This window comes from Microbacterium sp. AC035, assembly GCF_979258485.1.
Genome location: NZ_OZ409858.1, coordinates 2,819,955 through 2,874,667, shown reverse-complemented (window position 1 = coordinate 2,874,667; position 54,713 = coordinate 2,819,955). Strand labels below are relative to the sequence as shown.

Genomic DNA, 54,713 nt, shown 5'->3' with positions numbered 1-54,713 from the left:
TCGCCATGGCGGCGATCGTCGCATTGGCACTGACCGCCTGCACCGGCGGTGGAGGCGAGCAGGGCACGACGAGCGACGGTGGCCAGGGATTCCCCGACGACGGCTGCACCCACATCGCCGTCGCCACCTCGTCTGAGAAGGTCAACATGCTCGACGAGCTGGCCAAGGCGTTCAAGGACTCACCGGAGCACGAAGGTCTCGAGACGTGCGCCACCGTGCGACCGACCAATGTCTCGTCCGGCAACGCGACGCGCTTCCTCACCTCCGGCGAGGACTGGCCGAGCGATGACACGTCGCTCTGGCCGACTCTGTGGTCTCCGGCATCCACCGTCTGGACCGATCGCGTCGCTGCTGCCGCGTCGCCCAGCCTCGTGGGCGAGCCGAAGTCGTTCACGCGCACTCCGGTCGTGTTCGGCATGCCCGAGCCGATGGCCACCGCGCTCGGCTGGCCGAACGCGCCCATCAGCATCAGCGACCTAGAGACCCTCTGCCAGGACCCGGCCGGATGGGGCAGCGTCGGCAAGGACATCTGGGGCGCGTTCAAGATCTCGAAGACGAACCCGAACACCTCGACGACCGGGCTCTCGACGATCCTCATGCAGTCCTATGAGGCGACGGGCAAGGCCGAAGGGCTCACCTCGGCGGATGTGGAGGCATCGGCCGACTTCTCCCGCGTGTTCGAGGAGTGCGTCATCCACTACGGCGACACGACCGGCAACGTGCTCTCGACTCTCTACGACGAGACCCAGAACGGCTCGAACGGCTCGGCCTACGTCTCGGCCGTCGCGCTGGAGGAGACCTCTCTGCTCAACTACAACCAGGGCAACCCCGACTCGCACACCGTGCAGCCGGGTGAGACCCTGACCCCGCCGAAGACGAAACTCGTCGCCGTGTACCCCGAGGGCGGCTCGATGTGGTCGGACAACCCGATCACGGTGCTCGGCGCCGACTGGGTGACCGCCGAGCAGCGCACCGCAGGTGAGGCGTTCGCCGAGTTCGTGCAGACCACCGCGGCGCAGAAGATCCTCCCGGACTACGGGTTCCGGCCGCTCGATGAATCGGTGCCGCTCGGCGACCTGTTCACCGCCAAGTTCGGCGTCGACCCCGCGCAGCCCGCCGTGACGCTGCCGAAGCCGGAGGTCGATGTGATCTCCACCGCCATCGATCAGTGGACGCAGGTGCGCAAGCCCTCGTCGGTGCTCGAGCTCATCGACATCTCCGGATCGATGGACGACCCGATCGGCGACGGTCGCTCCCGTCTCGACGGAGCGATCGAGGGCGCGCAGTCGACGCTGAATCACTTCCGCTCGACCGACGAGATCGGCGTCTGGGCGTTCACCACCGGAATCTCCTCCGACGAGGGTGAAGGCATCCAGGTTCTCCGCGACGTGACTGCGCTCGGCTCGGACGGTGAGAAGCTCGACTCGTCGCTCGACGACCTGCGCTACGCGCAGCGCAACGGCACTCCCCTCTACGACTCGGTCCTGCTCGCCTACGAGGCGATGAGCGAGCGGGCCGAACCCGGTCGCATCAACGCGATCGTGGTGCTCTCCGACGGCGAGGACACCGACTCGAGCACCTCGCTCGACTCGCTCATCGCGAAGATCGGCAAGAGCACCAAGGAGGGCGGCGACGATGCTCCGGTGCGTATATTCCCGATCGCGTATGGAGAAGGCGCGGACACGTCTGCGCTGCAGCGGATCGCGGATGTCACCGGTGGGCAGCTGTTCGACGCCTCGGATGCCGAGCGCATCGACCTCGTCTTCGCCTCCGTGATCAACAACTTCTGAGGTCCAGCGATGCCGTATCTCTCCTCATCGAACAACCCGTGGATCGAGGATGCCGTTGCGGGCATATCCGGTCAGAACATCTATGTCGATCCTGACGTGTCCGGAGGCCAGGGCCTGACGGACGCTCTCGCCGGGGTGGTTCCCGGTGACGGTTCGATCGCGGTGGTGGTGCTGCCGGCGGATGCCGCACGCGACACCCCGTACAGCACCTACATCCTCGAGCAGCTCACGGCGGGCGCAAATCAGCAGACCGTGATCGTCGCGATCGGCGACGACCTGCAGGCGGCATCGGCTGCGATCGGCGACGACGCGCTGCGCATCGCCAACGAGAACGAGTCCTCGGGTGGGAGCCTGCAGGATCAGCTCGTCGAGACGGTGCAGGAGATCTCGGCCGAGACGCCGACCTCGTCGAGCGGGGGCGACGATGTCGCCGGCGGTGCTGCGATTCCGCTGGTGATCGGCGGCGTCGTTCTCGTCGCGGCCGCCGTGACGGCCGCGGGGCTGATCGCGCGTCGCCGACGTCGCACGCCGGCCGTCTCGACGGACCCGGTGCCCGCCGGCATCCGACTGCGGGTGAATCGCCTGCGCGAGCTCCGGGCCGACTACGCGGCGGTGCCGGGCAGCCCTGTCGCCGCCGAGACGGCGGCGGGGATCGATGCCCTGGCCTCGCACGTCGAGCAGCTGTTCATCCGGCTGGATGCCAAAGCGGGTGAAGACCAGAGCGTGCTCGCCGAGGCCGAGTACTCCGACAAGCTCGCCCGCCTGGTCGCGGCCCTCGATCGCGACTACCTGTTCGACCTGCTCACGCGACCCGACCTGTGGGACGCCCCCGACGAGCGCATCGCCGAGGTGCGCGAAGCGCTGTCGGCGGTCTCCACCCAGATCGTCGACAACATCAAGCAGGTCAATGCCCGCAAGGGACTGCTGTTCCAGGTATCGCTCGACTCGCTCATCGGTCGCAGCGAGCTGCGCGACTGGGAGCGTCAGTTCAAGCAGAGCTCCGGCGACTAGTCGTCACTCAGCGCCTCGGAACGGGGGCGTCGACGACGCGGCCGTCGACGAGGTGCAGCACCCCGTGCATGCGCGGAAGGTGCACGAGGTCGTGGGTGACGAGCAGCGTCGAGGTGTTCCGTTCATCGGTGAGCCGCAGAATGAGGTCGATGATCTGAGCCCCGCGTTCCTGATCGAGAGCGCTGGTGGGCTCGTCGACCAGCAGCACGCTCGGATCGTTCATGAGGGCTCGAGCGATATTCACTCGCTGACGCTGCCCGCCCGAGAGCTGGTGCGGCCTCTTGTGACCGTGCTCGGCGAGGCCGACAGCCGAGAGCAGCTCACCCGCATGCGCGGACGCCTCCGCGCGACGGCGTCGGCTGCGCGGAGCCCCGAGCTCGTTCATGACGCTCAGCTGCTCCCGGGCAGTCAACGACGGGATGAGGTTGGGCTGTTGGAAGACGATCCCGATCCGGTCCCGCCGCAGACGCGTGGCGTCGGCCGGGCTGAGTGCCGTGACGTCGCTGCCGTCGATGAGGATCTCGCCGGAATCCGGACGCAGGAGGGTGCCGGCGACGGCGAGCAGACTCGATTTGCCGGAGCCGCTGGGTCCCGTGATGCCGGTGACGGTTCCGGGGTGAGCGGTGAGTGAGACGCCATCCACAGCGGTCACCCGCGAGTCGCCGTCGGGGAAGGTCAGGGTGATGTCGTTCAGGCGGATCATCGGTTGCTCCCGAGGGCGGTGAGGGGATCGGCGGAGGTGACGGATCGCAGGGCGAAGGCAGCACCTGCGAGACCGAGGGCGATCATGATGCCGCCCGGAAGGATCGTCGTGAGAGGGCTCAGCAGGAACGGAAGGGCGGTGCCGGCGAGCAGGCCGAGCACGGTGACCAGTCCCAGACCTATACCGATGCCCACCAGCAGGACGATCAGCGCCTGGCCCAAGGCGTCGCGGATCAGGGAACGCGTGCTCGCCCCGAGGGCTTTGAGGACGGCGACATCGCCCTTGCGCTGCATGGTCCAGACGGTGAAGAAGGCGCCGATGACGAGTCCCGAGATGCCGAAGAGCATGGCCACCATGAGCAGCAGCGATCCGATCTCGGAGCGGAAGGCGCTCAGCGCCGTCAGCGATCCGAGGGTCGTCTCGGAGATCGTGTCGTTCGCGGTGTCCGCGGCATCCCAGTCGGGAGCCCCCGTGACAGCGAGGACGGTGGCGTAGGCATCGGGGTTCCCGGTGGATGCCGAGTACGCCTGCCAGTCGTTCAGAGTCATCTGCACGACGGGCGTATGGCTGTACCAGTCATCTCCCTCGACCGTCTCGACGTCGTAGGAGACGCCGGCGATCTCGATCTGCTCTCCGACCTTCACGGCGAGCGCATCCGCGGCGGGCACCGAGAGGCGCAGCCGACCGTCCGCGGAGGGCGCACCGGCGTCGAAACCAGGCTCGACACCGAACACCGCGATCGCGGCACGGGTGTCGTCGGTCTCGGCGCGGGTCTGGCTGATGCCGAGGGGGCGCGCGTCGCTCACTCCGACCGTCGCCGCCCAGTCCTTCGCCTGCTGCTCGGTGATGGCGGAGTCCGCGAAGCTGGCCGCGCCGTCGCCGCCCGAGGGGGCGGAGAACACGATGCGATCTGCGGGAAGCGCGAGCACACCCGAGACGTTCTGGATGGCGAGGCCTCCCGTCAGTCCGCTGAGGAACCCGACGAGAAGAGTGATGAGGGCGACGACGGAGCCGATGAGGATGAATCGCCCCTTGGCGAAGCGGAGATCGCGTAACGCGACGAACATGGTGTGGCCTTTCCTGTCTCCGATGCGGCGACCATTCCACTTTCGCCGCCGGTGTCGTCCCGGTCATCGGCCACCGGGACGGGCTTTCGCACCCGGGATGAGGACGCCTCGATCGTCCTTTCGGACGATGCGGCCGCTCGGTGCGGCGGCGTAGAGTTCGATCCATGGCGCATACCGCTCTGACCCCGGTGTTCGTGGGTCTGCGGACGGGCCTTCACGTTCTCTTCTTCGCCCTGACGGGGGTCGTCATCGCCCGCGCCGCGCTCGACCCGTCGGATTCGAGCGTCTCCGCGATCGTCCTGGCTCTGATCGTCGGCGCGACGTACGCGTCGGGTCTGCTGCTCGCTCGCCTCTCGCACGGACGACGTCTGGTGTCGCTGATCTGGCTGGCTCTGCTCTCGGCGGAGTGGCTGGGCCTGCTCTGGGTGAGCGCCGATGCCGCCTACCTCGTCTTCCCGCTGTTCTTCCTGTTCCTCCATCTGCTGGGGCGCTGGGCAGGATCCGCCGCGATCCTCGCCGCGACGATCGTCGCGGTCTGCGCCCTCGGCATCCGTGGCGGATGGAGCGTCGGCGGGGTCGTCGGCCCGTTCGTCGGCGCCGGCGTCGCTCTCCTGATCGGCCTCGGCTACCAGGCCCTGGCGAGGGAGGCGCAGCAGCGCGAAGCGCTGGTCGGTGAGCTGCTCGCGACGCGCGGGCAGCTTGCCGCGCGTGAGCACGAATCGGGTGTTCTCGCAGAACGCGCCAGGCTCGCCCGCGAGATCCACGACACGCTCGCGCAAGGACTATCCAGCATCCAGATGCTGCTGCACGCCGCGGAACGCGCCGACGACACGCGCCCGGGGATCGAGCACATCCGGCTCGCGCGCGAGACGGCTGCCGCGAATCTCGTCGAGGCGCGGCGGTTCATCCGCGAGCTGACTCCTCCCCAGCTCGACGACCAGACCCTCGGCGGGGCGCTGCGCCGTTTGGCCCGCACGCAGTGGGCGACGCAGGGGCTTGACGTGCACGTGCGGGTGCCCGACACGATCGTCCTCCCCATGCACCTGCAGACGGCCCTGCTGCGCATCACTCAGGGTGCGATCGCCAACGTCATCCAGCACGCTCACGCGAAGACGGCGACCGTCACCATCGGCATAGAGAACGACCGCCTGCGCTTCACCGTCGAAGATGACGGAACCGGATTCGATGCGGAGCTTCCTGCACCGGGGACCGCCGAGAAGTCCGATTCCTTCGGTCTGCGCGCCACCGCCGAGCGAGTGCAGCAGTTGGGCGGACGACTCGAGATCGACACCGCGTCCGGTCGTGGAACGACGCTCACCGTCGACCTCCCGCTGACGGAGTTCGCATGATCCGCCTCGTCATCGCCGACGACCACCCCATCGTCCGCGCCGGCCTCACGGCTCTGTTCAGTCTCGAACCGGATCTCGAGGTGGTCGCCGAGGCAGGCACCCCCGATGAGGCAGTGGCCTGCGCCGAGCGTGAGAACCCTGACGTGGTCCTGATGGACCTGCAATTCGGCTCTCAGGCCAAGACCACCGGCGTGGATGCGACTCGACGTATCCGTGCGCTCGAGGCTCCGCCCTATGTGCTCGTGCTCACGAACTACGACACGGATGCCGACATCCTCGGGGCCGTCGAGGCCGGTGCGAGCGGCTACTTGCTGAAGGACGCCCCGCCGCACGAACTGACCGCCGCCGTGCGCGCGGCGGCCGCCGGAGAGAGCGCTCTCGCGCCCGTGATCGCCTCCCGCCTGCTCGATCGCATGCGCGCACCCCGCGTCAGCCTCAGCAGCCGCGAGATCGAGGTGCTCGAGCTCGTCGCCTCCGGGCGATCGAACAGCGAAGTGGCAGACGAGCTCTTCGTCAGCGAGACGACGGTGAAGTCGCATCTCGCGCACATCTTCTCGAAGCTCGACGTCAGTTCACGCACCGCGGCCGTCTCGGCAGCCCGCCGGAAGGGCATCCTCCGCTGAGATCTGGCCGCGCAAACTGCGGTGCTCAGATGTCGTAGACGGCGCGTCGGTGCGCGACGCGGACTACCGTCACGAGCACCTGCTCGTCGATGACCTCGTAGAGCACTCTGTAGTCGCCGATTCGCACTCGCCAGGCGTTGTCGTAACCGGCCAGCTTGCGACACCCGTGCGGACGCGGGTCTCGCTCGAGCTCGGCGACCCCGGCGAGGATCCGTCGACGGATCTGCGGGTCGAGCTTGCGGACCTCTCTGGCTGCGGCAGTGGTGAACTCGATCCGATAGCGCGTCACTTGACTTCCGCACGCAACTCATCCAACGCCACACGCTCGCCGTCATCGGCCGCCCGCGCGGCAGCGAACTCCGCGGCGTCGCGTGCCGCCTCGAGCTCTTCGAGCAACTCGAGATCATCGACGCTGATCACCACGGCCGTCAACTTGCCATGACGCGTGACGCCCACGCGCTCCGAGCCGTAGGCGACCCCGCCGAGGACATCGGCAAGACTGTCGCGCAGATCCTTCGAAGGCACACTGCGGCTGATCGTGTTCATGCGTCAAGAATAGCAGTTATGTACATAATGGCGATATTTTGCATTACTGACTCATGCCTGCGGGTTCGCTGCGATTCTCCGCGCCTTGCGCGCGCGATGGTCTTCCCGCGCGGCGCTGATCACGCCGGCGATTGCGAGGGCGATGAGAAGCGTCTGGATCGTCGCCAGCACCGGTGTCAGCGGTCCCAGGTCATCGCCGGACGACATCGCCTCGGCGGCACTCGCCTCTCCGGACGCGAGATAGAGAGTGAAGTCGGTGAGCGCATGGATCGCCATGCCCACCCAGAGGCGGCCGGTGACCCGTCGCACCCAGTAATAGAGGCTGCCGGTCATGCTCAGGAAGGCAACCTGGAAGGCGATCGCCGCCGGAGGCACGCCCGCCCAGACGCTGCCGACTGTGTGCGCGGCACCGAAGAGCAGCGAGGTGGCGAGCAGGGTGACGAGTTCGCCGTGCCGTTCGCGCAGCGCGGTGAACACGATGCCACGGATCACGAGTTCCTCGCCGAAACCGACCATGATCGTCCCGACGAGCACGATCATGACCGTGCCGAGCCCCCGCTCCGCCCACGGGATGCCGGGCAACTGCACGAGAGGCAGCGCGACCAGCAGCACCGGGATCGCGATGAGCCAGAGACGACGTGGTCGCATGCGCAGCGTCGACGTGTTGCGCCACACATCACGCCACCAGCCCGCCCACCAGACGAACCACAATGCGAGACCGATGGCGATCGGCAGGGGAATGAGATGGCTGAGCGCGAACTCCGCCGTGACATCACCCTCGGGGGCGAAAGAGCCGGCGATGTTGCCGAGCACAGCGGCGAACAGGATGTAGATGATGAGGGCGACCACGCCCACCCAGAAGCGTCTCGGCACGCGGTCACCGACTCGCTCGCTGGTGTCGTCCTGGGGTTGCGGCATGCGCCGGTCACCTTTCCTCAGCCGTACATCAGTATGCCGATATTCCGGCAGTATCCGGTTTCAGACTAGCGACCGCCGAGCATCGCCCCACGCTGGTCGTCAGGCGGCGGGAGCAGCGGTCGACGCGCGCACGATCAGCTGCGACCCCAGCGTCACGACATCGTCGATCGCGGTGCCGTTCATCGCCTGCAGCAGCAGGTCCACCGCGAGCGCACCGCTGCGCTCGATCGGCATCCGCACCGTCGTGAGAGCCGGGGTGACCGCACCCGCGAGGTCGATGTCGTCGATTCCGACGATGCTGATGTCGGCGGGGCAGCGCTTGCCGAGTTCGAGCAGCCCGGCCTCGAGTCCGAGGGCGACGAGGTCGTTGTAGGCGATGACGGCCGTGGCACCGCTCGCTGCGGCCGGCGCGGCGGCGGCTCGCCCGCCCTGGATCGAGGCGGCGTGGTGGCTGAGCCCGGTGAGGCGGATGCCATGGCGCTCGCATGCCCGGGCGACGGTGTCTGCGCGGCGCACGTCCGCCCACGAACCACGAGGACCGGCGGCGTACGCGATGTGCGTGTGACCGAGAGCGGCGAGGTGCTCGATCGCCTGGGCCGGCCCATGCTCGGTGTCCATCAGCACGCAGGGAGCACCGTCGATCTGGCGGTTGACCACGACATAGGGCGTGTCGCCGACGAGTTCGAGCACGTCGGCATCGGGCAGACGCGGCGAGCACAGCAGCATCCCGTCGAGCTTGCGGGCCTGTTCGATCTGCTCGCGCTCACGGCGCAGGTCTTCATCGGCGTCGAACAGCACGATGCGGTGGCGGCCGTGCCAGGCCTGTCCCTGGATCGCTTTGAGCAGAGTGGCGTAGACGGGGTTCGAGACGTCGGGCACCACGACCCCGAACGTGCGGGTCGCTGTGGCGGACTGCGAGGTCGCGTAGCCGAGCTCTCCCGCAGCCTCGAGCACGCGGCCGAGAGTGTTCGGGGCGAGGCGATCCGGCTCTCCGAAGGCGCGGGACGCGGTCGCGATGGACACGCCTGCACGCCGTGCCACATCTGTCAGCGTCGCTGCCATGTCGATCTCCCGCCCTCGCAGGCAATCCTACGATCCTCACCCCTGATGTAAAACGGCTTGACATGTTTGTACAAACACTGCACACTGATTTTCATGACGATCAACGCCGATCACCCTCAGCGGTGCGCGGCCCCGAGCGAAGGAGCCACCGCGTGAGCATCCCAGCACCGGCCCTGCGCCGCACGACTTCAGCGACGGCCTCGCCGCTGGTCGCCCCGACCGCTGCAGGCATCCTGCACCTCGGACTCGGCAGCTTCCACCGCGCGCACCAGGCCGTCTACACGGCGGCTGCCCTGCAGTCCGCCGGCGGCGACTGGGGGATCATCGGCGTCGCCTCGCGTTCGCGCTCCATCGTCGACGCGATGCACGCCCAGGACATGCTGTACTCGGTCGCGACCATCGCGCCAGGCACCACCTCGCTCACGATCCCGGGCGTGCACACCGACGCCTTCGTCGGCGCCGAGCAGCCCGAGCGCGTCGTCGCGCAGATCGCCGACCCCGGCATCCGCATCGTCACCCTCACCGTCACCGAGAACGGGTACAGCTACTCCCCCGCGACGCAGCATCTCGATCTCGACGACGACACGGTACGCTCCGACCTCCGCGGCGGCGCAGCCCGCTCGACGATCGGCCAGCTCGCCCGAGGACTGCGGGCGCGTGCCGCGGCCGGCGGGGCACCGATCTCGATCCTCAGCTGCGACAACCTCTCGTCCAACGGCGCTCACACCGAGAAGCTCGTCCGCGAGTTCCTGCATGAGCTTCCCGGTTCCGAAGGCGCGGATGCCCTCGCGTTCCTCGACCGCGCCGTCTCGTTCCCCTCGAGCATGGTCGACCGCATCGTGCCGTCGACCACGGCCGAGCTGCGCACCCGCGTCAGCACTCTGCTCGGCGCCCGCGACGACATCCCCGTGCCCGCCGAGCCGTTCACGATGTGGGCGATCGAAGACCGCTTCGCCGGCGGCCGCCCTGCGTGGGAGGCAGGCGGCGCCGTATTCACCGACGAGGTCGGACGCTATGAACAGATGAAGGTGCGCCTGCTCAACGGCACGCACTCCCTGATCGCCTACCTCGGCGCGCTCAGCGGTGTCGGCACGATCCCCGAGGCCATCGGACTCGACGGCATCGAGAGCGCCGCGCGCGCGGTGCTGCGCGACGAGTACGAGCCCTCGATCGAGGTGCCGTCCGGCGTCGACATCGACGCCTACGAGAGCGAGCTGTTCGAGCGGTGGGCCAACAGCGCTCTCGGGCACCGCACGAGCCAGGTCGGAACGGACGGATCGGTCAAGCTGCGCCAGCGCATCCCCGAGCCCGCTCTTCTCGTTCTGCGCGACGGCGGGATGCCGCACCTGATCGCCCTGACGGTCGCCGGCTACCTGTCGTGCATCGCACCCCTGCCCGGATTCGACCCCGGTCTGCACGCCGCCGCGATGACCGACGGCGCCCGCGTGCGCCTGTCGGGCTACGCGGCGAGCGCACGCAACGGTCGCGAGCTCGCACAGCGCGTGATCGGCGAGCTGCACCTGTTCGGTGATGAACTCGGATCGCAGGATGCGTTCATCGCCCGCGTCGGCGAGCTCGTCGACATCGTCCAGCGACGCGGCGTCGATGCCGCGATCGCCGATGCCGTCTCGGCATCCCAGACAAGCACATCATCATTCATCAGCGCAGAGGAGATGCAGCCATGAAGGCTCTCGCCATCCACGGCAAAGAAGACATCCGCTGGGAAGACCGAGAGGTGCCGACCCCCGGCGACGGCGAGGTGCGCCTCCGCGTGAACTACGTCGGCATCTGCGGATCCGACCTGCACTACTACTTCCACGGCGCCAACGGCGAGTACACGATCCAGGAGCCGCTGACTCCCGGTCACGAGCTGTCCGGTGTCGTCGACCTCGACCCTTCGGGCCGCCTCGCTCCCGGCACCCCCGTCACCGTGCACCCCGCGCGCTACGGCCCCGAGGTCAGCGGCCTCGAGGCTCACCCGCACCTGCGCCCCGGCGGCGACTACTTCGGCAGCGCCGCGGCGAACCCGCACCGCCAGGGCGGAGCATCCGAGCTGCTGATCGTCGAAGAGCAGATGATCCGCGTGCTCCCGGCATCCCTTCCGCTCGAGCGTGCTGCCCTCGCCGAGCCGCTCGCCGTCGCGATCCACGCCGTCAGCCTCGCCGGTGACATCACCGACAAGCGGGTGCTCGTGATCGGCGCCGGACCCATCGGCCTGCTCGTCGTGGCCGCGGCACTCCACGCCGGCGCCGCTGTCGTGGGCGCCAGCGACGTGCGCGAAGAACCCCTCGACCGGGCCAAGGCCCTCGGCGCGACCGAGGTCTCGCTCGTCGGCCGCGACACGATCGACAACGAGTCGTACGACGTCGTCTTCGAGTGCTCCGGCGTCGGCGTCGCGCTCACGCAGGCCGTGCGCGCCGCCCGCCGTGTCGGCACCATCGTGCAGGTCGGGATGCTCCCCAACGCGGACATCGGAGTGAACCTCGCCCCGATGCTCGCCAAGGAGCTCACGATCCGCGGCGCCTTCCGCTTCTCCACCGAGATCGACGACGCGGTCGCCCTGCTGGCCGAGTCCGACACCCTCGACTCCGTCATCTCCCACGTCCTCCCGGCATCCGACGCCGTCCAGGCCTTCGAGCTCGCTCGCGACTCGTCCGCTTCGGCGAAGGTCCTGCTGGCGCTGTAGCAACACCCCCACCCGGCGGCCGAGCCGCACCGCAGAACCCCACCCTGTTCCTGGTCCGAAGGAGTACCTCCCATGTCAGAACCGCAGACGACGGCCACGGCCGCCGACCCCGCCGAGAAGAGGTCGGTGCGCGACCTCGTGCGCGCCGCCATATCCGGATGGCTCGGCACGGCGCTGGAGTTCATGGACTACCAGCTCTACTCGCTGGCAGCCGCGCTGGTCTTCGCCGATCTGTTCTTCTCCTCCGAGAACCCGGCAGTCGCGGTCGTCGCCGCGATGGCCACCTACGGCGTCGGCTATGTCGCGCGCCCGGTCGGTGCCTTCTTCTTCGCCCGTCTGGGTGACAAGACCGGCCGCACGAAGGTGCTGTTCTACACGATCCTCCTGATGGGTCTCGCGACCACCCTGATCGGCTTCCTGCCGACGTACGACCAGGTGGGCGTGCTCGCGCCGATCCTCCTCGTGCTGCTGCGCATCGCGCAGGGCTTCGGAGCCGGAGCCGAGATCTCGGGTGCGGGCGTCATGCTCGCCGAATACGCACCGGCCAAGCGCCGCGGCATCATCGCCTCGCTCGTCGCCCTCGGCACCAACTGCGGCACACTGCTCGCCTCGGGCATCTGGGCCATCCTCCTCGTCGCCTACAGCGAAGACGAGGTCATCGCGTGGGCGTGGCGCATCCCCTTCATCGCCAGCGCCGTCATCATGCTCTTCGCGATCTGGGTGCGCTTCAACCTCAAGGAGACCCCGGTCTTCGAGGAGCGCGACGACGTCGTCGACGGCAAGGCGCTCTCCCGCGACGAGGTCGTGAAGCTCGCCACCGAGACCAACGACATCCGCACTCTCGAGGCGCTGCAGCGCAAGCCGTGGAAGGCGTTCTCGATCGCGCTGCTGCTGCGCTTCGGCCAGGCCGGCAACTCCGGCATGATCCAGACCTACCTGATCAGCTACATCACCGTCGTGCTGCTGCTCGACCGCTCGATCGGCGTCAACGCCGTGATCGTCTCGTCGCTCGTCGCCTTCATCACCGTTCCGCTGTCGGGCTGGCTCGGCGATCGCTTCGGCCGCAAGCGCATGTACATGGTCTGGTCGGTCGTCGCCCTGATCATCATCGTCCCGACGATTCTCATGATCAGCAGCAAGGACACCGTGCAGGTCTTCGTCGGCTACGTCGTGCTGCACAACCTCGCGGTGATGAGCTTCGCGTCGCTCGAGAACCTCACGCTGCCCGAGCTCTTCGGCTCGCGCAACCGCTACACCTTCACGGCCATGGCACGCGAGATCGCCGCCATCGTCGCGACCGGCGCGGGCCCCGTCATCGCCGCCGCATGGGTGTCCGCCGTCACCGGCTCGTTCATCCCGATCATCATCATGCTGTTCATCTTCACGCTGAGCGCGCTGATCGCCTCGATCTGGATGCCGGAGGTCGCCGGCCGCGACCTGACGGACCCCCGCGACGCGATCTGATCGCCCCGCACATCATGACCCGGGGTGCGGGCGCCCGAACGCCCGCACCCCCCACTTCGCCCCGCATCCTCAGGAGAACGACATGACCATCGAGATCGTCGACGTCAACATCACCAGCCCCGGACGCAACTTCGTCACGCTCAAGATCACGACCTCCGACGGCATCGTCGGTCTGGGCGACGCCACGCTGAACGGACGCGAGCTCGCCGTCGCCTCCTACCTCTCCGACCACGTCGCCTCGATGCTCGTCGGCCGCGATGAAGACCGCATCGAAGACACCTGGCAGTACCTCTACCGCGGCCCGTACTGGCGTCGCGGCCCCGTGACGATGGCGGCGATCGCCGCAGTCGACATGGCACTGTGGGACATCAAGGCCAAGAAGGCCGGGATGCCGTTGTACCAGCTGCTCGGCGGCGCCAGCCGCGAGGGCGTCCGCGTCTACGCCCACGCCTCCGGCACCGACTACGCCGCGCTGAAGAACGCGATCACCGGCTACGAGGAGCTCGGCTACACCGCCGTGCGCGTGCAGACCGGCGTGCCCGGCCTCGGCCAGATCTACGGCGTCTCGAACGCCGGCCCCGGCGTGCGCTATGACTACGAGCCCGCCAAGCGCTCGGGCGACCGCCCGAGCGAGGAGACGTGGGACACCCGCAACTACCTCAACCACATGCCCGGGATCTTCTCGCAGATCCGCGAGGACTTCGGCACCGACCTGCGCATCCTGCACGACGGACACCACCGGATGTCGCCGATCGAGGCCGCGCGCTTCGCGAAGGACATCGAGCCCTACGATCTGTTCTGGCTCGAGGACTGCACCCCGGGTGAGGACCAGACCGCGCTGCGCCTCGTGCGCCAGCACTCGACGACGCCGCTCGCGATCGGCGAGGTCTTCAACTCGGTGTTCGACTACCAGACCCTCATCACCGAGCGCCTGATCGACTACGTGCGCTCGGCGGTCACCCACACGGGTGGCATCACGGCCATGAAGAAGCTGCTCGACTTCGCCGCGATCTACGGCATCAAGTCGGGCATCCACGGTCCGACCGACATCTCGCCCGTCGGCATGGCCGCGGCGCTGCACCTCGACCTCGCGATCCACAACTTCGGCATCCAGGAGTACATGCCCCACAACGAGCAGACGCTCGAGGTGTTCCAGACCTCCTTCACGTTCGACAAGGGCTTCCTGCACCCCGGCGACGAGCCCGGTCTCGGTGTCGACCTCGATGAGGATGCTGCGGCCGGCCACGAGTACACCAAGGCGTATCTGCCGGTGAACCGCCTGCTCGACGGGACCGTCCATGACTGGTGAGGCACGCCGGGTCGCCCTGCCCCAGCGCACGGTCGACTCCCGTCTGATCGTCGTCGCCCGCGCGAAGCGGGCCGAGGACTACGACGCCGTGCTCGACGTGCTCGTCGACGCCGGCATCCGCAGTGTCGAGCTCACACTCACGACTCCGGGCACGTTCGAGCACTTCCCCCAGCTGCTCGCCCGATTCGGTGACACGGTCGACCTCGGCATCGGCACCGTCACGAACACCGGTGATCTGGCGCGGGCGATCGAGGTGGGCGCCGCCTACATCGTGACGCCGATCACCTCGACCGAGTTCGTCACGCAGGCGACGGATGCCGGTGTGCCGATCGTCCCTGGCGGACTCACCCCGACCGAGCTTTTCGCCTCGTGGTCTGCGGGCGCCTCTGCGGTGAAGGTGTTCCCGGCAGGGCAAGTGGGTCCCGCGTACCTCAAGGATCTGCGCGGCCCGTTCCCCGACCTCGTCGCAGTGCCCTCCGGGGGCGTCGATCTGGCGGGAGCAGAAGCGTGGCTGCGGGCCGGCGCCGTCGCGGTGAGCGTGGGCGGACCGCTGCTCGGCGACGCCTTCGCCGGCGGCGACCTCGCCGCGCTGCGCGAGCGGGCGGCGGCGTTCGTCGAGGTGTGCGCGCGGGAATCCTCGTGACCGTGCCATCGGTCGTCACGCTCGGCGAGACCATGGCCCTCGTGCGCACGACCGAGATCGGCTCGCTGCGGCACGCGAACTCCCTGGCCTTCGGCATCGGCGGCGCCGAGAGCAACGTCGCGATCGGCCTCGCCCGCCTCGGCATCCGGACCTCGTGGCTCGGACGGATCGGCGACGACTCCCTCGGCGAGCGCGTCGCGCGGGAGATCCGCGGAGACGGCGTCGATGTGCGAGCAATCGTCGACCCGGATGCCGCGACCGGCCTGATGGTGAAGGAGCGGCCGTCCGCCGCATCCACCGCCGTGCACTACTACCGTGCGGGGTCGGCCGGGTCCAGGCTGCGCCCCGAGGATCTGCCGGACGGATGGGTCGAAGACGCGTCCCTGCTGCACATCACGGGCATCACTCCGCTGCTGTCCGCTTCTGCGCGCGCCGTTCTGCACACGGCGATCGACCGGGCTCGCGCAGCCGGGACGACCGTGAGCTTCGACATCAACTACCGATCGGCCCTCGCAGCGCCCGAGATCGCAGGACCGGTGCTGCGCGATCTCGCCGAGCGTGCCGACATCGTCTTCGGCGGCGCCGAGGAGTTCGACATCCTGTACCCCGGAATGTCAGCTGCGGATGCCGCTGCACGTCTGCAGGAAGCGGGGTGCGCGACGACCGTGCTCAAACAGGGACCCGACGGCGCCTCGGTCTTCGCTGCCGATTCCGTGATCGGCGCACCCGGTTTCCCGATCGACCCCGTCGACACCGTGGGCGCGGGAGACGCCTTCGTCGCCGGCTATCTCAGCGCCCTGCTCGACGGCCACGACATCGACGCCGTCCTCCGGCGAGCGAATGCCTGCGGCGCGATGGCGTGCCTCGTTCCCGGCGACTGGGAGGCTGCGCCCACCTTGCGCGACCTCGAGCGTTTCCTCGACGGGGATTCCGACCCGGTGCGGCGCTGAGTCGGCGTTGACGCCGCCCGAGAACGCGTAGCCTCGAAAGATGTCCAAAGCCGTCATTTCTCCGTCCACGGCTTCCGGCCACACTGATTCCGAGCCCATCGGCAGATCGCTGTTCTCGCACGCTGCGGTGAACTCCCGACCGGTCGCCCTCGTCTACCGGCTCATAGCGCTGGCGGTCATCCTCACCGGCATCATCCGGCACGCCAACCTCCTGACCGGTGAGCCGTCGTGGACGACCGTGCTGTTCTACACGATGGTCAGCAATCTGCTGTGTCTGGTCTGGGTGCTGCTCCTCCTCGTCCGCACCGCCCGAGACCTGCGTCAGAGCGGCCCGTTGGGCACCTCGACGCCCAGCGCCCGGGGCAGTGGAGCGGTGATGTTCGCGATCACCGTCACGATGCTGATCTATCTGATCGTGCTCGTGCCCACGAGGTTCGCCGACGGCGACGCCGAGATCTTCTCGCTCACCGACAACCTGATCCACATCATCACGCCCGTGCTGGTGATCGTCGACTGGCTGGTCTTCGTCCCGAAGGGGTCGTTCCGGTGGGTCGATCCGCTGCTGTGGACGCTCATCCCCTACGCGTATCTCACCTGGGCATTCGTCTATGGGGCGCTCGGCGGAGAGTTCACGCCCGGACAGGTGTATCCGTACCCGTTCATGGACGTCGACGCGCTCGGTCTCGTCGGCGTCGCCCAGTGGATCATCGCCCTGACGGTGGCTCTCGTCGCCGTCGGCTTCGTGTTCGTCATCATCGACCGCGCGCTCGGCTCGATCGCCGTTCGGGTCGCGCGACGCTGATCCGTCCCCTCTCCCGTCCGCGTCCCGTCGATTGCAGGCGTCCCCCGGTTCATCTGCAGGACTGCGGCACGGATGCAGGATCGAACGAGACTTCCCGCCACGCATCCGCGCTCGGGTCCTGCAGACGTGTCGATCCCGCCGCCTCAGTTGATGATCTCGGCGCGCTCGTCGGCATGGAGTGCCGAGATCCGCTCCCGCCAGGCGGCGAGCGCCTCCGGTGAGAGGCGGGTCCAGTCGAGCACTTCGCGGACGACCCTCAGCGGCGCAGCGCTGCGATAGGAGCGGGTCGGATTGCCGGGGAACTTCTTGTCGGTCACGTTCGGGTCGTCCTCGAACGCTCCGGTCGGCTCGACCTCGTACACGCGGGGCTCACGATCTCCCGGGGCGAGCTCCGCGGCGAGACCCGCACCATCGGCCACGGCCGTGAAGTAGATGTGATTCATCACGATCTCGGGGCGGTAGTTGGAGGCGAAACCTGCCGTCAGGAGATCCCCCGTGCGCAGTTCCGCCTTGGTGCCGTGGAAGAAGGGCCCGTCATCCAGTACGTCGCTCACCGGCACAGCCTACGACTGCTCCGGACGCCACGAAAGGGTGCTGTGCCCGGGCACGCGATCTGTGCGTCGGAAGGAGATCTGCGCCTGGGGAGGACGAATCCTGGGGTTCTCTCCTCCCGAGGCGCAGAACTCCTCCCGTCGGAGCGCCCGCCTCAGTCGCCGGAGCGGCGCGTCCCGACACCCGGCTCGTCGTTGTGGATGGATTCGTCCTGCACCGACGACTCTGACGACGGGTCCACGCGCACCGCACCGGAGCCACCCGAATCGGCACCCGCGTTTCCGGCGGGTGTCTCGCCGACCTGATCGGGGTCATCCGCGTTGCGGTCCTCGATGAGCGCGGCGATCCCCTCCTCGGAGGGTTCGGCTCCCCCGACATCGCGACCGGGCTCTTCGCCGCGACCGCTCACTCGGTGCCGTCCCTCAGATCCGACGGCGCGTCGCCGCTGTGCGGCAGCCCTTCGTCTTCCGGGGCGAGATCGCCCTGCCCGTCCTCGCCGAGTTCGGCCTCGAGCGGCTCGTCGCCCTGCGTCTCAGGCTGCGAGGTGTCGGTGGGGAATGTGCCATCGGTGAAGTCGTCGACCGGGGGTACTCCCGGCATGTTCGGCGGGAAGCTGTTGGCGAATGCGTCGATGTTCGACATGGTGCCCTCCTCTGATTCGTCCGGATCATCATGATCCGTCGGATCTGCGGCGAGCGCAGGGCGGTTGACAGCTGACCTCGAGGCGGGGAGGATTCCGCCCGTCTGAACGGGTACGGGTACGGGTACGGGTTCGGGATTCTGGTCGAAGTCAGCCAGGCAGACCGAGCGCGCGCAGGACACCATCGACGTGATCATCGATCTCGGCTGGAGTCGGGGGTTCGGCCAGGCCCAGCAGTCGACGTCGATGGGGTTCGCCGAGCAGCGCGGTGAAGAGCATCTCCGCGGTCACCACGGCATCCGCCGGCAGATGCGACGCGAGGAAGCCCTGAGCGCGTCCTGGTCCCTCGTCATAGAACTCCACAGCGAGAGACGGATGCCGGCCAGCAGCGGCGATGATCGCGCGGTGGATGCCGATCGCCTCGTCTCCCAGCAGGTGCGCCAGGATCGCTCGGGATGCCGAACGCAGGTCGTCTCCCGCGTCCCCGGCCTCGCCGAGATAGGAGTGCTGTCTGCGGATCGCCGCCCGCACGAGGCCGGCCCGGTCGCCGAACACTCCGTACAGGGTGCGTTTGGCGACGTGCGCGTCGGCGGCGACGCGATCGAAGGTCAGCGCCTCGAAGCCCTCATCGCTGAGGAGTGCGACCACGACGTCGACCACTCGCTCGTCTCGGGCGGTCGCCTCATCGGCGGAGGGCCGACCTCGTTTTCCCGTCATAGGATGACTCTAGCAATAATGCTACGAGTTCGTTTCATTTAGGGAGTCCGTCATGTCCGACCTGATCCACCACATCGCCATCCAGGACGACTGGGAGATGAGCCGAGCGTTCGGCGAGTACGTCGTCGCGACGCGCGGCATCCATCTCGACGACGAGGGGTTCATCCATGCGACGACCGCGGACCGCCTCGATGACGTGCTCGCCGCCCGCTTCAGCGACCTCACGCTCCCCCTCCTCGACATCGCGATCAGCCCCGAAGGCCTGGCCGCCGAGGGCATCGCCGTCGAGTGGGTCGATGGCCACGCGCACATCCTCGGCGCCCTCCCTATGACGAGCGGTGTGGTGGCCTCGGAGACGCCGATCGCGCGCTGACTCGAGAAAGCTGCCGGATGCTCGACGCGGCTGACGCCTACTCGATCTGGCCGATGGGCTCGCGCTTCTCGGCCTGGAACTGATCTTCAGCACGGCCACGTGCCCAGTAGGCCGAGATCGACAGCGACTCTCGTGGCACGTCGCGTTGCTTCAGCAGGGCCCGGACGGCCTTGATGGTGCCTCGCTCGCCGTGCGCGAAGACTCCTGGGTGACCCGCAGCCCAGGGCAGCTCGGCGAGAACGGCCAGCAGTTCGTCATCCGTGTCAGTCCATCGGACCGTCACGCCGGCCGGCACGTCGGGCAAGATGCGATCGGCGGGGTCGGCGACGGTGAGGATGACGTAGCCGACGGCATCCGCATCCATCGCCTCGACAGCCGAGGAGATCGCGGGGAGGGCCGTGTGGTCGCCGATGAGCAGATGCCAGGGAGTTCCAGGCACCGGCAGGTACCCGCCGCCGGCACCGCTGACGACGAGAGTGTCGCCGACCTGCGCCGACCGGGCCCACGGGCCCGCGACGCCCTCGTCGCCGTGCACGACGAAGTCGATCACGAGGCGCTGCTGCTCGGCATCCGCGGCGCGCACCGTGTACGTCCGCCGGGTGGGGAGCTTCTCGGGACTCTCCTCCCGCAGCTGCGCGAGATCGTAGGGAGGAGTGAGCCCGTGACGGGGGTCTGCGAACAGGATCTTCACGTACTTGTCGGCGAAGACATTGTCAGTGAAGGCCTCATACCCGTCGCCTCCGGCCGTGATGCGCACGAGGTCAGGGCTCACCTGCTCCACCTGTTGCACGCTGAGCACGGCTTGGCTGGGGGTTCGGCGAGGCTGCTCCGGCATGTGCGTCTCCTGACGGTGAAAAACGAAGTCCCCTCCAGTCTGCCTGCCGCAGCCTGGAGCGAGGGCCGCTCAGCCGGCGCAGAGGTCGGTGTCGGCGCTGCGGTTGACCGCGTCGACCGGCCGTGGCGGCACCGGGGTCGCGTTGGGCTGCGAGACGAGCGCTTCGTAGTCGGCGCCGAGCAGCAGCTGCACTCCGTCGACCTCTCCGACCTGAACCGTCACAGCGAGGCCGAGTTCTGCGGCGAGCGCCTGTGCCGTCTGCTGGGCGTCGGGGGTGTCCGCGGCGGTGATCGTCGTCAGGTCGACCGGGTCGGCATTGGCGATGCCCGCGACGGTGTATCCGTAGCCGGTGGCGTCCTCCGAGACGCGGGATGCCAGCCCGCTCACGCCGGCCCCGTTGAGGATCTGCACGGGAGCCGTGCGCACGGTGGGCGCTGGCTGCACCTCGTCGGTGGTCAGCACGATCGGCACGTCGTCGATCAGCGCGCGGAAGATGACATCGGCATCGGCGGTGGGCACGACGCGGTTGGGATCCTCCGGTGCCTCGGTCGTCGGCATGGTGACGAACGTGACGCTGCTGAGCGGGACATTCGCGACCCGCGCGGCGAGGCCCGCCAGATCGGTCAGCGCGCCGAGTCCCGGGTCGACGGTCATCGATGATGTGACGGCGTCGAGGAACGCGTAGAGACGATCGGGGCGCACCAGCACGTCGGACTTCGTGGCCTTCTGCACGATCGCCGAGAGCACCATCTGCTGATGCCCGAGTCGAGCGATGTCGCTCTCTTCGGCGAGCGCGTGCCGGGTGCGAGCGAGGGCGAGCGCCTGGTCGCCGTTGATCGACTGTGCGCCGGCCGGCAGATCGAGCCGCGCGTGTCCGTCCTGCAGGGGTTCGGGCAGGCACACGTCGATGCCACCCATCGCGTCGACCATGCCGATGAACCCCTCGAAGTCCATCTGCACGAAGTGGTCGATGCGCAGGCCGGTCAGCTGCTCGACCGCTGCGACGGAGCAGGCCGGCCCGTATTGCAGGGCCGAGTTCAGCATCCCCCACCCGCCGCCGTAAGACCCGCGTCCGTTGTCGTCGCACGCGGGCAGGTCGCCGAGAGTGTCGCGCGGAAGCTGCACGGCGTCGATCCGGGTGTTGTCGCTCGAGATGTGAGCGACGACCATCGCGTCGCTGCGTTCACTGCCGTCGTCTTCGCCGAAGCCTTCCGATTCGAGCGCCCTCGAGTCGGATCCGAGCAGCAGGATGTTCAGGTCTCCTGTCGCGAGTTCGGGCTCGGTCTCTCCGGTGTCGGAGCGGATCGGAGCGGTCGTGACATTTCCCTGCAGCTGCGCGTAGGCGACCGCGCCGACGGCGACGAGCGCCGCGACGACCGCGACGCTGATCCACCCGATCAGCCGACCACGCCGCCGGCGAGGTCGAGTGACGGGTCCGGACTCGGGCGACAGGTCGCTCTGGTCGTCGCTGGGGGAGGATGCTGGCGGTCTCACCTGCTCACACCATCACGACTCGGGCCCGACGACAAACACGTGGGGGCGGCGAGTCCTGCGAGGGTGCTGTGAGCTGACGGTCTCACACCGTGACGTAACCGCGTGAGGAGTCGTCGTGGACGAGGCGGTAGTCCGGACCCGCTCCGCGGTGATCGGCCAGGCTCCACACCCGCGCAGATCTCGTCTGGTCGGCGGACGTGGCACCGTATTCGAGCACGAGCGCACTCGGCATCCGCCCGTCGCGGTACTCGCCGACGAAGTAGCGCGGGTTGCCCAGACCGCCCGAGTCCACCCGCCCGACGAACTGACCGTCCTCGGTCACGCGAGGCGGGGCCACGAGCAGGTCGGCGGACGTGATGCGCTGCACGGCCTCATGCTGAGCGAAGGCCGACAGGGAGAGAGGAATGATCGATGCGAGTGCCATTCAGATCACACTCGCCGTCGAGTCGCGACGCGACGATCGTCCGCCCAGGTCCTGAGCCCATGCCCGGGTGTCGGCCAGCCCCCGCTCGTCGAGGTACGCGCGGATCACGTCGTGGACGAGGCGGATCTGCGCCTCGGCTCCCATAGCCGCCTGCATCATGTCGACCTTCGGTGCGGGTGCTCCGTCGATCCGCTCGAGCGCCTCGCGGATGATCCGCTCACGGCCTGCGCGCCCCATGGATTCCTCCATCGACACGGTCTGGCGTGGGTACTCTGGGGCGTGTTCGTGACTCATGCGAGCCTCCTCAGTCAGGGATGGTGGTGTCTCACGGACAGTGGTGCCGGGGCTGCAACCCCGGCACCACGTTGTTCCTCCACCGTACCTTATTTTGAGTTATTCAAAATAACCGGAAGCGATCGGCGCGTCCATCACCCGCGGTGAGTAGCCTTCATCCATGACTTTCCACATCGAGCACACCCTCGACGGCCGCCACACGAGCACCGGCAGCTACGACTCTCTCGGCGCGGCGGTGATCGCGGCGCTGGGCGTGAAGCGGGCGCCCGTTCTCGTCGTCGACGACTCCGCCGCCGCAGATGCGGATGCTGTCGCCGTCGTCCTGAAGAAGGGCGAGGTGCTCACCGCAACGGCCGAGCCCGAGTGGTGGGCTCGGCTGAAGACGCCATCGCAGCAGAAGCTCCTCGCCGGCGGACGACTCGACGCCGCGGTCGTCACTGACATCACGGATGCCGGTGGAGCCGTGGCCGCGACCGCGTGGGAGAGCGGCCCCGTCGACGAGTGGGAGCTGACCCCGGCATCCGACCACGACTGGGTGCGCTTCGAAGCGGCACGGCGGTCGATCCGCGGCTGACGCGCTTCCCACGCATGCGAAAGGCCCGGCTTCCTCGAGAGGAACCGGGCCTTTTCACATCTACTTCTCGCTGTGCGCGAGGGGGGACTTGAACCCCCACGTCCATAAGGACACTGGCACCTGAAGCCAGCGCGTCTACCATTCCGCCACTCGCGCGAGTATGTCGGGCTCCGAGGAACTCAACTTCCCAAAGATATCACGCGTTTCGCCCCACCAAGAAACCGGGGCCACGTCGGGCGCAGCACCCTCGGGCGGACTTCTCCCTGATGGGCGGAGCCTCAGCCGTCACACGACCGCCCCACGCGGAGTTTTCCTCCCGACGGGATGGACTCGCACACGCCTCGCCTCCCCCCACTCCCCCGGATTCTCGGCGCTTTCCCGCTCCGCGAGGGCTTTCACTCAGCACACCTGGCTACGATGTCCGTACCGGTCGGTATGCCAGAGGAGCCCAGTGGGACTACTTGACAGCTTTGAGAAGGGTCTCGAGCGCGCTGTGAACAGCGCCTTCGCGAAGACCTTCCGCAGCGGCATCCAGCCCGTGGAGATCGCTTCGGCGCTTCGGCGCGAAGCGGACACCAAAGCGGCTGTGGTGAGCAGGGACCGCATCATCGCGCCCAACAACTTCGTCGTGCGCCTCAGCACCGACGACGCCGAGCGGATGCAGGGCCTCGGCGGCGCCCTCACCGATGAGCTCCACGCGCTCCTCTCCAAGCACGCGAAGGCGCAGGGCTACAGCTTCTCCGGCCCGCTCTCGATCTCGCTCGAAGGCGACGACAAGATCGCCACCGGCACGATCAACGCCAGCTCGGGCACGGTCGAGGGTCGCGTCAACTGGCAGGCCGTGATCGACGTCGACGGCCGTCGCCACTCTCTCACCCGCGCGCGCACGGTCATCGGCCGGGGGACGGATGCCGACATCACGATCGCCGACGCCGGATCCAGCCGCAAGCACGTCGAGGTCCTCTGGGACGGCGAGCGGGCCATGATGCGCGACCTCGGCTCGACCAACGGCACCAAGGTCGACGGTCAGAAGGTGCGCGAAGCGGCGCTGCCCTCCGAGACCACCATGACCATCGGACGCACCGACCTGGTGTTCCGCATCGTTCCCGTCGCCACTCCGTCACGCCCGCCGCGGCCGCGCGACGACGACGCGACCCGCGCGTTCGGAGCCATCTCGTGAGCACTCCCAGCGAGCTCGTCCTGCTCCTGCTGCGCGTCGGCTTCCTGCTGATCCTGTGGTTCTTCGTGTTCGGAGTCGTCTACTCGCTGCGCGCCGACCTGTTCGGCATGAAGGTGCGCAAGCTCCCCGCCGAAGCCGCTGCCGCCATGCCCGCCCCGGCGCAGGCACCCGCGTCGGCCCCGGCGCCTCGCTCCGCCTCGTCGAAGCCCAGCACCGGCCCCGCGACGGTGGCGACGGCCAAGCGACTCGTGATCACCTCCGGGCCGAAGGCGGGGCTCGAACTCCCCCTCGGCTCTGAGACGCTGACGATCGGCCGCTCGAGCGAGTCGGCTCTCGTGATCCGCGACGACTACACCTCCAGCCACCACGCGCGCCTGCTGCTCCGAGGCGACAGCTGGGCCATCCAGGACCTCGACTCGACCAACGGCACGTACGTCGCCGGTCAGCGGGTGACCGGCGGCCCGGTCGGCCTCGCCCTCGGCACCCCGATCAAGGTGGGCGCCACGACCTTCGAGCTGCGAGCCTGACCCCGGCATGGTCTTCGAAGGCTCGAGCGCCGCGATCTCCCACACCGGGAAGGTCCGCTCCAACAACCAGGACTCCGGATACTCCGGAGCGAATCTGTTCGTCGTCGCCGACGGCATGGGCGGCCACGCGGGCGGCGACGTCGCCTCGAGCATCGCGATCCACCGCCTCGAGCCGCTCGATCAGCCCTACACGTCGGTCGAAGACGCGCAGGCCTCCCTGCAGGCCGCAGCCACCACCGCAGCGGGCGACCTGATCCGCGCCGCCAAGGATCGCCCGGAACTCGCCGGCCTCGGAACCACGCTCAGCGCGATCATCATGGTCGACGACTACGCGGTCATCGGCCACATCGGCGACTCGCGCATCTACCTCTATCGCGACGATGCGGTCACCCAGATCACCGCCGACCACACCTTCGTGCAGCGACTCGTCGATTCGGGTCGCATCACTCCCGAAGAGGCGCGCTATCACCCGCGCCGGTCGGTCCTCATGCGCGTGCTCAGCGACATGGACGCCGATCCCGAGCTCGACATGTTCGTGATGCACACCCAGCCGGGCGACCGCTGGCTGCTGTGCTCCGACGGGCTCTCGGGGGTCGTCGACGAGGCGCACATCCTGAAGGCGATGCGCATGGGCATGGCGCCCGGGCGCACGGCCGACAATCTGCTGAAGCAGGCGCTCGACGGCGGCGCACCCGACAACGTGACGATCGTCCTTGTCGAGGTCGGCGGCCAGCACGCCATGCACTCCGGCACCGCGACGATCGTCGGGTCCGCGTCGAACCCCGCCAACATCACCGTGCCGCCCGTCCGCGCACCGCGCGGCAACTGGCTGCACCCTGTTCGACAGGCAGCGAACGACCCCAGCCACTTCGAGCCGGCCCCCGAGTACCTCGAGGAGCTCATCGAAGAAGACCGTCGCCGCGCCAAGCGCCGCCGCCTCGGCTGGATCGCCGGGATGCTGGTGGTCGTCGCGATGCTCGTGTTCGCCGCCTTCGCCGCCTACAGCTGGACCCAGACGCGCTACTTCGTCGGCGCCGACGAGGACAGCGTCGTGATCTATCAGGGCGTGCAGCAGAACATCGGCCCGATCACGCTGTCGACGCCGCTGCGCGACACCGACATCCTGCTCGCGAACCTGCCGCCGTATCAGCGCGATTCCGTCGAACGCACCATCACCGCTCGATCGTTCTCGGACGCCGAGGCGATCGTCACGCGACTCCAGGCCGGAGCCGACCGCGTGATCGGCGAGACTCCCCTGCCCACGCCCATGCCCACTGAGACGCCGACGGAGGATGCGGGATGAGCACCGACGTCACGGCCGACACGAGCGTCATCAAGGCCCTCAAGAAGATGCGGATGCCGCAAACGCAGCGCAACCGCGAGTTCTGGCTCCTGCTGTTCGCCGTCGCGATCAGCGGTGCCTCCCTCACGCTCGTGCAGCTCGGCGCGCTCGGTCTGATCGACCCGATGATCCTCGCGATCGGCGGTGGACTCGCCGTGCTGGCGTTCGCGGTCCACTTCGTGCTGCGGGCCGTGGCATCCGATGCCGACCCGTTCGTGCTTCCGATCGCCACACTGCTGACCGGACTCGGCATCGCGATGATCTATCGCATCGACATCGCCGAGTCGCTGACCGGGTGGAACGCCTACTCGACGAAGCAGCTCGCGTGGACCGCGATCTCCCTCGCCGGTGCGATCACCGTCGTGATCATGCTGCGCAACTACCGGGTGCTGTTCCGCTACACCTACATCTTCGGCCTCTCCGGCATCCTGCTCCTGCTGCTGCCGTTCGTGCCCGGCCTGCGCATCCCCGACGCGAACGCCCAGGTGTGGGTGTCGCTCGGCGGCATGTTCGCGTTCCAGCCGGGCGAGCTCGCCAAGATCTGCCTCGCCATCTTCTTCGCCGGCTACCTGGTGCGCACCCGCGAGAGCCTCACGTCGGTGGGCACGAAGTTCCTCGGCATCACCTGGCCGCGCATGCGCGAGCTCGGGCCCGTACTCGTCGTGTGGGCGATCTCGCTGGGCATCATCGTGATCCAGCGCGACCTCGGCACCGGAACCCTCATCTTCGGCATGTTCGTCGCGATGCTCTACGTCGCCACCGGCAAGACCAGCTGGGTGCTCATCGGCCTCGGCCTCGTCGCGGCCGGAGTCGCGGTCGCCACGCAGATCCTCAGCTATGTGCAGGGCCGATTCACGAACTGGCTGTTCCTCTTCGACTCGGAAAAGGTCGACCCGGACGTCGCCGGATTCCAGCCCATGCAGGGGCTCTTCGGACTCGCGCACGGCGGGCTGCTCGGCACCGGATGGGGTCAGGGTCGCCCCGAGGTGACCCCGCTCGCGCACAGCGACTACATCATCACCAGCCTCGGTGAGGAGATCGGCCTGATCGGTCTGTTCGCCATCCTCTGCCTCTACATGGTGTTCGTCAGCCGCGGCGTGCGCATCGGGCTCGCGGGGCAGGACGACTTCGGCAAGCTGCTCGCCATCGGCCTCTCGTTCACCATCGCACTGCAGGTGTTCATCATGGTCGGCGGTGTGACCCGGCTCATCCCCCTCACCGGTCTGACCACCCCGTTCCTCGCCGCCGGCGGCTCGTCGCTCGTGGCCAACTGGCTCATCGTCGCGATCCTGCTGCGCATCTCCGACGGCGTCCGCAGCCAACCCCGGGCGGTGATCGGCTGACATGACCAAAGAGCTCCGCCGTCTCAGCATCGTGATGCTGTTCATGTTCCTGTCGCTGTTCGCCGCAACCAGCTGGATCCAGGTCGTCGAGGCCGATTCTCTGGCGCAGAACCCGAACAACAGGCGCACTCTGCTCGACAGCTATGAGATCCAGCGAGGATCGATCATCGTCGACGACGTCGCCATCGCATCCTCGACGCCGTCGGACGACCGCTACCAGTTCCAGCGCACCTACACCGATGCCGCGATGTGGGCGCCCGTCACCGGGTACTTCAACCCCGCGCTGCAGTCGGCGACCGGGATCGAGCGGGCGATGAACTCCGACCTCTCCGGCACCGGCTCGAACGCATTCTTCGCCGAGATCGAGCGCATCCTCTCGGGCCAGCCGCAGAGCGGATTCAGCGTCGAGCTGACTCTCGACACCGCCGCGCAGCGAGCGGCCTACGAGGGCCTGCAGGGACTCAACGGCGCCGTCGTCGCGATCGAGCCGAAGACCGGGCGCATCCTCGCACTGGTGTCGACCCCCGGGTTCGACACCAACCAGCTCGCGACGCACGACGCGGATGCCGCGAACGCGACCTACGATCAGCTCGACGAAGACCCCACGAAGCCCCTCTCGAACCGGGCGATCGCCGGCGACCTCAACCCTCCCGGCTCGACGTTCAAGCTCGTCGTGGCGGCCGCGGCCTACGCGTCGGGCAACTGGACACCCGACTCGACGCTCCCGAACCCGGCCCGCTACCAGCTGCCCGGCTCGACGAACACGGTCGCGAACGCCTGGGGCGGCACGTGCGGCAGTGGAGACACCGTGACGATCTCCGAAGCCATCCGCCTGAGCTGCAACATCCCGATGGCCGAGCTCGCCGTCGAGCTCGGCGATGACGCGATCCGCGAGATGGCGGAGAAGTTCGGGTTCAACCGGAGCTTCTCGACGCCCCTCGAATCGACTCCGTCGAGCTACCCGCGTGCCCTCGACGACGCGCAGACCGCCCTCACCGGATTCGGCCAGGGACAGGTCACCGCGACGCCGCTGCAGATCGCGATGGTGGCTGCCGGCATCGCGAACGACGGCGTCGTGATGAACCCCCGTCTGGTAGACACGGTGATCGGCAACGACCTCTCGGTCATCCGTTCGTACGACGACACCCAGTTCGGTCAGACGACCGATGCGACGATCGCCGATCAGGTCACGGCGTCGATGGTCGCGAGCGTCTCAAACGGCGCTGCGCAGGGTGCAAGAATAGACGGGGTCGATGTGGCTGGAAAGACAGGCACGACCGAAAACGGTAACAAGCCCTACACGTTGTGGTTCACCGGTTTCGCGCCGGCGGACGACCCGGAAGTGGCAGTAGCGGTCCTCGTCGAAGACGGCGGCGGACAAGGGCAGTCAGGATCCGGCGACACCATCGCCGCTCCGATTGCAAAGAAGGTCATAGAGGCGGTGCTGGGCAGATGAGACCGACGCAGGGTGTGTCGTTCGGTGGTCGCTACGAGCTGCAGTCGCGTATTGCGATCGGCGGCATGGGCGAGGTGTGGGAGGCGACGGATCACGTCATCGGCCGCACCGTGGCCATCAAGATCCTCAAGGACGAGTACATGGGGGACCCCGGGTTCCTCGAGCGGTTCCGCGCTGAGGCGCGCCATGCCGCACTCGTCAACCACGAGGGCATCGCGAGCGTCTTCGACTACGGCGAGGAGAACGGTAGCGCCTACCTCGTCATGGAGCTCGTGCCCGGCGAGGCGCTCTCGACCGTGCTCGAGCGCGACGGCGCGTTGAGCGCCGACAAGACCCTCGACATCGTCGCGCAGACGGCATCCGCTCTGCAGGCCGCCCACGCGGCCGGTCTGGTGCACCGCGACATCAAGCCCGGAAACCTGCTGATCACCCCGGACGGCCGCGTCAAGATCACCGACTTCGGCATCGCCCGCATCGCCGACCAGGTGCCGCTGACGGCCACCGGTCAGGTCATGGGCACCGTGCAGTACCTCTCGCCGGAGCAGGCCTCGGGACACCCGGCGTCTCCTGCGACCGACACGTACTCGCTCGGCATCGTCGCGTACGAGTGCCTCGCAGGCAAGCGCCCCTTCACGGGCGAGTCGCAGGTCGCGATCGCGATGGCGCAGATCAACGAGCAGCCTCCGCCGCTGCCGCCGACCGTGCCGATCCCCGTGCAGAACCTCGTCATGGCGATGATCGCCAAGAAGCCGGCCGACCGGCCCTCGTCTTCGGCGACCGTGGCTCGCGCCGCACAGGCGCTGCGCCGAGGAGACCTGAACTCCGCGGCGATCGCCGTGCCCGCCATCGCGACCGGCGGGGTGGCATCGGATGACGCCACCCGGCTGCTCACGGCGTCGGGTGACGACGGCACGACGCGCATCCTCCCCACGACGGCTCAGCTGCCCACCGGCGAGCAGGCCGCCGAGGAGGCAGAGGGAAAGAAGAAGAAGCGGAGCCCCTGGACGTGGCCGCTCATCGCTCTCATCGCCCTCCTGGTCATCGTGCTCGGCGGAACCGTGTTCGCGCTGATGAACCAGGGTGACCCCGAACCTGAGCCGACCCAGTCGGAGACGACATCCCAGACGCCCAAGCCGACGCCGACCGAGACCGAGACGCCCGAGCCCGAGCTGGTCGACGTCGACGCGCTCGGCCTCGTCGGAATGCAGTGCGAGGCAGCGCAGGCCGCGGCGGTCAACGCCGGGCTGCAGGCCGAGTGCACGGTGGGCAACACCATCGCTCCGAACGCGAATCAGGTCGGAACGGTCGAATCCGTCCAGCCCGGTGGAAACGTGCCCGAAGGCACGGTCATCACGCTGACCACGTTCAAGGAGCAGGTGAAGGTGGGCAAGCCCTCGGGCACCCCGACCATCGCCGGCACCGCCACCGAGGGCGTTCCTGTGACGCTCAACTGGCCGAGCTTCGAGTGCCCCTCCGGCACTCCGGCGCGATCGGCCTTCGAAGTGACGCTCACCAACGCGACCTTCTCGGGCGGCAACTCGGGTGAGTCCATCCGCAGCTTCGGACCGAGCATCCTCTCGACGCAGATCATCCCCGGCACGGCCGGACAGACGATCACCGCCACGTTCCGCGTGTTCTGCGGAAGCGACATGCCGTCCGAGCAGTCGGATGCCATGCCGGGCGTCGCCATCCTGCCGGCCGCACCGGATCCCGGTGAGGGCGACACAGACGGCGGCGACTCAGGCGAATAACTCGCTCTCGCCATAGGCTAGAGCATCCACAAGGTCGTATCAGGGGGTCAGTACGTGTCGACAGAGCCACGAGTTCTCGCGGGGCGCTACCGCGTAGACGAGCTCATCGGGCACGGCGGCATGGCGAAGGTGTACCGCGGGTACGACCTGACCCTCGGTCGTGCGGTGGCGATCAAGATCCTCGACCCCGAACTCGCTCGGGACAACGCGTTCCGCACGCGCTTCCGTCTCGAGGCGCAGTCGGCGTCTCGCATGTCGCACCCGTCGATCGTCCGGGTCTACGACGCCGGCGACCCCTCGACCACCGACAGCAGCACCGACGAACCTCCGTACATCATCATGGAGCTGATCAGCGGGACCCTGCTGAAGGACATCATCGCGAAGGGCCCGGTGCCTGTCGAAGACGCCGTGCGCTACGTCGACGGCATCCTCGAGGCGCTCGACTACTCGCACCGCGCGGGCGTCGTGCATCGCGACATCAAGCCGGGCAATGTCATGGTGACCGACAAGGGCCAGGTCAAGGTCATGGACTTCGGCATCGCCCGAGCCGTGTCCGACTCGTCGTCGACCGTCGCCGAGACCACGCAGATCATCGGCACAGCCGCATATTTCTCGCCCGAGCAGGCCAAGGGCGAGCCTGTCGACGCCAGGGCGGACCTCTACTCCACCGGTGTCGTGCTCTATGAGCTGCTCACCGGGCGTCAGCCGTTCCGCGGCGAATCGCCGGTCGCGGTCGCGTACCAGCATGTGAGCGAGACCCCGGTCCCTCCGACCGAGGTGAACGAGGACTCCCCCGGCGCGCTCGATCCGATCGTCCTCCGAGCGCTCGCGAAGGACCCGTACCAGCGGTACCCGGATGCTGCGCACTTCCGCGCCGCGCTCGACTCTGCGGTCTCCGGTCATGCGCCGAGCCGCAAGGAACTCGGCGCGCTCACGAGCGAGCTGTATGGTCCGAGTCCGCGCGCCGCGCAGGAGACCGCCCGATCGCTGCGTCAGCTGAGCACCGACACGACGATGGCTCGCACGCAGTCGGGTCCTCCCGTCGCGTGGATCTGGGCAGGCGTCGCACTGCTCGCGGTGCTGCTGGCGTCCGTGCTGTTCTGGGTGTGGACGCTCAGCATGCGGCCGGATGACGTGCCGTCGAGCGCTCGCGTCGTGCCGGACCTCGTCAACGTGTCGTCCGAGCGCGCTCAGGACGACCTCGGCAAGCTCGATCTGACGGCCAAGCTCGTGCTCGAGTCGAGCAACGACATCGTCGAGGGCAATGTCACCCGCACCGATCCGGAGAGCGGCACCGCCGTCAGCGAGGGAGATTCCGTCACCGTCTACGTGTCGTCCGGCAAGGAGACCGTGGTGGTGCCGATCCTCGAGGGTCTGTCGCTGACCGCCGCCAAGGACGCCCTCGCAGCAGCCGGTCTCGAGCTCGGCACGGTGATCCAGCGCAACGACAAGGGCCTGGCGGCCGAGACGGTGATGGAGGCCAGCGAGGCCGCGGAGAGCGAGGTCGCACCGCAGACCGTCGTGAACCTCGTGGTCGCCAGCGGTCGAGTCACCCTCACCGACGTCACGGGATGGACGATGGACGCCGCGCAGGCCGAGCTCGAACGCATCGGACTCACTCCGAGCCCGGTCGAACTGATCGACTGCACTCCGACGGAGCCTCCGACCGTGTCGTCGATGTCGGCCGCACCCGGCGATGTCGCGATCGGCTCGACGGTCGAACTGCGCTACTGCGTCGCCGCCGGCTGAGCCGCACGAAGGTCGGTCCCCGACAGCGGATGCAGGTTCGACGACAACGCGACGGCGTCTGAGTCGCCGCAGAGCGCGAGCCAGTTGGCGAGCAGACGGTAGCCGCCTTCGGTGAGCACGCTCTCGGGGTGGAACTGCACCCCGAGGATCGGCAGCCGGGTATGCGCCAGAGCCATCACGGTGCCGCTGTCGGTGCGGGCAGTGACGACGACATCGTCCGGCAGCTCGGACTCCGCCAGAGCGAGAGAGTGATACCTGCCCGCGTCGAACGGCGAGGGGATGCCGGCGAAGAGAGCCGACCCGTCATGCGTGACGCGCGACACCATGCCGTGCATCAGCTCGGGCGCCTCCGACACGGCCGTGCCGAACGCGGCCCCGATCACCTGGTGCCCGAGGCAGACGCCGAGAAGCGGCATCCGCACCCGCGCGGCCAGGCGCACAGCATCGATCGAGACCCCGGCGTCAGCGGGAGCCCCCGGACCGGGCGACAGGAGCAACGCGTCGAAATCGGGAAGAATCCCTTCGAGCTGCGACACCTCAACGGCATCCGCTTCGATCAGGGTGACGTCGGCGCCCAGCTCACGCAGGTAGCCGACGAGGGTGTGCACGAAGCTGTCGTGGTTGTCCACGACGAGCACGCGGATCATTCGAGATCGACCTCGCCCGGAGTGATCAGGGGACTCACCCAGGGGAACACGAACCAGAACAGTCCGTAGAGCACTGCGGCGATGAGCACCAGAAGGATGAAGAGCTTCAGCCACCACGGACCGGGCAGCAGGCGCCAGAGTGCGGCATACATGATTACGTCTCGTTCCGTTCGGCTAGATCGACGGCGCTGCCGGCGGAGGCGGTGGGTCGGTGAGCGCTGTGGGCGGGCCTTCGGCGCGCGGTTGGAAGCCTTCGAACACCCCGTAGGCGACGATGCGCTCGGCCAGTGAATAGAGCGGGGAGCAGGCGGTCAGGGTGATGTACTTCTCGCCCGTCTCGACGCCGGGCATCTGCGGCACATCCAGCAGCACGTCGGTCTGAGTCGGCTTGACGTACTCCAGGGTCCGGAAGCGGTAGGTGAACCACCCGTCGGGTGTCTCGACGACGATCGCATCGCCGACCTGGAGCTTGTCGAGCTGGTTGAACGGCTTGCCCCAGGTGGTGCGGTGTCCGGCCATCGCGAAGTTGCCGACCTCGCCGGGCATCTTCGAGTCGGTGTAGACGCCGATTCCGAGGTCGTCGAGGGTGCGCGCGCGGCTGGTGCCGCCGTAGATCCCGACGTTGTACTCGGCACCGAAGCGCGGGACATGCATCTGTGCGAACCACTGCGCGTCCGCCGGTGCGGCAGGGATCACGGGCTCGTAGTAGGTCTTGCCGTCCTCCCCCTCGACCAGAGGCGGCGGTTCGGGCGCCGGAGCCTCGGCGAGCGTCTGCGACATGGCCGCGCCCTCGTCGTTCTTCTGCGCGGCGATGATGATGTCGCCGATCCACATCTGCCACGCGACGAACAGAAGCACGAGCACCCCACCGGTGAGCAGCAGCTCACCGAGGACACTCGTGAAGGTCGCGCGCGATCGTGGGCGACGCCGGCGTGCGCGTCGCTCCCCCGAGACGACGGATGCAGTCATGGCCAGATCCTATCCGGCAGACCTGTACGCAGGCTCTCGGATGCCGCTTTCCGCGCGATATGACACTCTTGGGTACACTGTGGGAATGGCACGCGACCGCAAGATCGAAGAACCCGAAGCCCCGCGCAGCGAAGGCGAAGCCGCACCCAACGCCGTGTGGTTCAAGCCGGTGATGGTCGGCTTCATGCTTCTGGGTCTGGTGTGGATTCTCGTGTTCTACATCTCGGGCATGCAGTTCCCGATTCCGGGGCTCGACAACTGGAACCTCGCGATCGGCCTGGGCATCGCCCTCATCGGCTTCCTGATGACCACACGCTGGCGCTGACGCCGACCCTCGTCTTCGAAGAGGCCCCTCTCGCTGCGGCGAGAGGGGCCTCTTTCGTTCGTGACCGGCTTCGCCGTCAGCGAGTTATCCACAGGTTATCCCCACCCTGGGGAGAATTACACCCATGTTATTCACATCGGTTAACAACCCTGTTAACAACTCTTGATCAGGAGTAAACCGTCGTGATCAGGAAAGGTACCAACAGGGCGACGATCAGGATCAGGGCGACGACGACCGCGGCGAGCAGCACTATCTGCAGAGTGCGCTGCTCCCGTCGTCGGGTTCTGGTGAGGATGAATGCCACGAGCGCGCCGACGATCGCCCCACCGAGATGTGCCTGCCAGGCGATGTTCTGGGAGAACACGAACCCGACGACGAAGTTGATGCCGAGGATCACGAGGATCCCCGTCACGTTCGCACCGATGTGCCTGCCGATGATGAGCAGCGCGGCCATCAGGCCGAAGATCGCTCCGGAGGCGCCGACTGTGGCGGTCTCGGGCGCGAGCAGTGCGACGGCGACGGATCCGCCGAGGCCGCTGATCAGATACAACGCGAGGAAGCGGACCCGACCCAGCATCGGTTCGAGACTCTGCCCCAGCATCCACAGAGCGAGCATGTTGAGGGCGAGATGCAGGAACCCGCCGTGCACGAAGACGGCTGTGAGAAGTCGCCAGGGCTCGAACGGCATGAGCGACAGGTCCGGATACAGATACCCGGCTGCGAAGAGCAGCTGACCGGTGATCGCCTGGCCCATCCCGGGGATCAGTTGAAGGAGTCCTATGAAAGACGTCACCGCGAGCAGCGCGTAGGTGACGACCGGCTTGCCGCTGCTCCTCGAAGCGAGTGCGGTGCCACGCCCGCCCCACCGGCGTTCGGCCCGCTTCTGGGCGGGAGTGCGGTTCTTGCGCTCTGCTGCCATGCATTCGGGGCAGATCACCCCGACCGGCGCCTGCGTCTGGCACTCGGGGCAGATGGTGCGCAGGCACCGCTGGCAGAGCACGAAGCTCTGCCGATCCGGATGCCGGTAGCAGAAGTTCTCGCGGTTGTCCGCGAACTCAGGCGTGGTCATCCGGATCGGCCAGCGTCGGCGTCAGGCCGCGACGATGTCGATCGACTGCAGCACGACCGGCTCGATCGGGCGGTCGCCCGCGGCGGTCGGCACGGCGGCGATCGCGTCGACGACAGCCTTGGAGGCGTCATCGGCGACCTCGCCGAAGATCGTGTGCTTGCCCTGGAGCCAGGGGGTGGGGTCGGTCGTGATGAAGAACTGCGAACCGTTGGTGCCCTCGGGCTTGCCGGTGATGGCGTTGCGACGCAGACCCGCGTTCGCCATGGCGAGGATGTAGGGCTCGTTGAAGTTGAGCTCCATGTTGATCTCGTCGTCGAAGTTGTAACCGGGGCCGCCGACGCCCTGTCCGAGCGGGTCGCCGCCCTGGATCATGAAGTTCGGGATGATGCGGTGGAAGACGACATCCTTGTAGAGAGCGCCCTCGCCCGGCTTGCCGGTGGCGGGGTGCGTCCACTCCTGGGTGCCGTCGGCCAGGCCGACGAAGTTCTTGACCGTCTTCGGGGCGTGGTCGCCGAAGAGGTTGATGACGATGTCACCGTGGTTGGTGTGCAGGGTTGCGACATGAGAAGCGTGAGCCATGCGTCCATTCTCGCAGAGCTTCCCATGAGTTGGCCCGCGTCTAGCGCTGATCGCCCTCCGACGCAAGGGTTCGGCGATTCCCTCGCCCCATCCGGGGTCGCGTGGCAAGATGGGGAATCCGTACTCCAATCGACAGGAGAGCATCGTGAGCATCAGCCGCAAGCGGAAGAAGGAGCTGCGTCGTCTTCAGAACGACGCCAACCAGCTCTGGGAGAACCAGCAGGTCCTGGTCGGCCACGCCGCCGACGTCGCCCGTGAGGCCGGACGCCAGCTCGGCCACTTCGGCCGCGAGCAGGTCGGTCCTGTCGTGCAGGACACCTACAACCGTCGCCTCGCCCCGGTCGTCGACCGTGGCGTCCGCTTCGGCCACCACGTCGTGGATGACAAGGTCGTCCCGATCGTCGGCGGAGTCGTCGGAACCGCGCTCACCGCGTGGGACGTGGCCAACGCCAAGCGCGAGGGTGTCGTGCGCAAGGTGCGCAAGGCCACCAAGCCCGAGCCCAAGGGTCCGGGCGTCGGCTCGATCATCGCGCTGATCCTCGGCGTCGCCGCGGCAGCCGGTGTTCTCTACGCCGCCTGGCAGGCCCTGCGCGCGGACGACGAGCTCTGGGTCGCAGACGACCCGCTCTCCGCACCTGACGCGTGACCTCGACATCGGAGCCCCCGGCCACTGAGCCGGGGGATCTCCATGCTCGGGTGCGGGATGCGGCTGCCGCACGTGGACTCGATATCGAGATCCGCGAGCGGACCGCCGCCCGAAGCCTCTTCGAGGCGGCTGAGCTGCTCGGCATCCTGCCCTCCGGCATCGTCAAGACCCTCGTGGTCAAGCGCTCTGACGACACGTACCTGTTCGCGCTGGTTCCCGGCGGCAGGTCGATCTCGTGGCCGAAGCTGCGTGCAGTCGTCGGTGTGAACAAGCTCCGCCTGCCTGAACCGGATCTCGCGCTCGCGGCGACCGGCTACGAACGCGGAACAATCGTCCCGATCGGCAGCACCACCGATTGGCCTGTCTTCGCCGATGAGTCGATCGTCGGCCAGCGCATCGCGATGGGCGCCGGTGCTCACGGGTACAGCCTGTTCGTCGATGCTGACGACCTCATCGCCGCCTACGGCGCGACAGTGGCCGACATCTCGGTTCCCGAAGAGGCTCGAGACTGAGTCAGAGGATGCCCGCCATCCGCAGTGCGATGTCGACCAGCTTCACTCGCTGCAGTTCCTTCACCGACTTGAGAGGAAACCACTCCGCCATGTCGGTGGAGCCGTCGGCCTCGAAGGTCAGCTTGCCTCCCGTCACCGATGCCCGGTACACGATGCGCAGCGTGTGCAGCGGCTGATCCGACTGGTTCACTCTCTGGCTGGCGGGAATGACCCTCGAGTGGATGCCGAGCAGCTCGCCCACCTTGACCGCATAGCCGGTCTCCTCGCGGAGCTCCCGCCGGACGGCGTCCTCGGGTGCCTCACCGGCCTCGAGACCACCACCGGGCATCGTCCACGCGACCCGTCGCCCTTCGATCCAGCGCGCCAGAAGTATGCGTCCGTCGTCATCGGTGACGACCGCGTATGCCGCGACCCGCATGTCCATGCCCTCACACTACTGGCGGCGACGGCGACCGACACCTCTGATCCCGTCAGATGACGCTGCCTGTGCAGCACGGAACGCCGTCACCACGATCGCAGGCCCGGATTCGGATCCCCGATCGCGAGATCGATCAGGAATCGAGAAGCACAGCGACCCGCGGCATCCGTAGTGTGAGGTTCACCGCAGATCACGCCGAGAAAGGAACCTGTCATGGCTGACAACGAGAAGAACTTCAGCGCTGAGGAACGCGAGGCCATGAAGGAGGCCGCGGCCGACAAGCGCAAGTCGAGGTCTCGGGCGAAGAAGAGCCCGGAAGAGGTGCGCGCCGAGGGAGTGGCAGATCTCGAAGCGGCCGTGGCGAAGCTGCCGGACGACAAGGATCGCGAGCTGTCGCTGGCCCTCCATGCACTGGTCACCGAGGTGGCCCCCGAGCTGATGCCGCGCACGTACTACGGCATGCCGGCGTGGGGCAAGGACGGCAAGGTCCTCTGCTTCTTCCAGCCGGCGAGCAAGTTCAAGGTCCGCTATGGGACGTTCGGGTTCGAGCCCATCTCGAACCTCGACGACGGCACGATGTGGCCGACCGCCTACGCGCTGCTCGAACTCACCGCTGCGAACCGCAAGGTGCTCACCGAGCGCATCCGCCTCGCCGTCAGCTGAGTCGCCGTTCCCTGACCCTGGGCCCGAGCAGTAGCGTGGATGCCGTGAGCACACTGCCGTTCCCCGCCTCCGTGTATTCCGCTCGACTCGACCGCGCCGCGTCTCTCGCCGCCGGCGTCGGTCTCGACGGGATAGTCGTCGGGCCTGGCCCCGATCTGCAGTACCTGGTCGGCGTCGAGGGCGACACGATCGAACGACTCACGGCACTCGTGCTCGGGCCGGGACTGGCACCCACGATCATCGTGCCGCGTATGGAGCTCGCGAAGGTCAGGACCACCGCCGTGGGCGAGCTCGGACTCGCGGTCTCCGACTGGGTCGACGGCGAGAACCCCTACGACCTCGTGGCCGCGGCGCTCGGCACCGTCTCGAGGGTGGGCGTCTCCGACGCTCTGCCGGCCCTGCACGTGATCCCCTTGGCCGATCGGATCGACGTGCGCGTCGAGCTCGCTACACCGGTGCTGCGCGAGGGGCGCATGATCAAGGATGCCGAAGAGGTCGCCGAGCTGCGGCGAGCCGGCTCCGCGATCGACGCCGTGCACCGCCGCGTGCCCGAGTGGCTTCGCGCGGGTCGCACCGAGCGCGAAGTGGCGGCCGACATCGCCGAGGCCATCGTCGCCGAGGGACACCGCACCGTCGAGTTCGTGATCGTCGGCTCCGGCCCCAACGGCGCCGACCCGCATCACGAGGTGTCCGATCGCGTGATCGGCGACGGAGAGATCGTGGTCGTCGACATCGGTGGAGCAGTGCCGAGCGGCTACAACTCCGACAGCACCCGCACCTACGTGGTCGGCACTCCCGACCCTGAGGCCGCCGATCGCATCGCGGTGCTCGTCCGCGCTCAGCAGGCCGCCGTCGACGCCGTGCACCCCGGGGCGACGGCCGAGGAGGTTGACGCCGCCGCACGGTCGGTGCTCGCTGAGGCAGGGTTCGCAGAGGCCTTCCTGCACCGCACCGGTCACGGCATCGGCGTCTCGGTGCACGAGGAGCCCTACATCGCGCCCGGCAACGACCTCGTGCTGCGCGAGGGCATGGCCTTCAGCATCGAACCCGGCATCTACTTCGCGGGCGAGTGGGGTGCGCGCATCGAAGACATCGTCGTCGTGACGGCTGACGGGTGCGAGCGCCTGAACACCGCGCGCCACGGGCTCACCGGGGTCTGAACCGGTCTGTCGGGTCGCTGGGTTCGCGACCGGTCAAGCCCCTTTGTGGGCGCGATCCGGGCGGCCAGACTGTGACCATGGCATCCGATGCGAGCGCCCGCGACGGCGAGGCGCGTGACCCAGAGCACACCGCCGACGGGCATCACGTCATCATCGACGGCCGACGATGGCGAGCGACCGACCCGTCGATCCCCGATACGTTCCGTCAGGAGCTGGTCGATGAGCTGATGGCTGCTCGCCGTGCCGTGAAGGCTCAGGATCCCGATGCACGACGCCGGGTGCACGATGCGAAGACCGCGCTGGGTGAACGCGGGGCGCCCTGGTGGGAGGATCGCGTCGGCGACGACTTCGACGAGAGGATCGCGGCTGCGATGCGCGCTCTCACGCGCAAGCGGGACGGGTCCTCGATCTGTCCGAGCGATGTGGCGCGGGCGGTCGGCGGTGAGTCGTGGCGGTCGGTGATGGCGGACGTCCGGCGGGTCGCCGCGGTGCTCGCGGACCGCGAGGAGATCGTCGTGACGCAGAAGGGTGACGAAGTGAGCATCCGCGACGCTCGTGGTCCGGTGCGGATGGTGCGCGGACCGAAGCTCTGATCCCGAACGGGCATCCAGCCGCATCCGGGCTTCAGAGCTCGTCGTGGTACCCGCTGTAGGGGAAGTCGACGTCGCCGGTGTCACGCGGGTCGTATGCCACCGATGCGACGCTGATCCTGACCTGGGTGTTCGGGGTGATGAGCACGCTCACGGCCCTGTTTCCGACCACGACCAGGTCGACGAACGTGCCGGAGGTCCTCGTCGCCGATTCGATGCGTTCTCGCAGATCGTCGACATCCTGATCCTGGGAGAGCAGGAAGCTCGATCCGTCGAACACGATCTCGGTCTGGATCATCATCTCCCCGTCAGCCATGCGTGCACGCTACGCCCGTGAACCGGAAGTGTGAAGGGGGGTTGATTACTGACGTCTCTCCTGAGACGAGTCTGATTTCGAAGGCCCGTCTCGACGGCGTCCGCCACTCGGATCCGTCTCGAGACCGGCGAGTTGTCAACAGATCGATCCACATCTGTGGACTCGGAGAGCACCGCGTCGCGCGGGCCACGTGAGTTGTTAACAGGGTTGTTAACACCTGTGGAGACCGGAAAACGAGAAGGCCCCGCACGATGGCGGGGCCTTCTCGAACTGTCTCAACACAGTGTGGAGCCTAGGAGATTCGAACTCCTGACATCCTGCTTGCAAAGCAGGCGCTCTACCAACTGAGCTAAGGCCCCGTGAGGGAATCTATTGAGTTGAGGAGTGGGCCCACCAGGACTTGAACCTGGGACCTCTTCATTATCAGTGAAGCGCTCTAACCGCCTGAGCTATGGGCCCGTCAACCTCCGAAACTTTACCGGAGATTCGTGGAAATACCCAATCGAGGGCGGGGCACCGGCGCGCCCTCGCCCTCGATCGTGGTCAGCGTCCCGGGCGGATCGTCACGCTGCCCGCCGAAAGGGTGACATCGATCGCGTTCCGGGTGCCTGAGGACTGGTCGATCTTCGCGTCGAGTGACCCGGCGCTGACGTCCTGAGTGATCGAGTACGACTCATCAGGAACAGTGAGGTCCACCGACCCCGCGCTCACATCGATCGTCGTCTGCGACGGCGCCCGTCCGGTCAGCTCGACGTTCAGATCGCCTGCCGAGACGCTGAGATCGGCCTCGTCGACGCCGTCGAGCAGAGCATCCGCACGGCCGGCGCTCATGTCGATGCTGAGACTGCGCGCCGCGCCCTCGACATCGAGGGCACCGGCGTTGACGGTGACATCGAGAGCGCCGAACTCACCGACCACATCGAGGCTGCCCGCATCGAGGGTGAGGTCGGCATCGAGCTGCGCATCGAGAAGATCTTCAGGGAGAGTCAGCACGGCCGACTGGTCGTCGCCGAACCAGCTGCCGAACCACCATCCGAAACGGAACTCCGGACTCCGCACGACCAGGTCATCGCCCTCGCGCTCGAGAGTCCATGCGGGTCCACGTGCGTCGGTGACCGCCAGCCGGGCCTCATCGACGTCCCCGAACTCGATGCGCATGTTTCCGGCATCCACGTCGAGGTCGAGTCTCTCGATCCCGGCTGCATCCTCGGTCAGCACCGAGTCGCTGCCCTGCGTGGACCCCATCATGCTGCCGGTCGCTGCGACGGCCGCGGACCCACCCGCACCGAGGAGGGCGATCCCGCCGACGATCGCGGTCACGATCATGATCGCCGTCGTTCCCGATGAGCGTCCCGCATCGGCAGGAGACGCCTGCGCGGGCGCAGCGGCGGGCGCCGGTGCGGGCGCAGCGGCGGGCGCCGGCGCGGGCGCCTGCCCCTGGGGCGGGGATGCCGGCGGGGGAGTGAGCGGGGTGTGCCCGCCCTGGAAGTCTTCGTTGTTCGTGGTCATCGTCCCAGTCCTGTCTGTCCGGTCGGCGTCGTGCCGCCCGTGTTCTCGATGTGTGCGAGGGCCGCCAGCACGCGACGGTTGCCCGACTCGCCCTGCTCGAAGCCCAGCTTCTGGAAGATCGCGGTGATGTGCTTCTCGACGCTCGCCTCCGAGAGGAAGAGCAGGCCGGCTATGGCCCCATTCGACTTGCCCTCGGCGATCAGCGCCAGCACGGTCCGTTCGCGCTCTGTGAGGCGCTGCATGCGGTCGTCGCGGTTGCGGCGGGTGAGCAGCTGGGCGACGACCTCCGGATCGAGCACCGTCGCGCCCTCCGAGATCCTCTGCACCGAGGCGAGGAACTCCGAGACATCGGCGACCCTGTCCTTGAGCAGATAGCCCAGGGGCCCGCCCTGCGCGGCGATCAGGTCGGACGCGTAGCGCTCCTCGACGTACTGCGAGAGCACGAGCAGCGGAAGCGCGGGGTTCGTGTCGCGCAGTCCGAGCGCCGCGCGGATTCCCTCGTCGGTGAATGTCGGAGGAAGCCGCACATCGAGGATGCAGAGCTCAGGGTCGGTCTCGATCACGGCTTCGGTGAGGCCGCCGGTGTCGGGCAGAGCCGCGACCACACTGTGTCCGGCGTCCTCGAGCAGTCGTACGAGTCCTTCGCGCAGCAGGACCGAGTCCTCGCAGATCAGGATGCGCATGGCACATTCACCTCCAGGCTGGTCGGCCCGCCGACGGGGCTCTCGAGGCGGAAGGTTCCGCCGGCCGCGAGAATGCGGTTCGCGATGCCGTCGAGGCCACCGCCGGGCTGCACCTGTGCGCCGCCCATGCCGTTGTCCTCGACACGAGCCCAGAGCACCCCACCGTCACGGAGACGAACAGTGACCCGCGCCTCGCTGGCACGAGAGTGCTTGGCGGCGTTCGTGAGCGACTCGGCGATCGAGAAGTACACGGCGGCCTCGGCCTCACGGCTGCAGCGCCCCTCCATGCGCACGTCGAGGTGCACGGGGATGTGGGATCGCCCCGCGAGGGCGGACAGCGCCGCGTCGAGCCCGCGGTCGTCGAGAACGGAGGCATGGATGCCGCGGGCGAGCTGTCGCAGCTCGGTGATCGCGGCCTTCGTCGAGGTGTGCGCCTCGGCGATGAGCTCCTTGGCGGCATCCGGATCGTTGTCGATCTTCTGCTGGGCGAGCCCCAGGGTCATCCCGACCGACACCAGACGCGGCTGGACCCCATCGTGCAGATCCCGCTCGATGCGGGTGCGCTCCACGTCTGCGGCGCGCACCGCGCCCTCGCGCTGAGCGGTGCTGGTGCGCACGCGCTCCGTGAGTTCTGCCTCACGGCTGCGAACCACGATGGCGAGCGAGAGCACCCGGTTCAGCAATGCCAGGCCGATCATCCCGGCGAGGCAGGCTGCGATGCCGAGGATGCCGATGAGCGGTGCCCACGCCGGGTCGATGCCGCCTCCGCCGAACGGGCCCATCACGGCATCCGCTCCGGTGAGCGGCGCGAACGAGATGGTGATCGACCATACGAGACCGAATGCGAGGCGCAGCACGATCCAACCGAGCACGGCCGTGATCGCGAAGTTCGCGAGGGCCCGCCACATGCGGCCGTCGATGGCCTGACGTCCGAGCGACCGCAGCCAGCCCACGAAGCCGGGGCGATCGCGCGGGCGCCACCTGAGCGGTGTGATCGGCGAGCGGTAGAGGGCGCTGACCCGCGCCACCTCGAACCAGCCCACGCCGAAGAGGGCGTAGACGAATCCGACGAGCAGAACGATGCCGACGCCGGCCGCGAAGAGCAGGCCGAGACCGGTGCCGAGAAGTCCGGAGAGAGTCGCGAAGATGAAGCCGCCGATGACTCCGATCCCTGCGAGATGCAGGATCGTGAGCACGATGCGCAGCGGCGGCTTCGTGGCCGTCGCCGGTTGCGGCGTGGCAGTGTGTGTCGTCATGGTTCAAAGGTACGGCGGCGCCGATCAGGCCGACACCGAGCCAGCCAGACACCCGGCTTCGGGTTTTCCCTACTCCACGGGAGCACAGAAAGAGGGGCGGATGCCGAAGCATCCGCCCCTCTTCGAATCCGGAGGATCAGTTCGACATGAAGCCGACGAGCAGACCGCCCGTCACCTTCACGGCGACGTTGTAGATGCCGGCCACGACGGCGCCGAGCACCGTGAACACGATCAGGTTCAGAATCGAGACGACGGCGGCGAACGCCATCACCTGCGGCAGCCCGGCGACCTCGGAGATGCGCACCGAGTTGTCGGTGATCGCACCGACGATCTCGTCAGCCTGAGTGAGGAGACCCGTCGCCTGGAGAACCAGGAAGATCAGGAAGAACGACACCATGGTGACGATCGCGAGTGCGACCGCTCCGAGGAACGAGAGCTTCACGGCCGACCAGAAGTCGACGTAGACGAGGCGCAGGCGCACCTGCTTGCCGCCGGTCTTGCGCGTGGACTTCTTCGCCAGCTTTTCGGCTACTGTGCTCATGCGTCTGCTTCCTCAGGGTTCTCGTTCGTCTCGGGGGCGGTGTCGGTGGATTCGGAGTCCACCTCTGCCTCATCCGATTCGTCTTCCTCGGTGAGGCCCCGCTCGCCGTTGCGGGCGATGGCGAGGATCCGGTCGGCTTCCGTCGTCCGTGCGAACACCACTCCCATGGTGTCTCGGCCCTTGGCGGGCACCTCGGCCACGGCAGAGCGTACCACCTTGCCGCTGGACAGAACCACAAGGACCTCGTCGTCGGAGGAGACCATCAGACCACCCGCGAGAGTGCCCCGATCGTCGTTGAGCTTGGCGACCTTGATGCCGAAACCACCGCGTCCCTGGACGCGATATTCCTCGATCGCCGTGCGCTTCGCGTAGCCGCCGTCGGTCACCACGAACACGAACTGACCGGGAGCCGCGACGGATGCCGACAGCAGGCTGTCGCCCTCGCGGAACTTCATGCCCTTCACCCCGGCGGTGGCGCGTCCCATCGGTCGCAGCGCATCGTCGGTCGCGCTGAACCTGACGGACATGCCCCGGCGGCTGATGAGGAGGATGTCGTCCTCGGCGTTCACCATGAGCGCCGAGACCAGTTCGTCCTCGTCGTTCAGGCGGATCGCGATGACGCCGCCCTGGCGGTTGGTGTCATACGTGTCGAGGCGCGTCTTCTTGACCAGACCGTCGCGCGTCGCGAGCACCAGGTAGTCGGCGACCGCGTAGTCACGGATGTCGAGCACCTGAGCGATGTTCTCGTCGGGCTGCAGCGCGAGCAGGTTGGCGACGTGCGTGCCCTTCGCGTCCCGCCCGGCTTCGGGGACCTCGTAGGTCTTCGCGCGGTAGACGCGTCCCTTGTCGGTGAAGAACAGCAGCCAGTGGTGGGTCGTCGTCACGAAGAAGTGCTCGACGATGTCGTCCGCCCGCAGCTGGGCGCCCTTGATGCCCTTGCCGCCGCGGTGCTGCGAGCGGTAGTTGTCGCTGCGGGTGCGCTTGATGTACCCCGCCCGGGTGATGGTGACGACCATCTCCTCTTCGGCGATGAGGTCTTCCATCGAGACGTCGCCGTCGAAACCGTGCAGGATGTGCGTGCGACGGTCGTCGCCGAAGCGATCGACGATACCCGTGAGCTCTTCGCGGATGATGTCGCGCTGCAGCGACTCATCGGCGAGGATCGCCTGGTACTCGGCGATGAGCCGCTCGAGCTCGGCCGCCTCGTCGAGGATCTTCTGCCGCTCGAGCGCCGCGAGGCGACGGAGCTGCATGTCGAGGATGGCCTGGGCCTGGTCGTCGTCGATCTCGAGGAGCTTCTTCAGCCCCTCGCGGGCGTCGTCGACCGTGGCCGAACGACGGATCAGAGCGATGACCTCGTCGAGCGCGTCGAGCGCCTTGAGGTAGCCGCGCAGGATGTGCATGCGACGCTCGGCCTTCGCCAGGCGGAAGCGCGTGCGGCGGACGATGACCTCGAGCTGGTGGGTGATCCAGTAGGTCACGAACCCGTCGAGCGCCAGGGTGCGCGGCACGCCGTCGACGATCGCGAGCATGTTCGCGCCGAAGTTCTCCTGCAGCTGCGTGTGCTTGTAGAGGTTGTTGAGCACGACCTTCGCGACGGCATCGCGCTTGAGCACGACGACGAGGCGCTGGCCCGTGCGGTCCGAGGACTCGTCGCGGATGTCGGCGATGCCGCTGATCTTGCCGTCACGGACGAGGTCGCCGATCTTCACCGCGACGTTGTCGGGGTTCACCTGGTACGGCAGCTCGGTGATCACGAGGCACGTGCGGCCCTGGATCTCCTCGACGTTGACGACCGCGCGCATCGTGATGGATCCGCGACCGGTGCGATAGGCCTCGTGGATTCCCTTGGTGCCCAGGATCTGAGCGCCGGTCGGGAAGTCAGGGCCGGGAACGCGCTGGATCAGCCCGTCGAGGAGCTCTTCACGCGGAAGGCCGGGGTTGTCGAGCGCCCAGAGCGCGGCATCCGAGATCTCACGCAGGTTGTGCGGGGGGATGTTGGTCGCCATGCCGACGGCGATTCCGACCGAGCCGTTGACGAGCAGGTTCGGGAACCGCGCCGGAAGGACTGTCGGCTCCTGGGTCTGGCCGTCGTAGTTGTCCTGGAAGTCGACGGTGTCTTCTTCGATGTCGCGCACCATCTCGAGCGCGAGCGGAGCCATCTTCGTCTCGGTGTATCGAGGAGCAGCGGCTCCCATGTTGCCGGGAGATCCGAAGTTTCCCTGACCCAGCGCGAGCGGGTACCGCAGCGCCCACGGCTGAACGAGACGAACGAGGGCGTCGTAGATCGCCGAGTCACCGTGGGGGTGGTACTGACCCATGACCTCGCCCACGACACGGGCGCACTTCGAGAACGACTTGTCGGGGCGGAACCCACCGTCGTACATGCCGTAGATCACGCGGCGGTGCACCGGCTTCAGACCGTCGCGCACGTCGGGGAGGGCACGTCCGACGATCACGGCCATCGCGTAGTCGAGATAGCTGCGCTCCATCTCGAACTTCAGGTCGACCTGGTCGATGTTCCCGTGGTCGTGGGCCGGGGGCTCGGGGCGTACTTCGTCAGTCATGTGTGTTGTCGATTCCGGTCGTTATTCGAGCGAATGCAGGGCGCGGGGCGCCTCAGATGTCGAGGAAGCGGACGTCCTTGGCGTTGCGCTGGATGAAGCTGCGTCGTGATTCGACGTCCTCACCCATCAGCACGCTGAAGATCTCGTCTGCCGCCGCGGCATCCTCGATGGTCACCTGGCGGAGCGTCCGCGTCGTGTGATCCATCGTGGTCTCCCACAGCTCCTTGGCGTTCATCTCGCCGAGACCCTTGTAGCGCTGGATGCCGGCATCCTTCGGGATGCGCTTGCCGTTGTCGAGGCCGAACTTCAGCAGCGCATCGCGCTCCGCGTCGCTGAACACGTATTCGTGCGGCTGGTTCGACCACTTGAGGCGGTACAGCGGCGGCATCGCGAGGTACACGAAACCGGCCTCGATGAGGCCGCGCATGTAACGGAACAGCAGCGTCAGAAGCAGCGTCGTGATGTGCTGGCCGTCGACGTCGGCATCCGCCATCAGCACGATCTTGTGATAGCGCGCCTTCTCGATGTCGAAGTCCTCGCCGATGCCCGTGCCGAAGGCCTGGATCATCGCCTGGACCTCGCGGTTGCCGAGCGCCTTGTCGAGGCGAGCGCGCTCGACGTTGAGGATCTTGCCGCGGAGCGCGAGGATCGCCTGCGTGTGCGGGTCGCGTCCCTGCACGGCGGAGCCGCCGGCCGAGTCACCCTCGACGAGGAAGATCTCGCTGATCGAGGGGTCCTTGCTGGTGCAGTCCTTGAGCTTGTCGGGCATGGCAGCCGACTCGAACACGCTCTTTCGCCGTGCGGTCTCCCGCGCCTTGCGAGCGGCGAGACGCGCGGTCGCTGCGTCGAGCGCCTTGCGGATGATGTTCTTCGCCTGCGCGGGGTTGCGGTCGAACCAGTCGCCGAGCTGATCGCCCACGACCTTCTGCACGAACGCCTTGGCCTCGGTGTTGCCCAGCTTGGTCTTGGTCTGACCCTCGAACTGGGGCTCGCCCAGCTTGATCGAGATGACGGCGGTCAATCCCTCGCGCACATCGTCGCCGGAGAGGTTGTCGTCCTTCTCCTTGAGGATGTTGTTCGCACGCGCGTACTTGTTCACCAGCGTGGTGAGCGCTGCGCGGAAGCCCTCTTCATGGGTGCCGCCCTCGTGCGTGTTGATCGTGTTCGCGTAGGTGAACACGTTCTCGGTGTACGAGGTGGTCCACTGCATCGCGACCTCGAGCGAGATCTTGCGCGCCGTGTCCTCGGACTCGAAGGCGATGATCTCCTCGTTGACGACCTCCGCGTGACGCACCTTGTTGAGGTACTCGACGTAGTCGACGAGTCCGCGCTCGTAGAAGAAGACGTCGCCGGGCTGCTTGGTCGTGGTGACGCCGGCTTCTTCGACCTCGTAGGCCGAGGACGCGCGCTCGTCGAGCAGCTCGATGCGGAGACCCTTGTTGAGGAACGCCATCTGCTGGAACCGCGTGCGCAGGGTGTCGTAGTCGAAGTCGGTCGTCTCGGTGAAGATCGAGGCATCCGGCCAGAACGTGATGCTCGTGCCGGTGTCCTCGGTCTCTTCGCCCTTGATGAGCTTCTGCTGCGGCACTCCGCCGTCGGCGAAGCTGTGCCGCCAGACGAAGCCCTTCTGCTTGACCTCGACGTCGAAACGCGTCGAGAGGGCGTTCACGACCGAGGAGCCGACGCCGTGCAGACCGCCCGAGACGGCGTACGCGCCGCCGCCGAACTTGCCACCGGCGTGCAGGATCGTCAGCACGACCTCGACCGTCGACTTCGACGGGTCGGAGGAGTGCGGATCCACCGGGATTCCGCGGCCATTGTCGATCACGCGCACGCCGCCGTCTTCGAGCAGGGTGACGAAGATGGTGTCGGCGTAGCCGGCGAGAGCCTCATCGACGGAGTTGTCGACGATCTCGTAGACCAGGTGGTGCAGACCGCGCGGACCCGTGGATCCGATGTACATGCCGGGGCGCTTGCGCACCGCCTCGAGTCCTTCGAGGATCTGGATCGAGTCGGCACCGTACTCGCCGGGCTGCTTGATCTTGGGGGAGATCGATGTGGACCTCACCTCCGCTTCCGCGGGAGTCTGGGTCTCTGCGCCCTGGGAGGGGTCAGGGGTTTCCCCGGTGGTCGATTCCGTCTCGTCAGCAGGGAATTCAGGCGTCATCAGAGGGCATTCTCCACATCGATATCACGAACTCCCATTCTAGCGGTCTTTCGAGTCGAAATCCCGCTGAACGGCCGTGTATGGCCCTCTGAGCCTCTCGAACCCCCTGAACGGTGCCCTACCCGTAGGTATCGCGCGGGCCCCGTCCTGGAACGACTCTGGGACCCCATTTCCATGAGGGTACGTCCGGTCCGATGAAGCGGAGGTTCTCCACTCCCGCATCCGGATACCGTCGACCGATCTCGGTGAGGATGGTCCCGCGCATGTACTGCAGGTTCTTCGCCCAGGCCGTCGAATCGCACTTCACGGTGAGCACTCCGCGTTCGAGAGAGACCGGTTCGGAGTGCTTCGCCGTGTCGGTGCCCGCGAGATCGGACCACTGCCTGACCAGGTCTTCGCGGGCGAGAGTCTTCTGCCAGCCCGCGTCGCGGGTGAGCTTGTCGAGCACCGCCCCGAGGGGACCGGGGTCACGACCGGGTGTGAAGGGAGCGTTGTCGTCGTCTGCGACGATCCGTCGCTTGCGCTTCCACGACTTCGAACTCGGAGCGAGGCCACGCAGACGCAGGTAGGTCGCGACCGTCTCGGGGGTCTCCGGTGTCGGAGCGGATGCCGGGACAGGTGCGATGTCACTCATCTGCCACTTCCCTCTCGTCACTGATGGTGCCGGCCGAGATCCTGACCACGTGAGCATGGAGCACCTCGGGGATATCCTCCTCCACCGCTGCGGTCACGACCACCTGCTCGTAACCCGCGGTGAGCGCCGCGAGGCGCTGCCGGCGGTCGGAATCGAGTTCGGCGAACACGTCGTCGAGGATCAGCACGGGGTCGCCGGCGGGGGACTCGCTGCGCAGCAGCTCGGCGGAGGCGAGGCGCAGCGCGAGCGCCACAGACCAGGACTCCCCGTGCGATGCGTAGCCCTTCACCGGCAGACCACGAACCCGCAGAACGAGATCATCGCGGTGAGGCCCGGTCAAGGTGAGTCCGCGGTCGAGCTCGTTCGATCGCTTGGCGAGCAGTGCGGCGTGGAACATCTCGGCGATGTCTCCCGAGGTCTCGGCCGGCGCATCGACTCCCTCTTCGGGATCTGCGCCTCGCACCGAGAGCGCCCAGTCGAGCTGGGGACGATGATCCTCGCCGGCGATCGCCGCATACGCCTCTGCGACCGGATGCTGCAGATCGGCCGCGAGACGCTGACGCGCCGTGATGATCTCGGCTCCGAGGGAGACGAGCTTGTCGTCCCATACATCGAGGGTGCTCAGCCCTTCGCCCTTGATGCCGCGCGCTCGCGCCGACTTCAGAAGGGCGTTGCGCTGCTTGAGCACACGGTCGTAGTCGGCGAGCACTGACGACATGCGAGGAGTGCGCTGGATCAGCAGCTGGTCGACGAAACGACGCCGAGAAGACGGGTCACCGCGCACGATCTGCAGATCTTCGGGGGCGAACAGCACGACGTGGGCATATCGGGGAAGCTCATTCGTCTTCGAGGGAGATCCGTTGATGCGCGCCTTGTTCGAACCCTGCTTGTTGAGCTGCACCTCGATCAGCACCTTGCGTTCACCGTGCGAGAGGCGGGCGCGGATGATCGCAAAATCCTGGCCTTCGCGCACCATCGGCGCATCCGAGGAGACCCTGTGAGAGCCGAGGGTGGCGAGGAACACGACGGCCTCGGCGAGGTTGGTCTTGCCCTGACCGTTGCGGCCGACCAAGACGTTGGGGCCCTTGTGCAGAGCGAGATCCGCGGTCGCATAATTGCGGAAGTCGACCAGGCTCAGGTGTTCCACAATCACGCAGTCAGCCTACCTTCGGGGTCTGACACCGCTGTCCCCGCGCGGCTTTCGCCCGTCGCAGGATCAGCGGAGCAGCAGGTTCGGCTGCAGCAGGTACTTGAACGAGTCGAGCCCGGCCTGGTCGACCGAGGTCTGGCTGGTGATCAGCACGGGGCTGAGCTTGTTCGCGTTGTCGCTCGAGGTGAACGTGACGCGGACGAACTCGCTCTTGACCGCTCCGAGTGCCTCGATGAGGTACTGCGGGTTGAGGCCGAGAGTGACATCGTCGCCACCGTTCAGGATCGCGTCGACGGACTCGGAGGCACGTGCGTGCTCGCTGCCCGATGCATCCATCGTGACGCTGTCGGACGTGAACGTGAAGCGCAGTGGAGCTGCGCGATCCAGCACGAGCGACACGCGGCGCACCGCTTCGACGAGGTCGGCGGTGTTCACGACCGCGTAGTGCTCGGTCTGCTCGGGGAACAGACGGCGGACAGGCGGGAAGTTGCCCTTGATCAGCAGCGAGGTCACGGTCTTGTTGCCTGCCGTGAAGGCGATGATCTCGCGATCGCCGGCTCCGGAGAATGCGATCTGGATGGTTCCGGCGTGACCGAAGGTCTTTCCGACTTCGAGAAGCGTGCGTGCAGGGACCAGTGCGCTCGCTTCGACGGCCTCGCCATCCCACGGGACGTCTCGGAGCGAGACACGATAGCGGTCCGTCGCGACCAGGCTGAGCGTGTGTCCGGAGACCTCGAGCTGCACACCCGTGAGCACGGGGGTCACGTCGTCACGCGATGCGGCGAAGCCGACCTGAGCGATCGCGGTTCCGAAATCATCGGCCGGGACGACGCCGGACGAGCCGGACACCTCGGGGATGGAGGGATATTCCTCGACCGGCATGGCTGCGAGGGTGAACCGAGCGGAGCCGCACGTGACGGTGATGCTGCCGTCGTCCTCGACGGCGATCTCGATCGGCGCGTTGGGCAGGCGGCTGGCGATGTCGGAGAGCAGTCGACCGTGGACGAGTATCGTGCCGGGGGTGTCGACCGTGGCTTCGATGGTGGTCCGAGCGGATGCCTCGTAGTCGAAGGCCGAGAGCGTGAGCCCTGATCCGTCGGCCTCGATCAGCACTCCGGCGAGAATCGGCTGCGGGTTCCGCTGCGGAAGCAGCTTGACGACGAAGGACACAGCCTCGCTGAAGACATCGCGGTTGACCTGAAACCTCACGGGTGCTCCCTTGTCGTCATTCTGAGACGTGTCGTCATCGTTCCTGCCTGTGCAGGGCTTCCCATGCTAGCCCCACAGTCGGGCGGATCCCTACGACCGGAGCAAACCTCCGGTCCGTTCGACTTTCCCCACCGTCTGGTGATCGGATCGCCCTTGAATTGAATTAACTCCTTAACGGTGTTAACACCTGTGGATACTGTGGATAACTCGGTGGAAAGCAGACGCCAGTAAGGAACTACACGGTTGTCACTTGTGGAAACCCTGAGGAATCCGCGGGTGGACAGCTTCCCGGGGGTCGCACCGTCTCCCACAGTTATCCACAGGTTCGGCGGTTTCTCACACATCCGTCCCGATCTCGAGGCGATTCATCCACAAGTTATCCACATGTGCAAACTGGCATCGATCGAGCCGGCCATATGCCTCTCAGGCGCACAGAAAGGGGGTCGTGGCTTCCCATCGGAAGCCACGACCCCCTTTTCGAGGTGGCGCGGGCTCAGCGTCGACCGAGCTGCGTGGTGATCTCTGTCACCTGGTTGTAGATCGAACGCCGCTCCTTCATGAGCTCGCTGATCTTCTTGTAGGCGTACATCACCGTGGTGTGGTCCCGGTTGCCGAACAGCTGCCCGATCTTCGGCAGCGAGAGGCTGGTGCGCTCCCGGCACAGGTACATGGCGATCTGGCGTGACGTGGCGATCTGCTGCGATCTGCTCGAGCCGTAGAGATCGTCGACGGTCAGCTTGAAGTACTGCGCGGTCGCGGTGATGATGTCCGTCGGCGAGATGATGTTGTCCTCAGCCGTGTCGATGATGTCACGCAGCACCGTCTGGGCGAGAGAGATGTCGAGAGCCGAGCGGTTCAGGCTGGCGAAGGCTGAGACACGGATCAGCGCCCCCTCGAGTTCACGGATGTTCGACGACACCACCGTCGCGATGTACTCGAGTACCTCATCGGGAATATGAAGGGCTTCGCTCTGCGCCTTCTTACGGAGGATCGCGATTCTCGTCTCGAGGTCAGGAGCCTGTACATCGGTGATCAGACCCCACTCGAACCGGCTCCGCATGCGGTCCTCGAAGCCTGTCAGGTGCTTCGGCGCCACGTCACTCGTGATCACGACCTGCTTGTTGTGGTCGTGGAGAGTGTTGAAGGTATGGAAGAACGCCTCCTGGGTCTCGGCGCGACCCTGCAGGAACTGGATGTCGTCGATCAGGAGGATGTCGACATCGCGGTAGCGGGCCTGGAAGGCTGCGCCCCTGTTGTTCGCGATCGAGTTGATGAAGTCGTTCGTGAACTCCTCGCTCGACACGTACCTGACCTTGACGCCTGCGTAGAGAGACTGGGCGTAGTCGCCGATCGCGTGCAGCAGGTGGGTCTTGCCGAGACCGGAGTCACCGTAGATGAACAGCGGGTTGTAGGCCTTGGCCGGCGCCTCGGCGACGGCGACCGCTGCGGCGTGCGCGAACCTGTTCGACTGTCCGATGACGAAGTTGTCGAAGGTGTACTTGGGGTTGAGCCGCGACTCGTGACGCTGCTGCGTCGGCTGCTCCATCGGAGACTCGACGCGGATCTGCTCCTGGCGACCGTAGTCCGCGACCGCGATGGGCGCCGTCGGCTGCTCGGCGAGCTCGTGGTTGACCACCACTCGGTAGGAGGTGACCTCCTCGCCGATGTGGGAGAGGGCTTCCATGATCGGCAGCCGCAGTCTCTTGTTGATCTGCGCGGCGGTGAGATCGTTGGGCACCTCGAGATAGAGCGTCGCCGCCATCACTCCAGCCGGAACGGCGAGGCTGAGGAATCCCTGGAGTTGAGGGGTGACCCTGTCATCCGCTTCGAGGAGCTCCTGCACCGTGGTCCAGATCGGAACGTCGGGCTGGGCAGGTGATGACATGACGCTCCGTGCTGAGGGGCGACGGGCCGTCGGGATCACGCGGCTCGCCTGTGGATAACTTCGGATGCCACGGTAGTCACCACGGCTGTGAACGGCAACCTGCCCACGGAAATCCGCGCGCGTGTTGCGCATACGTGCACGCCCGAGGTTGTGGATAATAGCTGTGCGGATCGTGTCGGGGTCCGGGCCGAAGCGCGCAGATTTGCTCTGCGCGCCGTCAGGACGTACCCTTAATCGGTTGACTTATGCCTGAATGGCAGATCCCTATGTCTCCGGTCAAAATGATCCCGGTGGCAGCATTCCCGGAGTGATTTCATGAGCAAGCGCACCTTCCAGCCCAACAACCGTCGTCGCGCCAAGAAGCACGGCTTCCGTCTTCGCATGCGCACCCGCGCCGGCCGTTCGATCCTCTCGGCTCGCCGCGCGAAGGGCCGCACCGAGCTCTCCGCGTAGATCGCTGTGCTCGCCCGCCCGTTTCGTGTGACCCGCGGGAGCGACTATCGCCTGGTCGTTCGACGCGGATCCCGTTGTGGCGGAGCCAAGGTCGTCACTTCGATGTTGGCGACGGGCGAGAACAGAGCCGCGAGGTTCGGATTCATCATCAGCAAGCAGGTGGGCACCGCTGTGGTGCGCAATACCGTGCGTCGGCGACTCAAAGCCGTGTGTGCGGATGCGCTGGCGCGGGTCCCCGAGGGCACGGATGTCGTCATCCGTGCCCTTCCTGCATCTGCGACAGCGACATACGCAGAGCTGAGCGCCGATGTGAATCGCTGTCTCGACCGCCTCGGGCAGGCTCGAGCATGACCGCCCTCCCGGCATCCTCGATCGGAACCGCGCATCTGCAGACCGGGGATGTGCTGCGCAGCATCCCGCTGGTCCCGAGGAATCTGGTTCTGGGTTTCCTCACCGGGTATCGCAAGGTGATCTCCCCGATGTACGGAGATGTCTGTGCCTATTACCCATCTTGTTCCGCTTACGCTGTAGGTGCGGTGCAACAGCACGGCGCGGTGAGGGGAGCGATGCTCTCGGCATGGCGCATCCTCC

59 protein-coding genes, 3 tRNA genes and 1 pseudogene (2 of these 63 cut by a window edge) are annotated in these 54,713 nt (G+C 67.3%); 29 read left to right on the top strand and 34 right to left on the bottom strand.

Going from position 1 to position 54,713, the window contains the following annotated elements:
- Positions 1-1,790: the 3' portion of a substrate-binding and vWA domain-containing protein gene (locus tag ACZ0AA_RS13925; RefSeq protein ID WP_463513273.1), read on the top strand. It extends 40 nt beyond the left edge of the window; the window shows 1,790 of its 1,830 coding nt (coding positions 41-1,830); the start codon falls outside the window, past its left edge; it ends in the stop codon at positions 1,788-1,790.
- Positions 1,791-1,799: 9 nt separating this feature from the next.
- Complete coding sequence (locus ACZ0AA_RS13920; protein ID WP_463513272.1) at positions 1,800-2,801, top strand: hypothetical protein; 1,002 nt, start codon at positions 1,800-1,802, stop codon at positions 2,799-2,801.
- Positions 2,802-2,808: 7 nt separating this feature from the next.
- Here the strand turns inward: ACZ0AA_RS13920 and ACZ0AA_RS13915 are convergent, their stop codons facing one another.
- Entirely contained in the window at positions 2,809-3,504 is a 696-nt protein-coding gene (locus tag ACZ0AA_RS13915; RefSeq protein ID WP_463513271.1) for an ABC transporter ATP-binding protein, read from the bottom strand.
- Positions 3,501-4,571 carry an FtsX-like permease family protein gene (locus ACZ0AA_RS13910; RefSeq protein WP_463513270.1) on the bottom strand — a complete coding sequence of 357 codons (1,071 nt, stop codon included), beginning with the start codon at positions 4,569-4,571 and terminating at the stop codon, positions 3,501-3,503. Before ACZ0AA_RS13910 ends, ACZ0AA_RS13915 begins: the two co-directional genes overlap by 4 nt.
- 164 nt (positions 4,572-4,735) lie before the next feature.
- Between ACZ0AA_RS13910 and ACZ0AA_RS13905 the strand changes: the two genes are divergently transcribed.
- Together ACZ0AA_RS13905 and ACZ0AA_RS13900 are read left to right on the top strand one after the other, a co-directional pair.
- Positions 4,736-5,920, top strand: coding sequence for a sensor histidine kinase (locus tag ACZ0AA_RS13905; RefSeq protein WP_463513269.1), 1,185 nt, complete (start codon positions 4,736-4,738; stop codon positions 5,918-5,920).
- Positions 5,917-6,543 (top strand): response regulator transcription factor, encoded by a 627-nt coding sequence (locus ACZ0AA_RS13900; RefSeq protein ID WP_400863296.1) that lies wholly within the window; start codon positions 5,917-5,919, stop codon positions 6,541-6,543. Before ACZ0AA_RS13905 ends, ACZ0AA_RS13900 begins: the two co-directional genes overlap by 4 nt.
- Positions 6,544-6,568: 25 nt before the next feature.
- Here ACZ0AA_RS13900 and ACZ0AA_RS13895 read toward each other — a convergent pair whose 3' ends face one another.
- From ACZ0AA_RS13895 to ACZ0AA_RS13880, 4 genes are all read right to left on the bottom strand, one after another.
- Complete coding sequence (locus ACZ0AA_RS13895) at positions 6,569-6,832, bottom strand: type II toxin-antitoxin system RelE family toxin (protein WP_463513268.1); 264 nt, start codon at positions 6,830-6,832, stop codon at positions 6,569-6,571.
- Positions 6,829-7,089 (bottom strand): type II toxin-antitoxin system prevent-host-death family antitoxin, encoded by a 261-nt coding sequence (locus ACZ0AA_RS13890; protein ID WP_463513267.1) that lies wholly within the window; start codon positions 7,087-7,089, stop codon positions 6,829-6,831. Before ACZ0AA_RS13890 ends, ACZ0AA_RS13895 begins: the two co-directional genes overlap by 4 nt.
- Positions 7,090-7,140: 51 nt before the next feature.
- The gene (locus ACZ0AA_RS13885) at positions 7,141-8,007 is read right to left on the bottom strand and encodes a lysostaphin resistance A-like protein (RefSeq protein ID WP_463513266.1); all 867 of its coding nucleotides are present in this window, start codon (positions 8,005-8,007) and stop codon (positions 7,141-7,143) included.
- Positions 8,008-8,106: 99 nt separating this feature from the next.
- The gene (locus ACZ0AA_RS13880) at positions 8,107-9,069 is read right to left on the bottom strand and encodes a LacI family DNA-binding transcriptional regulator (protein ID WP_463513265.1); all 963 of its coding nucleotides are present in this window, start codon (positions 9,067-9,069) and stop codon (positions 8,107-8,109) included.
- 152 nt (positions 9,070-9,221) lie between these two features.
- Here ACZ0AA_RS13880 and ACZ0AA_RS13875 point away from each other — a divergent pair, with 152 nt between their 5' ends.
- The 7 genes from ACZ0AA_RS13875 to ACZ0AA_RS13845 all read left to right on the top strand — a co-directional run bounded on the left by ACZ0AA_RS13875 (position 9,222) and on the right by ACZ0AA_RS13845 (position 16,923).
- Positions 9,222-10,754, top strand: a complete 1,533-nt coding sequence (locus ACZ0AA_RS13875; RefSeq protein WP_463513264.1) for a mannitol dehydrogenase family protein — start codon at positions 9,222-9,224, stop codon at positions 10,752-10,754.
- Positions 10,751-11,755: an L-idonate 5-dehydrogenase gene (locus ACZ0AA_RS13870; protein WP_463513263.1), complete on the top strand. Its 1,005-nt coding sequence runs from the start codon at positions 10,751-10,753 to the stop codon at positions 11,753-11,755. Before ACZ0AA_RS13875 ends, ACZ0AA_RS13870 begins: the two co-directional genes overlap by 4 nt.
- Positions 11,756-11,827: 72 nt before the next feature.
- On the top strand, positions 11,828-13,219 hold the full coding sequence (locus ACZ0AA_RS13865) for an MFS transporter (protein WP_400863308.1): 1,392 nt from the start codon (positions 11,828-11,830) through the stop codon (positions 13,217-13,219).
- A gap of 82 nt (positions 13,220-13,301) precedes the next feature.
- Positions 13,302-14,528 (top strand): D-mannonate dehydratase ManD, encoded by a 1,227-nt coding sequence (gene manD, locus ACZ0AA_RS13860; RefSeq protein WP_400863309.1) that lies wholly within the window; start codon positions 13,302-13,304, stop codon positions 14,526-14,528.
- Positions 14,518-15,171, top strand: coding sequence for a bifunctional 4-hydroxy-2-oxoglutarate aldolase/2-dehydro-3-deoxy-phosphogluconate aldolase (locus ACZ0AA_RS13855; protein ID WP_463513262.1), 654 nt, complete (start codon positions 14,518-14,520; stop codon positions 15,169-15,171). Before manD ends, ACZ0AA_RS13855 begins: the two co-directional genes overlap by 11 nt.
- The gene (locus ACZ0AA_RS13850) at positions 15,168-16,121 is read left to right on the top strand and encodes a sugar kinase (RefSeq protein ID WP_463513261.1); all 954 of its coding nucleotides are present in this window, start codon (positions 15,168-15,170) and stop codon (positions 16,119-16,121) included. The genes ACZ0AA_RS13855 and ACZ0AA_RS13850 overlap by 4 nt, the downstream gene beginning before the upstream one ends.
- A 40-nt stretch (positions 16,122-16,161) precedes the next feature.
- A complete protein-coding gene (locus ACZ0AA_RS13845; protein ID WP_463513260.1) occupies positions 16,162-16,923 on the top strand; it encodes a Pr6Pr family membrane protein in 762 nt (253 codons plus the stop codon).
- A gap of 143 nt (positions 16,924-17,066) precedes the next feature.
- Here ACZ0AA_RS13845 and arr read toward each other — a convergent pair whose 3' ends face one another.
- From arr to ACZ0AA_RS13825, 4 genes are all read right to left on the bottom strand, one after another.
- Positions 17,067-17,477 carry an NAD(+)--rifampin ADP-ribosyltransferase gene (gene arr, locus ACZ0AA_RS13840; RefSeq protein ID WP_463513259.1) on the bottom strand — a complete coding sequence of 137 codons (411 nt, stop codon included), beginning with the start codon at positions 17,475-17,477 and terminating at the stop codon, positions 17,067-17,069.
- A 152-nt stretch (positions 17,478-17,629) separates the two neighbouring features.
- Entirely contained in the window at positions 17,630-17,884 is a 255-nt protein-coding gene (locus tag ACZ0AA_RS13835) for a hypothetical protein (RefSeq protein WP_463513258.1), read from the bottom strand.
- Entirely contained in the window at positions 17,881-18,117 is a 237-nt protein-coding gene (locus ACZ0AA_RS13830) for a hypothetical protein (protein WP_042540995.1), read from the bottom strand. Before ACZ0AA_RS13830 ends, ACZ0AA_RS13835 begins: the two co-directional genes overlap by 4 nt.
- A 148-nt stretch (positions 18,118-18,265) precedes the next feature.
- The gene (locus ACZ0AA_RS13825) at positions 18,266-18,832 is read right to left on the bottom strand and encodes a TetR/AcrR family transcriptional regulator (protein ID WP_463513257.1); all 567 of its coding nucleotides are present in this window, start codon (positions 18,830-18,832) and stop codon (positions 18,266-18,268) included.
- Between the two features lie 52 nt (positions 18,833-18,884).
- Here ACZ0AA_RS13825 and ACZ0AA_RS13820 point away from each other — a divergent pair, with 52 nt between their 5' ends.
- Positions 18,885-19,205 carry a DUF952 domain-containing protein gene (locus ACZ0AA_RS13820; RefSeq protein ID WP_463513256.1) on the top strand — a complete coding sequence of 107 codons (321 nt, stop codon included), beginning with the start codon at positions 18,885-18,887 and terminating at the stop codon, positions 19,203-19,205.
- 37 nt (positions 19,206-19,242) lie between these two features.
- Here the strand turns inward: ACZ0AA_RS13820 and ACZ0AA_RS13815 are convergent, their stop codons facing one another.
- The 4 genes from ACZ0AA_RS13815 to ACZ0AA_RS13800 form a co-directional block, all read right to left on the bottom strand.
- Positions 19,243-20,040, bottom strand: a complete 798-nt coding sequence (locus ACZ0AA_RS13815; protein ID WP_463513255.1) for a siderophore-interacting protein — start codon at positions 20,038-20,040, stop codon at positions 19,243-19,245.
- Between the two features lie 69 nt (positions 20,041-20,109).
- Positions 20,110-21,534, bottom strand: coding sequence for an LCP family protein (locus ACZ0AA_RS13810; protein WP_463513254.1), 1,425 nt, complete (start codon positions 21,532-21,534; stop codon positions 20,110-20,112).
- Positions 21,535-21,616: 82 nt separating this feature from the next.
- A complete protein-coding gene (locus ACZ0AA_RS13805; protein WP_463513253.1) occupies positions 21,617-21,958 on the bottom strand; it encodes a hypothetical protein in 342 nt (113 codons plus the stop codon).
- Complete coding sequence (locus ACZ0AA_RS13800) at positions 21,959-22,252, bottom strand: hypothetical protein (RefSeq protein WP_400863330.1); 294 nt, start codon at positions 22,250-22,252, stop codon at positions 21,959-21,961.
- Positions 22,253-22,412: 160 nt separating this feature from the next.
- Between ACZ0AA_RS13800 and ACZ0AA_RS13795 the strand changes: the two genes are divergently transcribed.
- The gene (locus tag ACZ0AA_RS13795; protein WP_463513252.1) at positions 22,413-22,826 is read left to right on the top strand and encodes a hypothetical protein; all 414 of its coding nucleotides are present in this window, start codon (positions 22,413-22,415) and stop codon (positions 22,824-22,826) included.
- 73 nt (positions 22,827-22,899) lie between these two features.
- On the opposite strand, the gene ACZ0AA_RS13790 is transcribed toward ACZ0AA_RS13795, so the two are convergent.
- Positions 22,900-22,982 (bottom strand) — tRNA-Leu (locus ACZ0AA_RS13790).
- A 295-nt stretch (positions 22,983-23,277) separates the two neighbouring features.
- On the opposite strand from ACZ0AA_RS13790, the gene ACZ0AA_RS13785 reads away from it, so the two are divergent.
- From ACZ0AA_RS13785 to pknB, 7 genes are read left to right on the top strand one after another with little or no spacing between them, the layout of a single operon-like run.
- A complete protein-coding gene (locus ACZ0AA_RS13785) occupies positions 23,278-24,006 on the top strand; it encodes an FhaA domain-containing protein (protein WP_463513251.1) in 729 nt (242 codons plus the stop codon).
- The gene (locus ACZ0AA_RS13780; protein WP_400863335.1) at positions 24,003-24,533 is read left to right on the top strand and encodes an FHA domain-containing protein FhaB/FipA; all 531 of its coding nucleotides are present in this window, start codon (positions 24,003-24,005) and stop codon (positions 24,531-24,533) included. Before ACZ0AA_RS13785 ends, ACZ0AA_RS13780 begins: the two co-directional genes overlap by 4 nt.
- Before the next feature lie 7 nt (positions 24,534-24,540).
- Positions 24,541-25,836: a PP2C family protein-serine/threonine phosphatase gene (locus ACZ0AA_RS13775; RefSeq protein ID WP_400863337.1), complete on the top strand. Its 1,296-nt coding sequence runs from the start codon at positions 24,541-24,543 to the stop codon at positions 25,834-25,836.
- Positions 25,833-27,218 (top strand): FtsW/RodA/SpoVE family cell cycle protein, encoded by a 1,386-nt coding sequence (locus ACZ0AA_RS13770; RefSeq protein ID WP_400863338.1) that lies wholly within the window; start codon positions 25,833-25,835, stop codon positions 27,216-27,218. The genes ACZ0AA_RS13775 and ACZ0AA_RS13770 overlap by 4 nt, the downstream gene beginning before the upstream one ends.
- Before the next feature lies 1 nt (position 27,219).
- Positions 27,220-28,674: a peptidoglycan D,D-transpeptidase FtsI family protein gene (locus ACZ0AA_RS13765; RefSeq protein WP_463513250.1), complete on the top strand. Its 1,455-nt coding sequence runs from the start codon at positions 27,220-27,222 to the stop codon at positions 28,672-28,674.
- Positions 28,671-30,425, top strand: a complete 1,755-nt coding sequence (locus ACZ0AA_RS13760) for a protein kinase domain-containing protein (protein WP_463513249.1) — start codon at positions 28,671-28,673, stop codon at positions 30,423-30,425. The genes ACZ0AA_RS13765 and ACZ0AA_RS13760 overlap by 4 nt, the downstream gene beginning before the upstream one ends.
- A 54-nt stretch (positions 30,426-30,479) precedes the next feature.
- Positions 30,480-32,174 carry a Stk1 family PASTA domain-containing Ser/Thr kinase gene (pknB, locus tag ACZ0AA_RS13755; RefSeq protein ID WP_400863342.1) on the top strand — a complete coding sequence of 565 codons (1,695 nt, stop codon included), beginning with the start codon at positions 30,480-30,482 and terminating at the stop codon, positions 32,172-32,174.
- Here the strand turns inward: pknB and ACZ0AA_RS13750 are convergent.
- From ACZ0AA_RS13750 to ACZ0AA_RS13740, 3 genes are read right to left on the bottom strand one after another with little or no spacing between them, the layout of a single operon-like run.
- A complete protein-coding gene (locus ACZ0AA_RS13750) occupies positions 32,153-32,821 on the bottom strand; it encodes an anthranilate synthase component II (protein ID WP_463513248.1) in 669 nt (222 codons plus the stop codon). The genes pknB and ACZ0AA_RS13750 overlap by 22 nt on opposite strands.
- Positions 32,818-32,973 (bottom strand): hypothetical protein, encoded by a 156-nt coding sequence (locus tag ACZ0AA_RS13745; RefSeq protein ID WP_463513247.1) that lies wholly within the window; start codon positions 32,971-32,973, stop codon positions 32,818-32,820. The genes ACZ0AA_RS13750 and ACZ0AA_RS13745 overlap by 4 nt, the downstream gene beginning before the upstream one ends.
- 22 nt (positions 32,974-32,995) lie before the next feature.
- Positions 32,996-33,790: a class E sortase gene (locus ACZ0AA_RS13740; RefSeq protein WP_400863348.1), complete on the bottom strand. Its 795-nt coding sequence runs from the start codon at positions 33,788-33,790 to the stop codon at positions 32,996-32,998.
- Positions 33,791-33,875: 85 nt separating this feature from the next.
- On the opposite strand from ACZ0AA_RS13740, the gene ACZ0AA_RS13735 reads away from it, so the two are divergent.
- Complete coding sequence (locus ACZ0AA_RS13735; RefSeq protein WP_400863350.1) at positions 33,876-34,115, top strand: cell division protein CrgA; 240 nt, start codon at positions 33,876-33,878, stop codon at positions 34,113-34,115.
- A gap of 166 nt (positions 34,116-34,281) precedes the next feature.
- On the opposite strand, the gene ACZ0AA_RS13730 is transcribed toward ACZ0AA_RS13735, so the two are convergent.
- Both ACZ0AA_RS13730 and ACZ0AA_RS13725 read right to left on the bottom strand, forming a co-directional pair.
- The gene (locus ACZ0AA_RS13730; protein ID WP_463513246.1) at positions 34,282-35,184 is read right to left on the bottom strand and encodes a rhomboid family intramembrane serine protease; all 903 of its coding nucleotides are present in this window, start codon (positions 35,182-35,184) and stop codon (positions 34,282-34,284) included.
- A gap of 21 nt (positions 35,185-35,205) precedes the next feature.
- Complete coding sequence (locus ACZ0AA_RS13725; RefSeq protein ID WP_215171201.1) at positions 35,206-35,763, bottom strand: peptidylprolyl isomerase; 558 nt, start codon at positions 35,761-35,763, stop codon at positions 35,206-35,208.
- Between the two features lie 145 nt (positions 35,764-35,908).
- Here ACZ0AA_RS13725 and ACZ0AA_RS13720 point away from each other — a divergent pair, with 145 nt between their 5' ends.
- Both ACZ0AA_RS13720 and ACZ0AA_RS13715 read left to right on the top strand, forming a co-directional pair.
- Entirely contained in the window at positions 35,909-36,409 is a 501-nt protein-coding gene (locus ACZ0AA_RS13720) for a DNA helicase (protein ID WP_400863354.1), read from the top strand.
- A 50-nt stretch (positions 36,410-36,459) separates the two neighbouring features.
- Positions 36,460-36,921 carry an aminoacyl-tRNA deacylase gene (locus ACZ0AA_RS13715; protein ID WP_463513846.1) on the top strand — a complete coding sequence of 154 codons (462 nt, stop codon included), beginning with the start codon at positions 36,460-36,462 and terminating at the stop codon, positions 36,919-36,921.
- Between the two features lies 1 nt (position 36,922).
- Here the strand turns inward: ACZ0AA_RS13715 and ACZ0AA_RS13710 are convergent, their stop codons facing one another.
- Positions 36,923-37,345: an NUDIX hydrolase gene (locus ACZ0AA_RS13710; protein WP_463513245.1), complete on the bottom strand. Its 423-nt coding sequence runs from the start codon at positions 37,343-37,345 to the stop codon at positions 36,923-36,925.
- Positions 37,346-37,552: 207 nt separating this feature from the next.
- Between ACZ0AA_RS13710 and ACZ0AA_RS13705 the strand changes: the two genes are divergently transcribed.
- From ACZ0AA_RS13705 to ACZ0AA_RS13695, 3 genes are all read left to right on the top strand, one after another.
- On the top strand, positions 37,553-38,002 hold the full coding sequence (locus ACZ0AA_RS13705) for a hypothetical protein (protein WP_463513244.1): 450 nt from the start codon (positions 37,553-37,555) through the stop codon (positions 38,000-38,002).
- A gap of 44 nt (positions 38,003-38,046) precedes the next feature.
- Positions 38,047-39,162, top strand: coding sequence for a M24 family metallopeptidase (locus ACZ0AA_RS13700; protein ID WP_463513243.1), 1,116 nt, complete (start codon positions 38,047-38,049; stop codon positions 39,160-39,162).
- 77 nt (positions 39,163-39,239) lie between these two features.
- Positions 39,240-39,755, top strand: coding sequence for a DUF3253 domain-containing protein (locus tag ACZ0AA_RS13695; protein ID WP_400863362.1), 516 nt, complete (start codon positions 39,240-39,242; stop codon positions 39,753-39,755).
- A 31-nt stretch (positions 39,756-39,786) separates the two neighbouring features.
- Here the strand turns inward: ACZ0AA_RS13695 and ACZ0AA_RS13690 are convergent, their stop codons facing one another.
- From ACZ0AA_RS13690 to dnaA, 13 genes and pseudogenes are all read right to left on the bottom strand, one after another.
- Positions 39,787-40,068 carry a hypothetical protein gene (locus tag ACZ0AA_RS13690; RefSeq protein ID WP_400863364.1) on the bottom strand — a complete coding sequence of 94 codons (282 nt, stop codon included), beginning with the start codon at positions 40,066-40,068 and terminating at the stop codon, positions 39,787-39,789.
- 286 nt (positions 40,069-40,354) lie between these two features.
- Positions 40,355-40,427: transfer RNA gene (locus ACZ0AA_RS13685), tRNA-Ala, on the bottom strand.
- A gap of 26 nt (positions 40,428-40,453) precedes the next feature.
- Positions 40,454-40,527: transfer RNA gene (locus ACZ0AA_RS13680), tRNA-Ile, on the bottom strand.
- 84 nt (positions 40,528-40,611) lie between these two features.
- Positions 40,612-41,577 carry a DUF4097 family beta strand repeat-containing protein gene (locus ACZ0AA_RS13675; protein WP_463513242.1) on the bottom strand — a complete coding sequence of 322 codons (966 nt, stop codon included), beginning with the start codon at positions 41,575-41,577 and terminating at the stop codon, positions 40,612-40,614.
- Positions 41,574-42,260 (bottom strand): LuxR C-terminal-related transcriptional regulator, encoded by a 687-nt coding sequence (locus ACZ0AA_RS13670; protein ID WP_400863366.1) that lies wholly within the window; start codon positions 42,258-42,260, stop codon positions 41,574-41,576. Before ACZ0AA_RS13670 ends, ACZ0AA_RS13675 begins: the two co-directional genes overlap by 4 nt.
- Positions 42,248-43,516, bottom strand: coding sequence for a sensor histidine kinase (locus ACZ0AA_RS13665; RefSeq protein ID WP_463513241.1), 1,269 nt, complete (start codon positions 43,514-43,516; stop codon positions 42,248-42,250). Before ACZ0AA_RS13665 ends, ACZ0AA_RS13670 begins: the two co-directional genes overlap by 13 nt.
- A gap of 136 nt (positions 43,517-43,652) precedes the next feature.
- A complete protein-coding gene (locus tag ACZ0AA_RS13660) occupies positions 43,653-44,057 on the bottom strand; it encodes a DUF3566 domain-containing protein (RefSeq protein WP_400863370.1) in 405 nt (134 codons plus the stop codon).
- A complete protein-coding gene (gene gyrA, locus ACZ0AA_RS13655; RefSeq protein ID WP_463513240.1) occupies positions 44,054-46,624 on the bottom strand; it encodes a DNA gyrase subunit A in 2,571 nt (856 codons plus the stop codon). Before gyrA ends, ACZ0AA_RS13660 begins: the two co-directional genes overlap by 4 nt.
- Positions 46,625-46,676: 52 nt before the next feature.
- Positions 46,677-48,791: a DNA topoisomerase (ATP-hydrolyzing) subunit B gene (gene gyrB / locus ACZ0AA_RS13650; RefSeq protein WP_400863372.1), complete on the bottom strand. Its 2,115-nt coding sequence runs from the start codon at positions 48,789-48,791 to the stop codon at positions 46,677-46,679.
- Between the two features lie 118 nt (positions 48,792-48,909).
- Positions 48,910-49,425: a DciA family protein gene (locus ACZ0AA_RS13645; RefSeq protein ID WP_400863373.1), complete on the bottom strand. Its 516-nt coding sequence runs from the start codon at positions 49,423-49,425 to the stop codon at positions 48,910-48,912.
- Positions 49,418-50,578, bottom strand: coding sequence for a DNA replication/repair protein RecF (gene recF / locus ACZ0AA_RS13640; RefSeq protein WP_463513239.1), 1,161 nt, complete (start codon positions 50,576-50,578; stop codon positions 49,418-49,420). Before recF ends, ACZ0AA_RS13645 begins: the two co-directional genes overlap by 8 nt.
- Positions 50,579-50,641: 63 nt before the next feature.
- Positions 50,642-51,784: a DNA polymerase III subunit beta gene (gene dnaN / locus ACZ0AA_RS13635; RefSeq protein WP_042541557.1), complete on the bottom strand. Its 1,143-nt coding sequence runs from the start codon at positions 51,782-51,784 to the stop codon at positions 50,642-50,644.
- Positions 51,785-52,277: 493 nt separating this feature from the next.
- Positions 52,278-53,606 (bottom strand): annotated as a pseudogene (gene dnaA / locus ACZ0AA_RS13630) (chromosomal replication initiator protein DnaA); the annotation flags it as partial.
- Between the two features lie 378 nt (positions 53,607-53,984).
- Between dnaA and rpmH the strand changes: the two are divergent.
- The 3 genes in view from rpmH to yidD are tightly spaced (at most 6 nt apart) and all read left to right on the top strand, a layout consistent with a single transcriptional unit that may run on beyond the window.
- On the top strand, positions 53,985-54,122 hold the full coding sequence (rpmH, locus tag ACZ0AA_RS13625) for a 50S ribosomal protein L34 (RefSeq protein ID WP_042541555.1): 138 nt from the start codon (positions 53,985-53,987) through the stop codon (positions 54,120-54,122).
- A 6-nt stretch (positions 54,123-54,128) separates the two neighbouring features.
- The gene (rnpA, locus tag ACZ0AA_RS13620; RefSeq protein ID WP_463513238.1) at positions 54,129-54,473 is read left to right on the top strand and encodes a ribonuclease P protein component; all 345 of its coding nucleotides are present in this window, start codon (positions 54,129-54,131) and stop codon (positions 54,471-54,473) included.
- A protein-coding gene (yidD, locus tag ACZ0AA_RS13615; protein ID WP_463513237.1) for a membrane protein insertion efficiency factor YidD crosses the window boundary here: on the top strand, positions 54,470-54,713 show its 5' portion. Its footprint extends 107 nt past the window's final position; the window shows 244 of its 351 coding nt (coding positions 1-244); the start codon lies at positions 54,470-54,472; its stop codon lies off the right edge, out of view. The genes rnpA and yidD overlap by 4 nt, the downstream gene beginning before the upstream one ends.

Bases quoted from the DNA above. Each gene is read 5' to 3' on its own strand.
- ACZ0AA_RS13920 (WP_463513272.1), top strand. From the start codon at position 1,800: ATGCCGTATCTCTCCTCATCGAACAACCCGTGGATCGAGGATGCCGTT.
- ACZ0AA_RS13915 (WP_463513271.1), bottom strand. From the start codon at position 3,504: ATGATCCGCCTGAACGACATCACCCTGACCTTCCCCGACGGCGACTCG.
- ACZ0AA_RS13910 (WP_463513270.1), bottom strand. From the start codon at position 4,571: ATGTTCGTCGCGTTACGCGATCTCCGCTTCGCCAAGGGGCGATTCATC.
- ACZ0AA_RS13905 (WP_463513269.1), top strand. From the start codon at position 4,736: ATGGCGCATACCGCTCTGACCCCGGTGTTCGTGGGTCTGCGGACGGGC.
- ACZ0AA_RS13900 (WP_400863296.1), top strand. From the start codon at position 5,917: ATGATCCGCCTCGTCATCGCCGACGACCACCCCATCGTCCGCGCCGGC.
- ACZ0AA_RS13890 (WP_463513267.1), bottom strand. From the start codon at position 7,089: ATGAACACGATCAGCCGCAGTGTGCCTTCGAAGGATCTGCGCGACAGT.
- ACZ0AA_RS13885 (WP_463513266.1), bottom strand. From the start codon at position 8,007: ATGCCGCAACCCCAGGACGACACCAGCGAGCGAGTCGGTGACCGCGTG.
- ACZ0AA_RS13880 (WP_463513265.1), bottom strand. From the start codon at position 9,069: ATGGCAGCGACGCTGACAGATGTGGCACGGCGTGCAGGCGTGTCCATC.
- ACZ0AA_RS13870 (WP_463513263.1), top strand. From the start codon at position 10,751: ATGAAGGCTCTCGCCATCCACGGCAAAGAAGACATCCGCTGGGAAGAC.
- ACZ0AA_RS13865 (WP_400863308.1), top strand. From the start codon at position 11,828: ATGTCAGAACCGCAGACGACGGCCACGGCCGCCGACCCCGCCGAGAAG.
- manD (WP_400863309.1), top strand. From the start codon at position 13,302: ATGACCATCGAGATCGTCGACGTCAACATCACCAGCCCCGGACGCAAC.
- ACZ0AA_RS13855 (WP_463513262.1), top strand. From the start codon at position 14,518: ATGACTGGTGAGGCACGCCGGGTCGCCCTGCCCCAGCGCACGGTCGAC.
- ACZ0AA_RS13845 (WP_463513260.1), top strand. From the start codon at position 16,162: ATGTCCAAAGCCGTCATTTCTCCGTCCACGGCTTCCGGCCACACTGAT.
- ACZ0AA_RS13830 (WP_042540995.1), bottom strand. From the start codon at position 18,117: ATGTCGAACATCGACGCATTCGCCAACAGCTTCCCGCCGAACATGCCG.
- ACZ0AA_RS13825 (WP_463513257.1), bottom strand. From the start codon at position 18,832: ATGACGGGAAAACGAGGTCGGCCCTCCGCCGATGAGGCGACCGCCCGA.
- ACZ0AA_RS13820 (WP_463513256.1), top strand. From the start codon at position 18,885: ATGTCCGACCTGATCCACCACATCGCCATCCAGGACGACTGGGAGATG.
- ACZ0AA_RS13815 (WP_463513255.1), bottom strand. From the start codon at position 20,040: ATGCCGGAGCAGCCTCGCCGAACCCCCAGCCAAGCCGTGCTCAGCGTG.
- ACZ0AA_RS13805 (WP_463513253.1), bottom strand. From the start codon at position 21,958: ATGGCACTCGCATCGATCATTCCTCTCTCCCTGTCGGCCTTCGCTCAG.
- ACZ0AA_RS13800 (WP_400863330.1), bottom strand. From the start codon at position 22,252: ATGAGTCACGAACACGCCCCAGAGTACCCACGCCAGACCGTGTCGATG.
- ACZ0AA_RS13795 (WP_463513252.1), top strand. From the start codon at position 22,413: ATGACTTTCCACATCGAGCACACCCTCGACGGCCGCCACACGAGCACC.
- ACZ0AA_RS13775 (WP_400863337.1), top strand. From the start codon at position 24,541: ATGGTCTTCGAAGGCTCGAGCGCCGCGATCTCCCACACCGGGAAGGTC.
- ACZ0AA_RS13770 (WP_400863338.1), top strand. From the start codon at position 25,833: ATGAGCACCGACGTCACGGCCGACACGAGCGTCATCAAGGCCCTCAAG.
- ACZ0AA_RS13765 (WP_463513250.1), top strand. From the start codon at position 27,220: ATGACCAAAGAGCTCCGCCGTCTCAGCATCGTGATGCTGTTCATGTTC.
- ACZ0AA_RS13760 (WP_463513249.1), top strand. From the start codon at position 28,671: ATGAGACCGACGCAGGGTGTGTCGTTCGGTGGTCGCTACGAGCTGCAG.
- ACZ0AA_RS13750 (WP_463513248.1), bottom strand. From the start codon at position 32,821: ATGATCCGCGTGCTCGTCGTGGACAACCACGACAGCTTCGTGCACACC.
- ACZ0AA_RS13745 (WP_463513247.1), bottom strand. From the start codon at position 32,973: ATGTATGCCGCACTCTGGCGCCTGCTGCCCGGTCCGTGGTGGCTGAAG.
- ACZ0AA_RS13740 (WP_400863348.1), bottom strand. From the start codon at position 33,790: ATGACTGCATCCGTCGTCTCGGGGGAGCGACGCGCACGCCGGCGTCGC.
- ACZ0AA_RS13735 (WP_400863350.1), top strand. From the start codon at position 33,876: ATGGCACGCGACCGCAAGATCGAAGAACCCGAAGCCCCGCGCAGCGAA.
- ACZ0AA_RS13730 (WP_463513246.1), bottom strand. From the start codon at position 35,184: ATGACCACGCCTGAGTTCGCGGACAACCGCGAGAACTTCTGCTACCGG.
- ACZ0AA_RS13725 (WP_215171201.1), bottom strand. From the start codon at position 35,763: ATGGCTCACGCTTCTCATGTCGCAACCCTGCACACCAACCACGGTGAC.
- ACZ0AA_RS13710 (WP_463513245.1), bottom strand. From the start codon at position 37,345: ATGGACATGCGGGTCGCGGCATACGCGGTCGTCACCGATGACGACGGA.
- ACZ0AA_RS13705 (WP_463513244.1), top strand. From the start codon at position 37,553: ATGGCTGACAACGAGAAGAACTTCAGCGCTGAGGAACGCGAGGCCATG.
- ACZ0AA_RS13695 (WP_400863362.1), top strand. From the start codon at position 39,240: ATGGCATCCGATGCGAGCGCCCGCGACGGCGAGGCGCGTGACCCAGAG.
- ACZ0AA_RS13690 (WP_400863364.1), bottom strand. From the start codon at position 40,068: ATGGCTGACGGGGAGATGATGATCCAGACCGAGATCGTGTTCGACGGA.
- ACZ0AA_RS13675 (WP_463513242.1), bottom strand. From the start codon at position 41,577: ATGACCACGAACAACGAAGACTTCCAGGGCGGGCACACCCCGCTCACT.
- ACZ0AA_RS13670 (WP_400863366.1), bottom strand. From the start codon at position 42,260: ATGCGCATCCTGATCTGCGAGGACTCGGTCCTGCTGCGCGAAGGACTC.
- ACZ0AA_RS13665 (WP_463513241.1), bottom strand. From the start codon at position 43,516: ATGACGACACACACTGCCACGCCGCAACCGGCGACGGCCACGAAGCCG.
- ACZ0AA_RS13660 (WP_400863370.1), bottom strand. From the start codon at position 44,057: ATGAGCACAGTAGCCGAAAAGCTGGCGAAGAAGTCCACGCGCAAGACC.
- gyrA (WP_463513240.1), bottom strand. From the start codon at position 46,624: ATGACTGACGAAGTACGCCCCGAGCCCCCGGCCCACGACCACGGGAAC.
- gyrB (WP_400863372.1), bottom strand. From the start codon at position 48,791: ATGACGCCTGAATTCCCTGCTGACGAGACGGAATCGACCACCGGGGAA.
- ACZ0AA_RS13645 (WP_400863373.1), bottom strand. From the start codon at position 49,425: ATGAGTGACATCGCACCTGTCCCGGCATCCGCTCCGACACCGGAGACC.
- rpmH (WP_042541555.1), top strand. From the start codon at position 53,985: ATGAGCAAGCGCACCTTCCAGCCCAACAACCGTCGTCGCGCCAAGAAG.